This is a genomic window from Janthinobacterium sp. TB1-E2, assembly GCF_036885605.1.
Taxonomy (GTDB): Bacteria; Pseudomonadota; Gammaproteobacteria; order Burkholderiales; family Burkholderiaceae_D; genus Janthinobacterium; species Janthinobacterium aestuarii.
The window spans coordinates 2,811,962-2,868,328 of the sequence record NZ_CP142523.1 but is presented as its reverse complement, the minus strand read 5'-3'; the positions used below and the strand labels follow the sequence as shown (position 1 = coordinate 2,868,328).

Below are 56,367 nucleotides of genomic sequence, written 5' to 3'. Positions count from 1 at the left end.
ATCGTCGGCAGCATGGCCACCGTCTGGCACGGCGTCGTCAACCCGCCCCGCACGGGCCAGGTGCGCGACTGGAGCTATGCGAACGACAATGTCGTGCTGAAACAGGGCGAAGAACTGGGCCGCTTCCTGCTCGGTTCCACCGTCGTCATGCTGTTCCCGAAAGACACCGTGCAATTTAACGCCAGCTGGCAACCGGCCGGCCCCGTGCAGCTGGGCGAAGTCATGGGCAACCTGCCCAAGTAAGGCATCCGGACGCGCGCCTATACGGGTGCGTCCGTGCGATACATCTCCTCCATTAGATCGAGAAACGCGCGCGTCTTGGCCGGCATCAAACGCCGGCCGGGAAAAACGGCCCAGCCCGTAACCAGCGGAAAACTCCACTCCGGCAGCACGCGCACCAATTCCCCCGTCGCCACATAGGCCTTGGCAAAGCGGTCCGTGCTGGCCGCGATGCCCACGCCCGTGCACGCCATGCGCACCAGCAACTCCGGCGAATTGGCCAGCAGGCGCACGGGCAGATCGCGTTCCCACGTCGTCTTGCCGCGGATCAAAGTCCAGTGCACGAGGCCATGCACGGCGCGCGGCAAGCTCAGTAAATCGTGGCCGTACAGATCGTCGGGATGCTCGGGCAAGCCGTGCACGCTCGTGTATTTCGGCGAGGCATACAACGCCAGGGTGCTGAAGGCCACGCGGCGCGCGGACAGGCTGGCGTCGTCGGGCAAATTGCCCATGCGGATGGCCAGGTCGAAATTTTCTTCCAGCAAATCCACACGACGCGCCGACAAGTCCAGTTCCAGCGAAATGGCCGGATAGCGGCGCACGAACTCGGCCAGCACCTGGCGCATCAGGGTGTCGCCGAAATCGGCCGGCATGGAAATGCGCAGCAAGCCGCTGGGCCCCGCCTGGCGGTGCTGTGCCAAGGCGCCGGCCGCCTCCGTTTCCTCGACCACCTTGCGCGCATGCTCGAGCAGGCTGGCGCCAAACTCCGTCAGCGCCAGCTTGCGCGTCGTGCGCAGCAGCAATCGTTCGCCCAACTTCGCTTCCAGCAGCGAGATGCGCCGCGACAGCGTCGATTTGGGCAAGTCCACGCGCACGGCGGCGCGACTGAAACTGCCGCATTCGACGACTCTGGCAAACAGCAGCAAATCTCCGGGATCGATATCCATATGTTGACCTTTACACTCAATTGTTCCATTGGTGGATTAATGTTATCCATTTTAACGGCTTCCGCATCAATTTTGGAATTGCTATAGTTCATCCATCGCAAGACACCTCACAACGGAGAAAACAAGATGAACATCCTGCAAATCAATTCCAGCGCCCGCAGCACCGGTTCCGCCTCGACCCGCCTGGCTGACGCCATCGTCGCCCGCGTAGAAGCGGCCAACCCTGGCGCCGCCCTCGTCCGCCGCGACCTGGCTGCCGCACCGCACCCCGTGCTCGACGAACCGACCCTGCAAGCGCTGTTCACGCCGGCCGACAAACGCACGCCGGAACAATCGGCCCGCATCGCGCTGGACGACGCGCTGATTGCGCAAGTGCAAGCAGCTGACGTGATCGTCATCGGCGCGCCGATGTACAACTTCGGCATCACCGTGCAACTGAAAAGCTGGTTCGACGCGATTGCCCGCGCCAACGTCACCTTCAAGTACACGGAAAACGGCCCAGTTGGCCTGTTGAGCGGCAAGAAAGTCTATGTGGGCCTGTCCCGCGGCGGCTTGCACCGCGACAGCGCCAACGATAGCCAGGTGCCTTACCTGAACACCATGTTCGGTTTCCTGGGCATGACCGACGTGCAATATGTGTATTCGGAAGGCATGGGCATGGGTCCGGAAGCCGTGGCCAAGGCGCAAGCGCAAGCGGACGCCGAGATCAACGCGATCCTGGTGTAATAGCTGACTGCCGCAACAAGGGGTCAGACGGGGACGCCGAGTTCCGGCGGGTCTGACCCCAAACAGGAGAACACAATGAGCGATACCACCACCGTCAACAAGCCACGCGCCGTCGAGCGCGTGATCGCCGGCCAGGCCGTCATGGATGGCGCCGGCGTGAAGATCAACCGCGTGCTGACGCAGCAGTTGCAGCGCCGTCTCGACCCTTTTTTGATGCTTGATAACTTTGCCAGCGACAAGCCGAACGACTATATCGCCGGCTTCCCCGAGCATCCGCACCGCGGCTTTGAAACGGTCTCGTACATGATCACGGGGCGCATGCGCCACAAGGACAGCGCGGGCAACGAAGGCTTGCTGACGTCGGGCGGCGTGCAATGGATGACGGCCGGCAGCGGCGTGATCCACTCGGAAATGCCGGAGCAGGAAGAAGGCGTGATGGAAGGTTTTCAGCTGTGGCTGAACCTGCCCGCGCGCGACAAGATGCGCACGCCGTGGTACCGCGATTTCACGAGCAGCGAGATCCCCCGCTACACGACGGACGCTGGCGTGGCCGTGCAAGTGATCGCCGGCGAGAGCCATGGCGTGACGGGCGCCGTGCAGCGCGAACTGACGGAACCGTTGTACCTCGATATCGACTTGCCGGCCGGTGCCAGCTTCGAGCAACCCTTGCCGCCAGGCCATAATGCTTTCATCTACACGTTTCGTGGCGAAGTGCAGGTCGACGGCAAGGCCGTGCCCGCCCTGCGCATGGCGATCTTTGCCAACACGCCGGGCAGCGACGGCGTGCGCATCGAGGCGCCCGAAGGCGGCCGCGTGATCCTCGTCGCCGGCCAGCCCTTGAATGAACCGATCGCGCAATACGGCCCGTTCGTCATGAATACCCAGGCGGAAGTGTTCCAGGCCGTGCAGGATTTCCGCGAAGGGAAATTTGGCGAGACGGCGGCGCAGTAAAATTATTTGCTCCAGGTAAAACCTGCAGTGCCTCGCGGCCTGCAGGTTTTTTTATGCGCCGACTATTTTGTTGCTTTTCAATTACACTGACGGCAACATCATTCCACAAAGCATTCCATGCATCCCACGCACGACAACACCGAACACGACGCCACCCATTTGCACGCCCACCTGAAAGGCGACGCCAAGCATACCCACTCGTTCGAGGGGCGCAGCCAGAGCATCCTCGCGTGGGCGCTGGGGCTGACCCTGTCATTCGCCGGCATCGAAGTCATCGCCGGTTTCATGTCCAATTCGCTGGCCCTGATTTCCGACGCGGGCCACATGGTCACGGACGCGGCCGCGCTGGGCCTGGCCCTGCTGGCGCAGCTCATCGCGCGCCGTCCGCCGTCGCCGCGCCACTCGTTCGGCTTCGGCCGCGCCGAGGCGCTGGCCGCCTTCGTCAACGGCCTGGCCATGCTGTGCGTGGTGGGCTGGATCTGCTATGAAGCCGTGCAGCGCTTTTCCGCGCCGCAAACCGTGCAAGGCGGCATGGTCTTCGTCGTCGCCTTCATCGGCCTGGCCATCAATCTGGTGGTGGCGTGGGTCTTGTCGAAAGACAAGCAAAGCGTGAACACGCGCGCCGCCCTCGTGCACGTGATGGGCGATTTGCTCGGCTCGGTCGCCGCCATCGTCGCCGGCGCCGTGATTTACTTTACGGGCTGGATGCAGATCGACCCGCTGCTGTCCGTGCTGGTGTCCCTGCTGATCCTGAAGTCCACGTTCGGGGTATTGAAAGAGTCGTACCACTTCCTGATGGAAGGCGTGCCCATGCACATCGACTACATCCAGGTGGGCGCGGACGTGGAGCAGGTGGACGGCGTGATTGCCGTGCACGACCTGCACGTATGGGACATGTCGCCCGGCCAGCCAGCCCTGATCGGCCACGTGGAAATCGAACACCTCGACCATTGGCCGAAGGTATTGCGGGCGATCAAGAAGATGTTACTGAGTAAGCATGGGATAGACCACATCACTCTGCAGCCGGAGACGGCCACAATGGCGGGACTACATGCGGGAGACAAAACCCACTAGCAAGGACCGGGGTCAGACCCGCCGGGTCTGACCCCAGCTTCTGTACTTGGGGTTCAACAAGACTAACTGCGCCTTGCTTCAAGAACACCGCTCACATCCTTGATCACATTCAGCGCCTTCAGCAACTGCGCCGTCGAACTGATCTCGGCCGTAAAGGTCATGCGGGCCTGGCCCTTGGCGCTTTGGGTGTTGACGCCGATGACGTTGATCTTTTCGCGCGAAAAGATTTCGGAGATGTCGCGCAGCAAGCCCTGACGGTCACCGGCCAGGATGAAGATGTCAACCGGATACACCGTGTCGTGTCCGCCCGTGCTGCCCCATTCCGTGAAGATCACGCGCTCGGGCGACTTGGCACGCATTTCCTCGAAGTTCTTGCAGGTGGCGCGGTGGATCGACACGCCCTTGCCGCGTGTGACAAAACCGACGATGCTGTCCGGCGGCGCCGGCTTGCAGCACTTAGCCAGCACCGTCATCAAGCCTTCGGTGCCCACCACCAGCACGCCGGACTTGGCGCCCTGTTCCACGCTGGAAGCGCGGCTTTTACCGACCAGCACGGCGTCTTCCGGCACCACCACTTCGCCATTGTCGTGCAGCGCCTGCTCCACGTGACGCAGGCTGAATTCATCCTTGCCCACCGACAGGAACAGCTCGTCGACTTTCGCAAAGCCCAGCTTTTGCGCCAGCGCCTCAAGGTTGACGGCCGTCTTGCCTTCGCGCTGCAACGATTTTTCCACCAGCGCGCGGCCATGGGCCAGGGTTTCCTGCATGTCGATGGCGTGGAACCAGGCGCGGATTTTCGAGCGCGTGCGCGTGCTGACGGCGTAGCCGGCGCTGAGCCAGTCGCGCGACGGCCCGGCCGTGCCCGGCGCGCCCTTGGCCGTGATGATTTCGCAGGTCTGGCCGTTTTTCAGCTGGGTATTCAAGGGCACCATGATGCCGTCGACCTTGGCGCCGCGGCAGCGGTGGCCCACGTCCGTGTGCAGGTGGTAGGCAAAATCGACGGGCGTGGCGCCCACGGGCAATTCCAGCACGCGCGCTTGCGGCGTCATGACGAAGATGCGGTCGTCCAGGGTGGCGGATTTCAACTTTTCCACCCACTCGCGCTGGATTTCTTCCTGGCCCACGACGGCGTCGGCCACCTCCGTTTTCCAGGCCAGCAGCTGGCGCAGCCAGGCGATCTTTTCGTCGTATTTTTGGCCGGCAAAATTCGAGCCGCCCTCTTCCTTGTAGCGCCAGTGCGCGGCCACGCCGTATTCGGCAAAGCTGTGCATTTCATTGGTGCGGATTTGCACTTCCAGCGGACGGCCATCTTCGGCCGTCACCACCGTATGCAGCGACTGGTAACCGTTCGGTTTCGGCCGTGAAATGTAATCGTCGAATTCTTTCGGGATGGGAGTCCAGATATTGTGAACCACGCCCAGCACCGTGTAGCAGGTTTTCACGTCGGCAACGATGACGCGGAAGGCGCGCACGTCGTACAGGGCCGTGAAATCGAGCTCCTTGCCGCGCATCTTGTTCCAGATGCTGTAAATGTGTTTCGGGCGGCCAAATACTTCGGCCTGGATACCGGCCGAAGCCAGTTCCGTCTGCAGGCGCAAGATTGCCGAGGACACGAAGCCCTCGCGCATCATGCGCTTTTCTTCCAGCATCTTGGCGATGCGTTTATACGCTTCCGGTTCGATGAAGCGGAACGACAAGTCTTCCAGTTCCCACTTCAGCTGCCAGATGCCGAGGCGGTTGGCCAGCGGCGCGTACAGGTCCAGGGTTTCCTTGCCGTATTCACACGTCATTTCGTTGAACAGCTTCAAGTCGGCAAAGTAACGCAAGGTCGTCACGCAGGCGGCCAGGCGCACCAGCACGACACGCATGTCGGAAGCCATCGCCAGCAACATCTTGCGCAAGGTTTCCACCTGGGCCACGGCTTGCTGCGCCGCATTCTTGCCGCGCCCGCCAGCGCTGCCGTGCTGCGCCTGGGTCAGCGCGCGCAAGCGGATCAGCTGGCGCACGCCGGTGGCCAGGTCGCACACCTGCTTGCCGAAGCGGGGTTCGATGTCGGCCGCCGTATCGGGTTCCAGCAAGGTCAGCTCGAACATCAGGCCGGCGATGCGCGTTTCCGCATCGCTGCGCAGAAAAGCCAGGGTGGTGGCCACGCCGATGGCGAACTCCAGCGCGGAGCGGCCGGCAAAGGTCTGCTTGTCGCCATATGCTTCGGTGGCATACGCGAGCGCGTCCAGCACGCGCGCGCAGTCCGGCGCACTCAAGCCCTCTACCAGTTGTTCCGATGTGGCGCTATTCGGGGCCGAGATGGAAACCATGTATTACCTTTAAACTTAATGACTGAACAACTTGAAAACTTAACGTTCTGCAGCGATGACGACGATTTCAACCAGGCATGCCGGATTGGCCAGCTTCGCTTCCACCGTGGCGCGCGGCGGCGTGTGGCCGGAGGCGACCCAGTCATCCCACACTTCATTCATGCCGGGGAAATCCTTCATGTCGGCGATGTAGATCTGGCACGACAGGATGCAAGTCTTGTCGCTGCCCGCTTCCATCAGCAAACGGTCGACGTGGCCCAGCACTTCGCGCGTCTGGCCGACGATGCCTTGCGTGGTGTCTTCGGCGATCTGGCCAGCCAGGTAGATGGTGTTGTTGTGTATCGCTACTTCGGAGAGGCGTTTGCCTACGTGCAGTCGTGTAATTTCCATGCTTCTTCTTTCGGTTGTTTCAAAATCTGTACAGCGGTATTGCTTGTTGCCTTCTTACTTACCCAGCAAAAACCTGCGGGCGATGGCGATCTGGTCGTCGTGGACGAAAGTGGGCGCATGGCCCACGCCGGCGATTTCCACCAGCTCCGCCTTCGGGCCGCGACCGAGCATGCGCGTGGCCGTTTCGTGCGACAGCAGATCGGATTCCGAGCCGCGCACCAGCAAGGTGGGGCAGCGCACGGCATCATATGCGGCCCACAGCATGGCTTCGTCGCTGGCCGCCGATTCCGGCGTGGCCGAGCGGAACGGCATGGCCAGTCCCATATCATAGTGGCGGCGCCAGTGGCCATCCTTATCTTGCCGCAACACATCCACCGCCAGTTTATGCCATTCCGCATCCGTGTGCGGGCCGAAGCTGGCGGACACGTCGCGCACGAACTTGGCGCCCTGCTCGAAGGTCTCGAAACGCAAGTCCTGGCCGATGTAGTCGCCGATGCGCTGCAAGGCTTCCGGCGCCAGAGTCGGGCCGATATCGTTCAGGACCAGCTTGCTGATCGGGCTGTGCGGCAACGATGCCAGGCCCAGGCCGATCAAGCCGCCCATCGACGTGCCGAACCAGTCCACCGTCTGGCGCTCGCCATTGGCCAGCACGCGCGCCAGCAGGGTCACCATGTCGCTCACATATTGCGGCACGCGGTAGAACTGCGGATTGGCCAGCCAGCCCGAGCGCCCGCGACCCACCACGTCGGGGCAGATCACGCGGTAATCGCTGGCCATGGCGCGCGCCAGGTTGTCGAAGTCGTCCGCCACGCGCGTCACGCCGTGGGCGCAAACGAGCACGTTCGGATTATCGGCAGCGCCCCACTCCTTGTACGACATGGTATGCAAGCCTGCGGGGGAGATGCATTGCACGGATTTGATGCTCGCTTCGATCATGCGATTCCTTTAACACCGGAGCTACGGTTTTGTCCGGCGTCGTTATTTGGTAGTAAAAAACAAAGAAACCGGCGATTTGCCGGTTGCCTCGCGCGCGACGCTACGGCAGTGTAGCGCAGCGCGGGCAATGCTCCAAGCGCGCGGCTGAAATGCTGCGCCGCAGCACACTACTGGCACGCTCGCCATGGCGTAATACCCGATATAGCGAAAATGCATATCTGCGGTTATCCACAATTGAGCCGGCCTGGCAATGCGCGGATGATCGCAGCATCAACCCGCAAGAGGAGACCACTCGTGAAAAAACCATTCTATAAAATCCTGTATGTACAGGTGCTGTTCGCCATCGTGGCCGGCGTGCTGCTGGGGGTGTTCTCCCCCTCGAACGCCGTCGACATGAAACCGCTGGGCGACGGCTTTATCAAACTGATCAAGATGATCATCGCCCCGGTGATCTTCTGTACCGTGGTCTCCGGCATCGCCGGCATGCAGGACGTCAAGAAAATCGGCCGAGTGGGCGGCAAGGCGCTGCTGTACTTTGAAGTGGTTTCCACCTTCGCGCTGGCCATCGGCTTGCTGGTTGCTAACATCCTCAAACCGGGCGCCGGCTTCAACGCTGATCCGGCCCACCTCGACGCCAAGTCGATCGCGCAATACACGCACGCCGAAGGCATGTCGACCATCGACTTCGTGATGAACATCATCCCGAAGACCTTCGTTGACGCCTTCGCCAAGGGCGACATCCTGCAAGTGCTCTTGATCGCCATCCTGTTCGGCTTTTCGCTGTCCCTGCTGGGCGAACGCGGCCGTCCCGTTACCAAGCTGATCGACGAACTGTCGCATGCCATCTTCGGCATGGTCAACATCATCATGAAAGTCGCTCCCATCGGCGCGTTCGGTGCGATGGCCTTTACCATCGGTAAATACGGCCTGGCTTCGCTGATTCCGCTGGCTAAACTGATGGGCTCGTTCTACCTGACCTGCTTCCTGTTCGTCTTCGTCGTGCTGGGTCTGATCGCCAAGTACACGGGCTTCTCGATCGGCCGCTTCCTGCTGTACATCAAGGAAGAACTGCTGATCGTGCTCGGTACCAGCTCGTCGGAATCGGCCCTGCCGGCCCTGATGAAAAAACTTGAGCGCCTGGGCTGCTCCAAGCCAGTCGTCGGCCTGGTCGTGCCGACAGGCTACTCGTTCAATCTGGACGGCACCAATATCTACATGACCATGGCCGCCCTGTTCGTGGCACAAGCCACCAACACGGAACTGACCATCTGGCAAGAGCTGACCATCCTGGGCGTGGCGATGCTGACCTCGAAAGGCGCGTCCGGCATCACGGGCGCCGGCTTCATTACCTTGGCCGCGACCCTGGCCGTGGTGCCGACGATCCCTGTGGCCGGCATGGCGCTGATCCTGGGCATCGACCGCTTCATGAGCGAATGCCGCGCGCTGACGAATTTTGTCGGCAACGGCGTGGCCACCATCGTCGTGTCGAAATGGGAAAAAGAACTGGACATGGACAAGCTGCACAGCGAGCTGGCCCACCCCACCCACCCGACGGACGACGCGTATGTCGCCCCGGCCGTAAATATCGTCAAGTAAGCCGTACTACTCACCATTGAAAGCCCCGCAGAGCGATCTGCGGGGCTTTTTTCATTGCGCGCGCGCTTCTCGCATCATCAACACGCAGTAAATTATGCATCAATATTTAGCACGATGATCAATGAATGAAAAACCATTACAGTACTGTCACCTGTTCGCCGTCAAGCTCCCGCATAATGACATTGCGTTAATGCAAGCCTGACACCGAACCATCCTCACTTCTGAATGGAGCACGCATGTCCCTCTCGCCCGCCTTTTACGCCACCTGGAGCCCACGTCTGCTGGGCGTGCTGCGCATCATCCTCGGCTTTCTCTTCCTGCAACACGGCACGGCCAAGCTGTTCGGCGCGCCGCACGTGGCCATGTTCGACGGCTTGCAACTGTTTTCCGTGATGGGCGCGGCCGGCGTCATCGAGCTTGTCGGCGGCACCTTGCTGCTGGTGGGCCTGTTCACGCGCCCCGTCGCCTTCATCCTGTCGGGACAGATGGCCGCCGCCTATTTCATGGCGCACGCGCCCGCCGGTTTCCTGCCGATCCTGAACGGCGGCGAAATGGCCGTGATGTATTGCTTCACTTTCCTGTACTTCGCGGCAGCGGGCGCCGGCGCCTACAGCCTGGACGCGTTGCGCGGCAAGGCGAGTGCATAAAAAAAGGGCGGACATCGCTGTCCGCCCTGCTTCGATACGACGCTACGCCTGGCTTACACGGCGGAGACGTCCAGTTCCGCGCCCGTGGCCGCCTGCACCTGCTCCTTGGTCACGCCCGGCGCCAGTTCCACCAGCTTCAAGCCGTTTTCCGTCACGTCGATCACGCCCAGGTCGCTGATGATGACGTCAACCACACCCACGCCCGTCAGCGGCAAGTCGCACTGTTTCAGCAGCTTGTGCGACGTCGTGCCATCCTTGGCCGTGGCCACGTGTTCCATCAGCACGACAACGCGCTTGACGCCGGCGACGAGGTCCATCGCGCCGCCCATGCCCTTGACCATCTTGCCTGGGATCATCCAGTTCGCCAGGTCGCCCTTTTCCGACACTTGCATGGCGCCCAGGATGGCCAGGTTGATCTTGCCACCACGAATCATGCCAAACGAATCAGCCGAGCTGAAGTAGGCGGCGCCAGGCAAGGCCGTCACCGTCTGCTTGCCGGCGTTGATCAGGTCGGCATCGACTTCCGCGTCGGTGGGGAACGGGCCGATGCCCAATAACCCGTTTTCCGACTGCAGGAATACTTCGATGTTGTCCGGCACATAGTTGGCGACCAGGGTCGGCAAGCCGATACCCAGGTTCACATAAAAGCCATCCTGCAATTCCTTTGCCGCGCGCGCGGCCATTTCGTCACGTGTCCAAGCCATAGTAATCTCCGTATTCTGTTTTATGCTTCGGTGCGCACGGTGCGCTGCTCGATGCGTTTTTCCGGGTTCGCGTTGACCACGATGCGGTGCACGAAGATGCTCGGCGTGTGGACCTGGTCCGGGTCGATCTCGCCCACTTCGACCAGTTTTTCCACTTCGACGATGGTGATCTTGCCGGCCATGGCCACGTTCGGGTTGAAATTGCGCGCCGTCTTGCGGTAGACCAAATTGCCCGCGCGGTCGGCCATGTAGGCTTTGACCAGCGCCACGTCGGCCACGAGGCTGCGCTCCATCACATATTGCTCGCCGTCGAATTCGCGGAGCTCCTTGCCGTCGGCAACGATGGTGCCCACGCCCGTCTTGGTAAAGAAGGCCGGGATGCCCGCGCCGCCAGCGCGCAGTTTTTCGGCCAGGGTGCCTTGCGGCGTGAATTCCAGTTCCAGTTCGCCGGCCAGGTACTGGCGCGCGAATTCCTTGTTTTCACCCACGTAGGAGGCGATCATTTTCTTGATCTGGCGCGTGGTCAACAGCTGGCCCAGCCCGAAGCCGTCCACGCCCGCGTTATTCGAAATGGCGGTCAGGCCCGTCACGCCCGAATCGCGCAAGGCGCCGATCAGGGCTTCGGGAATGCCGCACAGGCCGAAGCCGCCGACGGCGATGGTCTGGCCATCTTGGACGATACCGGCCAGCGCCGAGGCGGCGTCAGGATAAACTTTATTCATGGGTGTCCCTCTATCTTTTGTTAAGCTTTGGTCTTGAGTCCATGACTCAGGCAGCGACTCAGCATAAAATACGCGAGTGGAAAGTACAATACCGTAGAACTACCGGCGCCGTGCCAGCAATCCCCCTGTGAGAGTGATACGTATCAGATGAACGCCGCGTCAGCCATCGATTATGAAAGCATCTTCCTGCACGCGCCCGTGGGCATGTGCATGTCGGAAAACCGTATCATGCGTAGCTGCAACGAAGCGCTGGCGGCCATGTTCGGCTATGCGCGCGCCCAGCTGGACGACCAGTCGTTCGAGGTACTCTACCCCACGCACGACGAATTCCTGCGCACCGGTGACCGCATCATCCCCATCATGAACGCCAGGGGACGCTATTCGGACGAGCGCATCATGCGCCGCAGTAATGGAGAATTGTTCTGGTGCCACGTCACGGGCCACGCCATGCTGCCGCAGGAACCGCTGGGGCCGGGCATCTGGACGTTCGAGGATGTCAGCGAGAAACGTCCCGTGACGGCGGAACTGACCCCGCGCGAGCGCGAAATCGCCGCCCTGCTGGTGGAAGGCAAGACCAGCAAGGTCATCGCCCGCCAGATCGACCTCAGCCCCCGCACGGTGGAAATGCACCGCGCCAAGCTGATGCGCAAGTTCGCTGCATCGACATCATCGGAGCTCGTGCACAAGCTGGTGGGACTGCAGCTGCAGCGCTAGAAGGTACTCATGCCACCGTCAGCGGAAATGATGGCGCCGTTGATGAAATGCGAATCCTCGCCCGCCAGCAACAGCAGCAGGCCGTCGAGGTCTTCCGGCTTGCCCGGACGTTTATTCGGCAGCATTTCGATCAGCTTCTTGCCCTGCTCGGTGGCAAAGTAATCTTCATTGATTTCCGTGGAAATATAGCCGGGGCAGATGGCGTTCGTGTTGATGCCGTATTTACCCCACTCCACGGCCATGGCGCGCGTCATGTGCACCATGCCCGCCTTGCTCATGCAATATACGCCGATCTGCGGCAACACCTGCAAGCCCGCCATCGAGGCGATATTGATGATGCGGTGCTGTTTCTTCGGGTCGCCCTTGGCGCGCGCGATCATGCGCTTGGCCGTTTGCTGGGCCACGAAGAACGAACCGCGCAGATTGGTGTCCATCACGAACGAGTAATCTTCGGGCGTGACGTCGACCAGGCGTTGCGTGGTGGAGACACCTGAATTGTTGACGAGGATATCGATGGGGCCCGCTTCCGTTTCCGCATGCGCGATGGCCGACTTGATGCTGGCGAAGTCGGTCACGTCGAGCGACACCACATGCGCGGCGCCGCCGTCCGCTTCGATTTCGGCGCGCAATTCCTTCAGGCGTTCGGTGCGGCGCGACGCCAGCACGACCTGTGCGCCGGCCTGGGCCAGCACTTTTGCAAAGCGCGCGCCGAGGCCGCTCGATGCGCCGGTAATCAGGGCAATCTTGCCCTCGAAATTGACTTCTATGCCCACGAGCTACTCCTGTTTTATTTTAGACAACACTTTACGCCGTGCCTATGGCAATCGGGCAAATTCCCCCGCAGCGCACTCGAGCAAAAGTAAACGCCATCATTACACAAAATGGCCGGATTTAGATTGCGGCGAGGGGCAATGTCACGCAAAATGGCGCCAAAGTTGCAATCCTCGTCAAAAACAAGCACACTCGTGCTTAAATTTCCCCGATGATGCTTTATTCCCTATCCTTGCTACCTAATTGAGTGACTATAAATCGAGACCATGACACAGCCTAATAACTTAGTTGAACAGTACGGACCGCGCGAAACCATGGAGTATGACGTGGTGATCGTCGGCGGTGGCCCCGCAGGCTTGGCCGCGGCGATCCGCCTGAAGCAGCTGGCCGCTGAAAAGAGCCAGGAAGTGTCCGTCTGCGTGCTGGAAAAAGGCGGCGAACTGGGCGCGCATATCCTGTCGGGCGCCATCATGGACCCGAAAGCGCTCACGGAACTGATTCCGAACTGGAAAGAACTGGGCGCGCCCCTGAACACGGAAGTGACGGAAGACCGCATCCTGTTCCTGACCGAAACGAAAGCGTATAAAACGCCAGGCTTCGCCGTGCCGGCCTGCTTTGAAAACCACGGCAACTACATCGTCTCGCTGGGCAATGTCGTGCGCTGGATGGGCCAGCAGGCGGAAAACCTGGGCGTGGAAATCTTCCCCGGCTTCCCTGCCGCGGAAATCCTCTACAACGACGACGGCTCCGTGAAAGGCGTGGCGACCGGCAACATGGGCGTCAAGCGCGATGGCGAACCGGGTCCCGACTTCCAGCTGGGCATGGAATTGCACGCCAAGTACACGCTGTTCGCCGAAGGCGCGCGCGGCCACCTGGGCAAGCAATTGATGGCCAAGTATGACTTGAACGCCGGCAAGGATCCCCAATCGTACGGCATCGGCATCAAGGAATTGTGGGAAATCGACCCGGCCCAGCACAAGCCTGGCCTGGTGATCCACTCGAGCGGCTGGCCGCTGGACACGAAAACCTATGGCGGCTCCTTCCTGTACCACCTGGAAAACAACCAGGTGATGGTCGGCTACGTGGTGGGCCTGAACTACGAAAACCCGTATTTGTCGCCGTACGAGGAATTCCAGCGCTACAAGACGCATCCGGAAATCCGCAAGTTCTTCGAAGGCGGCAAGCGTATTTCCTACGGCGCGCGCGCGATCGCGGCCGGCGGCCTGCAATCGTTGCCGAAACTGGTGTTTGCCGGCGGCGCGCTGATCGGCTGCGATGCGGGTTTCCTGAACATGAGCCGCATCAAGGGCAGCCACGCGGCCATCAAGAGCGGCATGCTGGCGGCGGACGCGGCCTTCGGCGCGCTGGGCGAACAGCGCCAGCACGATGAACTGACGAGCTACCCTGTCGCGTTTGAAAAATCCTGGCTGCATGAAGAGCTGCACGTGGCGCGCAACGTCAAGCCATGGCTGTCGAAAGGTCTGTACCTGGGCAGCCTGATGACGGGCATCGACCAGCTGATCTTCCGCGGCAAGGCGCCATGGACCCTGCACCACTCGCATGGCGACCACGAATGCCTGAAACCGGCGGCCCAGTCGAAAAAGATCGTGTATCCGAAACCCGATGGCAAGCTGACCTTCGACAAGATGTCGTCCGTGTTCATCTCGAACACGAACCACGCGGAAGACCAGCCCATCCACCTGACGTTGAAGAACGCCAGCGTGCCCGTCGACGTCAACCTGGCCACGTATGCGGGGCCGGAAGCCCGTTACTGTCCCGCCGGCGTGTACGAGTTCGTAAAGAACGACGACGGCGCCGAACGCCTGCAGATCAATGCGCAGAACTGCGTGCACTGTAAAACCTGCGACATCAAGGATCCGACGCAGAACATCGTGTGGGTGACACCGGAAGGCGGCGGCGGGCCGAACTATCCGAATATGTAAGCCGGTCGCCCGGCATGCAGCGGCAGCGCTACCGCGCTGCGGCTGCCGCGAGCTTACAGATACTTGTCGCCAGCCAGGCGGCTGCGTATCGTTTTTGCCGGCGCGCCATAGCTGACGCACAAATCGGCCACGGGCCGCGTCACCACGGCACCGGCGCCGACCACGCAGTGACTGCCTATGCGCATGCGCTGCAGCAGCAAGGCGCCCATGCCCAGGGCGCTGCACGTGCCGATGAAGCAACTGCCGCCTGTCGCAGCGGCAGGCGCCAGGCTGGAAAACGCCTCCATCACGGAATCGTGATCAAGCGAGGCGCGCGTGTTGACGATACAGCCATGCCCGACGTCGCAGCCGGGATTGATCACCGCCCCTGCCATCACCACGCTGCCCGCACCGATGTGCACGGTCCTGGCGACACAGGCCTGCGGATGCACGGCGCTGACGAATGGCAGTTGCGGGCACAATGCCGCCACGCGGGCCGTCACGCTTGCCCGCACGAAGTTGTCGCCGATGGCCACCAGTAATCCTGCCACGGCCAGCTGCTCCACCAGGACCGGTAGATCGGACTCGGCGCCCAGGACGCGATAGCCCGAGGTTTCCTCACCGATCGTCCGGAACGCATCGATCAAGCCGGCGATATGAAAGACCCCCTGGCGTTCGACCACGTCAATGACGACCTTCGCATGGCCCGACGAGCCAATGATTAAAATGTTTTGCATATCCCAGCTGAAAAGTGAACGATATCGGACAGCGACCGCCCGGCAAGGAAGGCGCCAATTCACGGGCATCATACCAGCAGCCCGGCACAAGGCATGCCGCCCATCCGCCTGCAAGGTTTTTAAAACAGCCACTTTTCCCCGCGCTTTGACCAGCCAGCAACACCAAGTTTGCATTGCGACAGCATTCCTGGATAAATTCCACCTGGAAAGTTTCTCAGAAGCACTTTCACCAGTTACAATTCCCTCTGCTAACTATTTCACCTTCCGCCCGCCCATGAACGCAAACGCCCTTCCCGCAGTGCCCCTCGACGCCGAATTGCAGCAGGCAATTACCGAACACCAGGCTGGCCGTTTTGCGGAGGCGGAAGAGCTTTACCTGGCGATTTTGCAGGCGCAGCCGTATCACGCCATCGCCAACCACAATATGGGCTTATTGGCAGGACAGGTCGGGCAATACGAGGCCGGCTTGCCGTATCTGCACAAGGCGCTGTCGGTCAACCCCGACGAAGGCCAGTTCTGGCTGTCGTATGCGGATGGTTTGCTCAAGGCCGGCGAACGCGAACAGGCGCTGGAGATCGTCACGTCGGCCATCGCGCGCGGTCTCGACAACGAGCAGTCGCAAGGCTTGCGCAGCCGCATCGAAACGGCGATCGCCGGCACGCCGACAGCGCAGGAAACGCAGCACGTCATTGCGCTGTATCAAGCCGGCCACCATGCCGAACTGGAGGCGGCCAGTCACACCCTGACGCAGCGCTATCCCGATTCCGATTTTGCCTGGAGCGTGCTGGGCACCGCCCTGCAATTACAGGGCAAGGATGCGTTCGAGGCCTTGCAAAAAACCGCGCAATTGGCGCCCAACGATGCCGAAGCGCATGGCAACCTGGGTACCGCATGGCAGGAACGAGGCATGTACGACCAGGCGATCGACAGCTATACCAGGGCGCTGGAACTGAATCCGGACTTTGTCGAAGCGCATGGCAACCTGGCGGCGGCCCTGCAGGCGCAAGGCAAGCTGGAGCAGGCTGAACAGGCATACCGGCAAGCGCTGGCACTGCGTCCCGATTACGCCAAGGGCCACTTCAATCTCGGCAATACACTGCAAGCGATGCAGCGCAGCGCCGAAGCCATCGCCTGCTATCAAAGCGCGCTGGCCCTGCTACCGGGCGACGCCGACATCTATCTGAATCTGGGCAACGCCCAGCAAGACCTGCAGCAATGGCAAGCGGCCATCGTCAGCTACCGGGCCGTACTGCAATTGGCGCCCCAGACCACGGCGGCGCATGCCAATCTGGCCGCGGCGCTGCATGGAGCCCAAGACTACGCGGGCGCCGTGACCAGCTACCGCCGCGCCATCGCACTGCATCCCGACGACGCCAAACTGCACAACAACCTGGGACGCGCCCTCCAGTCGCTGGAGCAGCCGGAGGAAGCGATCGCCGCGTACGAGCAGGCGATCGCGCTCGATAGCGATTTCACCCAGGCGCTGAGCAATCTGGGATTGCTTCAATGCAAACAGAAGAATTACACGGCGGCCATCGAGTACTGCGCAAGAGTGCTGCGCCTGCAGCCGGACGATGCGCAAGCCTGCGGCCAGCTCGCCATCGCCTACGGAGCGGCCGAGGACCGGGACAATGCCCTCAAGTATTTCCAGCAAGCCATCGATCTGGCCCCGGACAATGCCGCGAACCACAGGCAGCTGGCCGATTACTACAGCACCATCAAGCGCTATCCGCTCGCGGTGGAGGCCTACCGCCGCACCCTGGAACGCGATGCCAGCGACAGCGAAACGCATAACCACCTGGGCGTCGCCCTGCAAGAGCTGGAGCAATACGAGGCGGCCACCGCCGCCTATGAGTGCGCGCTCGAACTGGAACCGAAAAACATCTCGGCGCTGTGCAACCTGGGCTCGACGCAGCAGGCGCAGAAGCAACTGGAACACGCAAAACAGACTTATCTGGCAGCACTCGCTATCGATCCAGCATTCGAGCGCGCCCACTTCGCACTCGGCAATTGCTACGTGCTCATGAACGAGCAGCTGCTCGCGCTCGAGTGCTACCACAAGACACTGGAAATCAATCCCGACTATCGCGACGCCTACGTCAACATCAGCGCAACGTTCAGCAATATCGGCAGGATAGAAGAAGCGATCGAAGCCTGCCGCAAGGGCCTGGCCGTCTGCCCGCTGTGGGAAACCCTGTTCAGCAACTACCTGTTCCTGTTGTCGCATAGCACCGAGATCGATCCGCAGGCGCTCTTTGCCGAGCATCAGCGCTTCAGCGACACCTTTGAAACGCACATTGCCAAAGGAAGCGCCGGGCACAGCAACAGCCGCGACCCGCTGCGCACCCTGAAAGTTGGCTTCGTGTCGGGCGACCTGCACAACCATCCGGTGCCGCACTTCCTCATTCCGATACTGGAAAATATCGCCAATGACGCCAAGTTGTCGCTGTATGCCTACCACAACAATCCGTGCAATGACGACATCACGGAGCGCCTGCGGGAAGTCATTCCCCACTGGCGCCAGGTCGAGCACCTGTCCGATCCGGACCTGGGCCAGCTGATCCGCGACGATGGCATCGACATCCTCATCGATTTGTCCGGCCATACGGGCAAGAACCGGCTGCTGATGTTTGCCGCCAAGCCCGCCCCTGTCCAGGCCAGCTGGATCGGCTACCCGCTCACGACGGGACTGCAATCGATCGATTACTATCTGGGCGATCAGCACTTCACGCCACCGGACGAATTGGGCGACCAATTCTCCGAGAAACTGCTGCTGCTGCCCGCCTGTGTGCCCTTCCTGCCGTCCAAGCTGGCGCCCAGCGTCCAGCCCGCGCCCGTATTGACCAATGGCCACATCACGTTTGGCAGTTTCAACCGTACCAATAAAATCAATCGCCAGGTCATCGCGCGCTGGGCCAGGGTGCTGCGCGCCGTCCCCGATTCCAAGATGATCGTGGCGGCCATGCCGAAATCGGAAGCGCCGCCGCAACTGGCGGCCTGGTTCGCGGAGGAAGGCATTGCGCCGGAACGCCTGACCTTCGAAGGACGCACGGGCATGGCCCAATTCATGGCCATCCATCACCGAATCGATATCTGCCTCGACGCCTTCCCGTATTGCGGCAGCACGACAACGCTGCATGCGCTGTGGATGGGCGTGCCCACCCTCACGACAGCAGGCCCGACCATGCCTAGCCGCGCCGGCAACATGATCATGCGCCAGGTCGAACTCGATGACTTTATTGCCACCGACGAAGATGATCTCGTGCGCAAGAGCGTGGCCATGGCGGCCAACCCCATGCTGCTGGGCGCCTACCGCTTCAGCATGCGGCACCGCCTGGAACGCTCGGTCCTGGGCAAACCCAAGCTGATTACGGAAGGCCTGGAAAATGGCTTGCGCATCATCTGGCAACGCTGGTGCGAGGGCTTGCCGCCCATCTCGTTCGAAGCACCCGTGGCCGTACCCAACCCGCCGATCGGATTATGATGAGCGCTCAAAAAAACAAACCCGTGTATGTCACCCAGCCCCTGCTGCCGCCGCTGGAGGATTTCCTGCCGTATCTGGAAACGATCTGGAACAACAAGATCCTGACCAATGGCGGCCCGTTCCACCAGCAACTGGAACAGGCGCTGTGCGACTACCTGGGCGTCAAGCACATCTGCCTGTTCGCCAATGGCACCTTGGCATTGATGACGGCCTTGCAGGCGCTGCGCATCAACGGCGAAGTCATCACGACGCCGTATTCGTTTGTCGCCACCGCTCATTCGCTGCTGTGGAATAACATCAAGCCCGTCTTTGCCGACATCGAGCCGCACAGCCTGAACCTCGACCCGAGCAAAATCGAGGCGGCCATCACGCCGCAGACCACCGCCATCATGCCCGTGCATTGCTACGGCCGGCCATGCGATATCGAAGCCATCGAGAAAATTGCCGACAACTACAACCTGAAGGTGATCTACGATGCCGCGCATGCGTTTGGCGTGCGCCACCGGGGCGGCAGCGTGCTCAATCACGGCGACCTTTCCGTAATCAGCTTTCATGCCACCAAGATCTTCAACACCTTCGAAGGCGGCGCCATCGTCTGCCCCGACGCCAAGACCAAGCAACGGATCGACCACCTGAAAAACTTCGGCTTCGTCGATGAGGTCACGGTCGTTGCCGCCGGCATCAATGGCAAGATGAGCGAAATCAATGCCGCCTTCGGCTTGCTGCAGCTCAAGGGCATCGACGGCGCGCGCCAGAAACGCAAGGCGATCGATGCGCATTACCGCCAGCAACTGGCTGGCATCGATGGCATCACCTGCGTGCAGCAAGGCGATGCCGAGGCCGCCAACAACGCGTATTTCCCCATCCTGGTCGGCCCCGATTATCCGCTGTCGCGCGACGCCCTGTTCCAGCGCCTGCGCGACCAGGAAATCTATGCGCGCCGCTATTTTTACCCGCTCATCAGCGACTTCCCCATGTACCGCGGCATGCCGTCCGCCGCGCACGCGAACCTGCCCGTGGCGCGGCTCGCCTCATCGCAAGTGATCTGCCTGCCCATCTATCCGGATCTGGAGATGGCGACCGTGGACGCCATTATCGCCATGATCGCCGCGCCCGCACTGCAACAAGAAGTGATACGGAACATCGCCTGATGCAAATTTCCACCGAAACCAATTTTTCCGGCGTAGCGGAGAACCATGCCTGGTCGGGCCAATTCACGGTGCTGGGCTACGCGGATGGCGCCATCAGCACCCTGCCCCATCAATTTTTCCGCAACTGGCTGGACCAGGAACCGGAGAACGGCCACTTTTATATTGGGCGCGGCTCCTGTTTCGGCGTCGGTTCGCTGGTGAAATATGACAGCGGACAGCAAAGCCTGTGCGTCGGACGCTATGTAGCCGGTGGCTCGCGCCTGAGTTTCATCCTCAATGGCCAGCATGAAATGCGCACGGTCTCGACCTTCATGCTGTCGATCCTTGGCGGCGGATTGAAAAATACGCCGCCGCCACAGTATGCCGACACGGTGATCAAGAACGATGTGTGGATCGGCGACGAAGTGATGGTGCTGGGCGGCAGCGTGATCGAAAACGGCTGCGTCATCGGCGCCCGCTCGCTGCTGCCACCGAATTTCCGTTCGGAACCCTATGGAATTTATGCGGGTTCGCCAGCGCGCCTGATCCGCTACCGCTTCACGGAAAAAGTCCGTGCCGCGCTGCTGGAGCTGGCCTGGTGGGAAATGCCGCTGGAATGGGTACGCAACAACAACGCCATGTTCCTGGAGGACCTGTGCGCAGACGAAGCGAAGGCATTGCTGGTCATTAACATCCTGAAAAGCAGCCGCCAGCAATGGGAAGCGGAACACGGCGGCGTGGCCGATTGAACCTGATGCAACTTGCCACTAAGGAAAGAAAAAATATATTTCCACGCGGCATTTAATAAAGCGGAAGGAATGGTCGTCTTGTACTGGTAGGAGCAGATAAACCGTCGCTCCTCACCATAACCACCCAATTAGGAATGACACCATGCTGAGTCTTCACACCAACGCTGCTTCCCTGTCGGCACAAAATTCGATCTCGAATACCCAATCCAAACTGTCGACTTCGATGACGCGCCTGAGCACCGGCTTCCGCATCAACTCGGCAATGGATGACGCTGCCGGCCTGCAAATCGCCACCCGCCTGAAAGCACAAACCAGCGGCATGACCGTTGCGATGAACAACACGCAAAACAGCACCTCGCTGCTGCAAACGGCCGAAGGCGCGTTCGCTGAAGTCACCAACATGCTGGTGCGCATGAAAGACCTGGCAACCCAGGCTTCCGATGCCTCGTCGACCGCAGCCGACAAGACCGCCATGCAAGCTGAATACAATGCATTGGGTCAAGAGCTGTACAACGTGATGACCAACACCACGTTCGGCGGCACCAAGCTGCTGGGCAAAGGTAGCGCTGCTGCCGACGGCACGCTGTCGACGTCGATGACGTTCCAGATCGGTGCAAGCTCGACCGAAAAAATGACTTTCGACGTATCGGGCAACCTGTCGACCTTGAACACTGCCCTGAGCGGCCTGAGCGCGAACTTCTCGAGCGGCGCATCGACCGGCGCGACGGAACTGACCGCTTCCGCCAACGCCACCATCGGCCTGCTGGCTACCGCCATCGACAGCGTCAGCACCGTGCGTTCGGCACTGGGCGCGACGGCTAACCGTCTGGACCACGTCAACACCAACTTGTCGAACATCGCCACCAACACCAAAGCCGCTACCGGCCGCATCATGGACACCGACTTCGCTACCGAAAGCTCGAACATGACGTCGTCGCAAATGCTGCTGCAAGCTGGCACCGCGATGCTGAAACAAAGCAACAGCATGTCCTCGATGGTCATGTCCCTGCTGCAATAATATCGGCCTGCCGCTTGCGGCCAGCTCATCGAAGCCAGACTCCGGTCTGGCTTTTTTTTCGCCTGCGGCTGGCACAAGCATGTCGCAACACCAGCAAAACAGGCCGGCGAAGCAACAAATACCATTTATTTTAAAAAATTTCCTTAAAGCATTTAATTAAGGTGGCGGCACGGTCGTCTTGTACTGATAGGAGCAGATAAACCGTCGCTCCTCACCGTAACCACCCAATTAGGAATGACACCATGCTGAGCCTTCACACCAACGCTGCTTCCCTGTCGGCACAAAATTCGATCTCGAATACCCAATCCAAACTGTCGACTTCGATGACGCGCCTGAGCACCGGCTTCCGTATCAACTCGGCAATGGATGACGCTGCCGGTCTGCAAATCGCCACCCGCCTGAAAGCACAAACCAGCGGCATGACCGTTGCGATGAACAACACGCAAAACAGCACCTCGCTGCTGCAAACGGCTGAAGGCGCTTTCGCTGAAGTCACCAACATGCTGGTGCGCATGAAAGACTTGGCAACCCAGGCTTCCGATGCTTCGTCGACCGGCGCCGACAAGACCGCCATGCAAGCTGAATACAATGCACTGGGTCAAGAGCTGTACAACGTGATGACCAACACCACGTTCGGCGGCACCAAGCTGCTGGGCGACGGCGCAGCTGCCGCCTCCGGCACGCTGTCGACGTCGATGACGTTCCAGATCGGTGCAAGCTCGACGGAAAAAATGAGCTTTGACGTTTCCGGCAACCTGACCGCGCTGAACGCAGCCCTGACCGGCCTGAGCAAAAACTTCTCGTCGGCAGCATCGACGGGCGCAACGGAACTGACCGCCACCGCCAACGCCACCATCGGCCTGCTGGCTACCGCCATCGACAGCGTCAGCACCGTGCGTTCGGCACTGGGCGCGACGGCTAACCGTCTGGACCACGTCAACACCAACTTGTCGAACATCGCCACCAACACCAAAGCCGCTACCGGCCGCATCATGGACACCGACTTCGCTACCGAAAGCTCGAACATGACGTCGTCGCAAATGCTGCTGCAAGCTGGTACCGCGATGCTGAAACAAAGCAACAGCATGTCCTCGATGGTCATGTCCCTGCTGCAATAATATCGACTTGGCCGCTTGCGGCCAGTTCATCGAAGCCAGACTCCGGTCTGGCTTTTTTTTCGTCTGCGGTTCTTGGTCTTTCCGGCATATTGAACTAAATTGCCATCACGTTTAACGATGTTGCCGGCATAGTCGCCTATACAAGGTAGAACACCGAACAATCGTCCACTGGAGCCGCCGCGTGCTGAGCATTCATACCAATACTGCCGCACTGTCAGCCCAGCGGGCCATGGGCTGGGCACAGCAAATGCTGTCGACGTCGATGACGCGCCTCTCCACGGGCTTTCGCATCAACTCGGCCATGGACGACGCGGCCGGCTTGCAGATCGCTACCCGGCTGAGCGCCCAGACCAGCGGCATGGCGGTGGCCATGCGCAACACGCAAAACAGTACTTCCCTGCTGCAGACGGCCGAAGGCGCGTTTGGCGAAGTGACCAGCATGCTCGTGCGCATGAAGGACCTGGCCACCCAGGCAGCTGACGCCTCGTCGAACCAGAAGGACCGCGAGGCCATGCAGGGCGAATACGATGCGCTGGGCGCCGAGCTGTACAACGTCATAACGAACACCCGCTACGGCGGCACTTTATTGCTGGGCAACGGCAGCGCCGGCGTGGGTACCTTGTCGCAAGCCATGACGTTCCAGATCGGCGCCACCGGCAGCGAAACCATGCAGTTCAGCGTGGCGGGCGACATGGGCGCGCTCAACGCGGCACTACAGGCGATCTCCGTCAATTTCGCGCCAGGCGCCACCGCCGGCAGCGAATTTGCCAGCAACAGCAGCGCCAATGGCATGATCGACATGCTGGCGGCGGCCGTCGACAAGGTCGGCAGCGTGCGCTCGGCGCTGGGCGCCACCGCGAACCGGCTTGGACACATCTACAATAACCTGTCCAACATGGTCACCAACACCAAGGCCGCCATCGGCCGCATCATGGACGTCGACTACGCGGCTGAAAGCGCCAACATGACGTCGGCGCAAATGCTGATGCAAGCGAGTACGGCCATGCTCAAGCAAAGCCAGAGCATGAGCAAGCTGATTCTTTCTTTATTACAATAATTACCGGCAGGACGCGATGGCGGATCGGATGAATATGTATCAGCAGGAAGCAATGGCATGGCGATAGACCGCATTGCATCGGGCAACCCGGTGCCCCTGATTACCCAGCGCTTCGACGTCAGCCCCGCTACGCCGATGGTGCCGGGCGTGGTCCAGCCGCTGGTGCCGATCGGCCCCTACATGGCGCCCGCGCCCGACGCCGGCACCCTGCCCGCCCAGCTGCAGCAGAAGGGACAGGACAGCCTGGCGTCCCTCATCAAACCCAATGCCGAGGGTACGGGCGGCGCCCTGCCGCGCGACAGCAGCGCCATGCAGGTCAACCAGCTGTTCTTCACGCGCCAGCTCATATGGCAGCCGCCCGACGCTGCGCAGCTGGCCGCGTCGTGGCGCGTGATGGTGCGCACGTATGGCGAACAATATGCGGCCCTGCAAGAACAGGCGCGCGGCCAGCATGTGCCGGGCAGCCTGTTCATGGCCGAGCAGCAGCCGGCCCTGCTGCGCGAAGGCGCACGTCCGCCGTTGACGGTCGACAGCGAAGCGTGGCGCTTTGCCGTGTATGGCTGGGGCGGCCAGCGCCTGCTGCTGCGCGTGCTGGCCAGCGACGAAGACGAGGACGCAGCGCCGAAACGGCGCGGCAAGGTGGCGCTGCGCGTCGAACTGATCATCATCGGCATCGGCCGGGTCGTGATCCAGATGGAGCCGTCCGGCGACGGCGTGCTGCTGGAACTGGCCGCCGACGAGGAAGCCGCCTTGCGTCATTTGCGCCTGGCCCTGCCCGAGATCGCCGACGCCGTGCGGCGCGCGGGCCTGCGCCTGGTGCGCTGCCGCCTGAACCGCCAGTTGCATGCACAGCGCGTGCACGGCAATTACCCGATGCAGGCGGGCGCCGCCTCGCTGTCGCTGCCCCTGTTTCGCGCCATGGCCGAAGTGGCCCTGCTGCTGACGCAGCCGGAAGCGGAAGTGGCGGCCGATCCCGATGCGCCCCAAGCCCCCGCCGCTGAAACCGAGGAGGAGCCCGTCATCGTCTCGAAGGAAGTGGCGGCGCCGTTCGGTTACGACTATGGCGACGAGGAAGACACGGCGCCAGGCGCCACCGTGCTGCTGCTGGCCGATGGCCAGGAGCACGAGCTGCTGCCGCCCATCGACGAGCAGGATTGACGCGGCATAAAAAAACGGCGCCCGAAGCGCCGTTTTTTTTCGTTCCAGCAATTTACCCCACCGTGCCGATGATGCTCACTTCGCGGTTTTCCGGGATTTCGTTATACGACAGCACGTGCAGGCCAGGCGCGAACAGGCGCGCATAGCGGGCCAGCAGCGGACGGATCTGCGGCAGTACCAGCAGCAGCGGCGGCGTGGCCTGCTGCTTCATCTGCTCGCGCGCCACCGGCATGTTCACTTGCAGCTGCGACAGCAGATGCGGGTCGATCGGATAGTTGTCCAAAGTCACCTTGCCCGACTGGCGCGCCTGGTTAAGGGAACCAAGCAGCATGTTTTCCAGTTCGCCGCCCAGGTTAAACGCCTGCATTTCCATCTTCTGGCCGAACAGGCCGCTGACGATCTGGCGCCGCAGCGCACAGCGCACTTCGGCCGCCAGCAGGATCGGATCCTTGGTCGTTTCCGAACTGTCGAGCAAGGTGGTGGCGATGGGCACGATATCCTTCAGTGACACATTTTCCGCCAGCAAGACGCGGAACACGCGCAGCAGCTGCGTATGCGTCAGCGCCTTGTCCAGCGCGCCAGCGAGCTTGGGCGACAGGGCCGTCAGCCGCTCCATCATGTTCGACACATCTTCGTGGCGGAACAGTTCCGGCAGGTATTCGCGCACCATCTTCGACAAGTGCGTGGCGATCACGCTGGGCGCCTCGATGACCTGGTAGCCGAGGCCCAGCGCATGTGCTTTTTCGCCCGGTTCGATCCACGTGACGGGCATGCCGTAGGCCGGCTCGATGCCGGGGATGCCGTCGAGCTGGCCATACACGTTCGGCGACGGGATAGCCATCAGGCGGTCGGCCTGCACTTCCGCCTGCGCCACCACGGTGCCCGACAGCACGATCGCATACTGCGACGGCTTCAGGGCCAGGTCGTCGCGCACGCCGATGTTCGGCAACAGCAAGCCCATCGATTCGGACAGGCTCTGGCGCACGCCCTTGACGCGCTTGTTCAGCGGTTCGCCCTGGGTTTTATCCACCATGCCGACCAATTTATAGCCGAGCATCACCATCAGCGGCTGTACGGCCGGCAATTGCTGCCATTCCAGTTCGGCCGGCTTGTCATCGCGCAAGGCCGCCTCGATGGCCGCCATGCCGGCCGCGTCGGGTCCCTTCACGCGCTTGGTCAAACGCCAGGCCACGAAGGCCAGCACGCCGGCAAAGGTCATGAACATGAACCACGGCATGCCCGGGATCAATGCCAGCGCCACCATCATGCCGGCCGCGCTGTAGATCACCGTTGGCGACGTCAGCACCTGGCCTGCCACTTGCTGTTCGAAGTCGCCCGAATCGCTGATACGGGTCACCAGGATGGCGGCCGCGGCCGACAGCAGCAGCGCCGGGATCTGCGCCACCAGGCCATCACCGATGGTCAGCAGTGCGTACTGGCGGAAGGCGTCGCCGAACGACAGGTCGTGCATCAGCGAGCCGATGGCCACGCCGCCGACCATGTTGATGATCAAGATCAGAATACTGGCGACGGCGTCGCCGCGCACGAACTTCGACGCGCCGTCCATGGCGCCATAGAAATCCGCTTCCGCGGCCACGTCCTTGCGGCGGATCTGGGCTTTTTCCTGGTTGATCAGGCCGGCGTTCAGGTCAGCGTCAATCGCCATCTGCTTGCCTGGCAAGGCATCGAGGGTAAAGCGCGCCGACACTTCCGAGATACGCTCGGCGCCCTTGGTGACGACGGCGAAGTTGATGATCATCAAGATCACGAAGACCACGATACCGACGACGAAGTTACCGCCGATCACCACGTTACCAAACGCCTCGATCACCTTACCGGCCGCATCCGCGCCCGTATGGCCGTGCAGCAACACCACGCGCGTCGACGCCACGTTCAGGGTCAGCCTGAGCATGGTGGTGGCCAGGATCACCGTCGGGAAGACGGAGAAATCGAGCGGCCGCTTGGCCGACACGCTGACGAGGATGACGATCAGTGCCAGCACGATATTGAAAGTGAACAAGATATCGAGCAGCACGGGCGGCAGCGGCAAGATGATCATCGCCAGGATCACCAGCAGGAACAGCGGCGTGGCGAACTTGTGGCGGCGCATTTCGGCAACCAACCGGTTCAGGAAATTCATGAAGGTACTACCTCGCTCAAATGAGATGGCACGACCACCTCGGTGGGAAATGGGGGCTGGGCGGCGCGCTGCCCAGTACGGAATGCTTTCAGCTGCAGTATGTAGTTAAGCACCTGCGACACGGCCTGGTACAGCTGCACGGGAATCTGCTGCTGCACCTGGCTGGTGTTGTAGATGGCGCGCGCCAGCGGCGGCAACTCCAGCGTTTCGATATTGTGTTCCTTCGCCACTTGCCGGATATACAGCGCCATCTCGTCGACGCCCTTGGCAACGACGAACGGCGCCTCGGCGCGGTCCTGGTCATACTTCAATGCGACGGCGTAATGCTCGGGATTGACGATCACCACGTCGGCGTCGGGCACGGTCTTGCGCACGCTGCGCCGGCCGATCTGCTGCTGCAGCTGGCGGATGCGCTGGCGCACTTCGGGCCGCCCTTCGCTGCTTTTATGTTCTTCCTTGACGTCCTGCTTGCTCATGCGCTGGTTGCGGGCAAAGAAAAACGCCTGCGCCGGCACGTCGATGATGGCAAACAGCACGAAGACGGAAATGAGCGCCATCAGGCCGTCGAGCATCAGCGCCGAGCCATCGAGCATGGCCTGCTGCAGGGGCCGGTGTTGCAAATCCACGTACTGCGTCAGGCTGGAGCGGCTCACGTGCACGAGTACCATGCCCAGCACGGCGGCCTTGGCGATCGACAAGCCGAATTCAAAGCCGTGCTTGGGCGACACGAGGCGGCCCAGGTTCTTGGCCGGGCTCAGGCGCTCCATCTTCGGCGCCCAGTTCTTCGTGCTGATGACCCAGCCGCCAGGGATCAAGGAGCCGAGCACGACGAACAAAGGCACGCAGAACAGCGGCACGATCATCTTGATCAGCAAGCCCACCGACGTGGTAAACGCCATCGACATGGCATTTTCCAGCGCGCCCTTGCTGTCGAGCGGCATGAAGGACATGGCGAACAGTTCGCGAAAGCTGACCAGATAACCGGGCAGCAGGTAAATGAAGACCTTCATGCTGATCAGGATGCCCAGCGCCGTCGACAGGTCGCGCGAACGCACCACCTGCCCTTCCTGGCGCGATTTCTTCAGCTTCTGTGCTGAAGCCTTTTCTGTTTTGTCGCCCGTGCTGCTATCCGCCATGGGCCACCCGCATTTGTTCCTGGATCATGTCGAGCACGCGGTTCGTCATGGCGACATAGTGCTCCGGGATAAAGCGCACGATCTGTATCAGCATCAGCAGGCCGAACATGGTGATCATGGAAAAACCCAGCGAAAACAGGTTCAGCGACGGCGCCACCCGATTCAGGAAGCCAAAGCCAAGCTGCACCACCATGGTGGAAAAGACGATGGGCAAGGCCAGCAGCATGGCGGCGGCGAAGATCCATGCCACGTTGTACGCCACCGTCTGCAGCAGCAGCGGCCCGTAGCCCTGCCCCACGGGCCAGGCCGTGAAACTGGCGCCGATCACGCCCGTCAGCACGAGGTGGCCATCGATGGCGAAAAACACGATCATGCACATGATGGTGAGCAAACCCGTGATCACGTCCGACGAGGTGCCGTTGAGCGGATCGTTCATGACGGCCATGGAAAAGCCCACCTGGCTCGACACGAGGTAGCCGAGCACCGACATGACGGACATGGCGAAGTGGAAAGCCAGGCCAAGGACGAAGCCGATGATGGCCTGCTCCAGGGTGGCGACGAGGGCGTGCAGGGAAAACGGATCGATCTTCAGCAACTCCTGCGACACGCCAGATGCCTGCATCACGGGCAGCATCAGGATCGCCAGCACCAGCGACAGCAGCACCCGCACGGGAACGGGCACCATCGCGTCGCCGATCACGGGCGAGGCGCTGAGCATGGCCAGGATGCGGCAGAACGGCCACCACACGGCCAGCAGAAACGGCAGCACCTGATTGAAAATCTGATCCATGGCGCGGTGCTATCCGACCAGGGTGGCGGCGCGCTGAAAAATGGACACGCAATAATCCATCAGGTAACCGGCCATCCAGCGTCCGGCCAGGATCAGGGCCAGCAGGGTGACCAGCAGGCGCGGCAGGAAACTCATGGTCTGTTCATTGATCGATGTGGCCGCCTGCACCAGCGCGACCAGCAAGCCCATGAGCAAACCCGGCACGACCAGGATCACCACCAGCAGCATGACGACATGCAATGCTTCGATGATCAGGTCGACAGCGACTTCAGGGGTAAACATCGGTCAATAGCCCTGTATGCTGGTAACTAAGGTGTTGACGGTCAGGGTCCAGCCATCGACGAGCACGAACAGCAGCAGCTTGAACGGCAGCGAGATGACGAGCGGCGAGAGCATCATCATGCCCATGGCCATCAGCACGGACGCCACCACCAAGTCGATGATGAGGAAGGGGATGAACAGCATGCAGCCGATCTGGAACGCCGTCTTGAGTTCGGACAATACGAACGCGGCCAGCTTGACCGTGAAACTATGGTCCTGCGGGCGCATGCTCGACGGTTCGCCGGCCAGGTGCGCGATCTGCGCCAGCGCGGCCTTGCTCGTCTGCGCCAGCATAAAGCGCGAAATGGGCACTTCGGCAATTTTCAAGGCTTCCTGCATGCCGATCTGGTCGCGGTCATAAGGCACGAACGCTTCCTTCCACACCTGGTCGCCGATGGGACGCATGACCAGCAAGGTGAGAATCAGGGCGATGCCGGTGACGATACGGTTGGGCAAGCCCTGCTGCAGACCGAGGGCCTGGCGCAGCAGCGACAGCACGATGACGAAGCGGGTAAAGCTGGTCATCATCATGACCATCACGGGCAGCAGCCCGAGCAGGGTCATGACGACGAGGATCTGCATCTTCACCGACAGGTCGGTCTTCGCGCCCGGCACCACGCCGGCGAGCAGGTCCTGCGCGCCGGCCGCGCCGCAGCACAGCATCAGAACAGGGACAGCCAGCGCGGCAGCCAGCGCGCCGCGGCGCCGGCTCAAGCCGGGTACCGCCAGCTTCATGCTGTCATCAGGTCGAGATTGAGGCCGTCGAGGTCGATGACTTTCAGGCCATAGTTCTCGCCGGCCACCACCACTTCGGCACGGCCGATCGGCGTGCCGTTGACCTTGATCACCAGCGGTTCGCCGGCCAGCATGTCGAGTTCGATCACACTTTCCGGACCGATGGCCATCAACTCTTCCAGCGAGATGCGGGCCGAGCCCACTTCCAGGGTCAGGGTGACGGGAATCTTGCGCATCATTTGCGGAATGTCGCGGCGTGCGCGGGTGCTGGCCACGTCGGAGACGTCGCCCTGGTCGATGATCATGTCATCGCCCAGGTCTTCCAGCAGGGTTTCGCTCTGGTTGGTATCGGTGATATTCATATTATTCGACATCTTCAAATGAGGTTAAACAGAGCTTGCCCTTGTGTTCGGAAACAGCCGCTGTAAATAAACGGGAGTCGTCAAGCATGACGTCGGTACGGCTCAGGCTGACTGGAATCACGTCGCCCACGCGCAAGTCGAACAAGGCGCCCAGCTGCACCTGCTTGCTGACGAGCCGGCCTTCCAGGGTCACTTGCAGGCGCGAAGCGAGCGGGCGTACGCTGCCGCGCAAGGCTTTCTTCGCTTGCGCGCGCTCGGGCAGCAGGCCGCGCAGCACGTCGGCCATCAGGCGCTTGTCCAGCGAGAACCAGAACTGGCCGCTCTGCCCCGCTTCGACGTCGCTGAGCGCCACGGTGACGATCCAGCTGCCGCGTGCCGGATGCACGCCGGACTGCACGGCGACCTCGGCAGTAGTGTCGATGTCGCTGCTCTTGCCCAGGGTTTGCAGGTTCTTGTGGATGCGGGTGAACAAACTGTGGACCAACTGTTGTCCCAGCACCACAGCGAGGCGCTCTTCCGTTGCCGTCACGCGCACTTGCGCCGGATCGGGCAGCGCGCCCTTGGCGCCGGCACTACCGTAGCGATAGTTCAGCACGCTCAACAGTATCTGCCGTTCGAGCGCAAAGCCCGGCTGGCCGGCCGGCGTGGAAAAACTCAGCCAGCGGTTCACGCTGTCTTCGTTCTCCACGCGCGACAAGGTCACGGCGTCGATCTGGAAATTGCCCCAGTAGCGACGGCTCATCGGCTGGCGCAGGGCCACGGCCAGGTCGTCGCGCAGCTGTGCGCCGAATACATGCAGCAAATGGACAGGGCGTCCAAGCAGACAGGAATCGAGGACTTGATGGCGCACAGTTTGATCTGTCTTGGTAATGATTGTCATGTAGTGGTCATGTCGGTATTGCGGTGGCAGAACAAATTATACGGATCGCCCGAAATTAAATACAGCATCATCTTGGCCTTGCCGACAGGTCTGCAAGCAAACGATTGCGCATCGTATCGCATGCTCGATGGCTACGGTGCTGAACAATACATGAAAAAGCCAAATATTGCCATGTATCAATATTCCTTGAGGCAATCCTCTCTTTACTTTATAGTTGCCCCGAGGTAAGCTTATAGCGAGAAAATAGTGATTTGCAGTGCGCCATTCCGCTTACCTGATTCCGGTTTTTATGGCAGTTCCCAGCTCCTCTTATTGCCACCAGAAGAAACTTTTATCAGATAATCATTAGTTGTCATGGCCATGTAAATCATGTCGGCGCAGGTCTGCCGGGTTTGTTTGAATCTGCTGAGCGGATGGTGTGGCAACTGATAAAACTGATGGGCCCAATTGAAATCGGGCCGGGCAAGATGGCATTCAATGTAATGCCTGCCGGAATGGCAAACCAGTAATTTCTGATTGATACGTCACCGCATATTGAAAGTAGAGGGCAAGATGAGCAACGAACTCGCAGGTCTGATCAAGGCCGATCTGGCAGCACTGAGCAATGACGCGCACGCCCTGGGCGCCAGCATCATGCCCGCCGCCCAGTTCGGCGCACCGGAACAATCCGGCTTCTCGTTTGCGCAAAGCATGAAAGACGCCATCGGCAAGGTCAACGGCGACGACCGCCTGGCCGCGCAGAAAATGAGCGACGTCGACAGCGGCAAGAGCGACGACATGGTCGGCGCCATGCTGGCCAGCCAGGAAGCGAGCCTGTCCTTCTCCATGTTGATGCAAGTGCGCAACAAGGTCATGGGCGCTGTCGACGAACTCATCAAACTGCCTCTGTAATCTTCACGTCCTGATCCACGCCCAGCCTCCCAGCGAAAGTTACCCCAAGTGATTACCACCATGAAGTCCGCATTTGCGCGCTGGCGCCCTGGCGCCCAGCCCGCCATCCCGCCCGCCCTGCTGAAAAACCTGGTTCCCATCGTCGTGCTGGCCATCGGCATCACCGCCATGGTGACCATGTACGCGTGGCGCGACCAGGCCAACTACAAGCCGGTGTTTGGCGCGCGCGAAAAAGTGGCCGTGACGGACATGATGGCCACCCTGGACGCCGAGCACATCCCCTACCGCTTGCATCCGGACAGCGGCCAGGTGCTGGTGCCCGACGCCATGCTGGGCAAGGTGCGCATGCTGCTCGCCTCGAAAGGTGTGACGGCGCAGCTGCCGGCCGGCCTGGAGCTGATGGACAAGAATGACCCGCTGGGCGTGTCGCAGTTCGTGCAGGACGTGCGCTTCCGCCGCGGCCTGGAAGGCGAGCTGGCGCAAAGCATCATGACGATGGACGCGATCGCTTCGGCGCGCGTCCATCTGTCGATTGCCAAGTCGACGTCGTTCGTCGCCAGCGATGGCGACAAATCGTCGGCCTCCGTCGTCGTGGCGCTGAAACCGGGCCGTACCCTGGCGCCGGAACAGATCGCCGCCGTCATCAACATGGTGGCTGGCAGCGTCGCCAGCCTGGCGCCCACGCGCGTGAGTCTGGTCGACCAGGGCGGCAACCTGCTGTCCTCGCACGTCGACCTGACGGACGGCTTCGACGCTTCGGCCGCTGGCAATGAAGGCGCGAAACGCTTCCAGGATGAGATCCGCCGCAACGTCACGGGCTTGCTGGGTCCCGTCATCGGCGAAGACAACTTCAAGCTCAGCGTGACGGCCGCCGTGAACAACGACCGCGTCGATGAAACGCTGGAAAAATACGGCGAAGCCCCGAAAGTGACGAGCGAGGCGATGCGCGAAGAGCAGGAACGCAACCGCACCGTGGCCGGCATTCCCGGCAGCCTGTCGAACCGTCCGCCAGCGGCCGCCGTGCCGGCACCGGCCGACGCCGCCGGCGCCGCACCGGCCGATGGCGCACCCAAGCCGTCCGACGATGGCACGGCCCGCAAGAACGCCACCACGCGCCAGTACGCGTATGACCGCAGCATCACGCAGATCAAGCGCAGCCGTGGCCGCCTGGAAAAACTCAGCGTCGCCGTCGTCCTCAACAGCGCCGCCGCACCGAATCCGAAAACAGGCTGGACCCCTGCAGAACTGGGCAATATCGAAAAAATGCTGACCAGCGGCCTGGGCATCAACGCCCAGCGCGGCGACAGCCTGAGCCTGACGGCGCTGGCCTTCCCTGCCAAGCCACCTGTCGCGCAATGGTGGGAGGAGCGCGACACCGTCGTCGATTTCAGCAGCTGGCTGCTGTACGCGCTGGGCGCCGTGCTCGGCTACTTCCTGATCCTGCGTCCGCTGCTGCGCCTGCTGACCTCGCGCCTGGCGCCGCCGCCACTGAAACAGCTCGATCCAGCCCTGGCGCTAGGCGGCAGCCCCGCCGCCGCCAGCGCCAATGGCGCAGCCGTTGCCGCCGCGCCGGCCCTGGGCGTGAACGGCAACCCGCTGGCGCTCGAAGGCGAGGCCGGCGCCGGCAACATGCCGGTCGTGCCGTTGCTGGAAAACTATGACTTGCCGCCGCCAGGCTCGGCGGTCGACGTGATGGTCGACCACCTGAAAGTGCTGGCGGAAAAAGAACCCGAGCGTGTCGCCGAAGTCGTCAAACAATGGATGCAGAAAAATGGCCGAACTCAACAACAGTAATCCCTCCGACGGCGCCGAGTACGAAAGCGCCAGTCTGACCCCCGTGGAACAGGCCGCCATCGTGCTGCTGAGCATCGGCGAAGAACAGGCCGCCAACGTGCTGCGCTGCCTGTCGCGTGAAGAATTGCTGGAAGTCACGCAAGTGATGTCGCGCATGAGCGGCATCAAGGTTGAATCCGTGAAAACGGCCATGCAGACCTTCTTCGACGACTACCGCCAGCAAAGCGGCGTGCATGGCGCCTCGCGCAGCTACCTGAAGCGCTCGCTGGACATGGCGCTGGGCAGCGATATCGCGAATAGCGTGCTGAACAATATTTATGGCGATGCGATCCGCCCCAAAATGGCGCGCCTGCAGTGGGCCTCGCCGAAATGGCTGGCCGAATACATCGTCAACGAGCACGTGCAGATGCAAGCCGTGTTCCTGGCCTTTTTGCCACCCGCGCTGGCCGGCCAGATTCTCGACGCACTGCCCGTCGAAGGCCGCGACCTGGTTTTGCTGAACCTGGCGCGCCTGGACGAGATCGACCGCGACCTGCTGGTCGAGCTCGATGAACTGGTGGGCCGCTGTCTGGGCACGCTCGACACGCAAAGCACCAGCGTGGAAGGCATCCGCCAGGCGGCCGAGATCCTCAACCGCATGCCGGGCAACCGCGCCGCGCTGGTCGAACTGCTGCGCGCGCACGACCCGGACGTCGTCTCGGAAATCGAACTGAGCATGTACGACTTCCTGATCCTGGCCACGCAGAGCGATGTCACGCTCACGCGCATCCTGGAAGACGTGCCGATGGAACAATGGGCGATCGCCCTCAAGGGCGCGGAACCGTCGATCCGCGACGCCGTGCTGAAAACCATGCCGCGCCGCCAGGCGCAGAGCTTCGAAGACATGATGCGCCGTTCCGGCCCCGTGCCGCTGTCGCGTATCGAACAGACGCGCCAGGAAATCATGGCCACCGTCAAGGGCCTCGCCGATGCGGGCGAGATCGAAGTGCAACTGTTTGCTGAAGCGGTGATCGAATGAAACACTTCCGCTCGTATCGTTTCCCGCCGCTGTCGCAATTCATCGCCGCCGGCCAGCGTGCCTCCAACGAGGACACGGATGGCCAGTGGCAGGCGTCCGTCTCGGAAGGTTTCGAGCAGGGCCAGCGCGACGGCTACGAAGTGGGCCTCGTGCAAGGCCAGCAAGACGGCTACGACACCGGACGCAACGATGGCATGGCGCAGGGCCGCGAAGAAGGCCGCAATGAAACCCTGGTGGCGCTGGACCGCCTGGCCCGCCCTGTCGACGCCATCTTGCGCGACCTGAAAAAAGTACGCGCCGACTACCGCGAAGCGCAGCGCAAGGAAGTGGTCGACCTGGTGGCCAAGGTGGCGCGCCAGGTGATCCGCGCGGAACTGGCGCTGCAGCCGGTGCAATTGCTGGCCCTGGTCGACGAGACCCTGGCCTCGATGCCGCCCACGCGCGAGGAAATCGACGTCTTCCTCAATCCGGAAGAATTGAAACGCATCAGCGAACTCGATCCGAAGCGCGCCAAGCGCTGGAACCTGATCGCCGACGCACGCCTCGACGCAGGCGAATGCCGCATCAAGGCGGGCGACAATGAAGTCGACGCGGGCTGCCATCAGCGCCTGTCGGCCTGCATGGAGCAGGTCAGCAGCCACCTGGCGCTGGCCGCCGAACACGCTGACCACGGCGCGCCTGCATGATCGCCGACACGCTGCGCAGCTTCGAGATCGGCGATATCCCGGTCGCGACACCGACCGGCCGCCTGGTCGGCGCTTCCGGCCTGCTGCTGGAAAGCGCCGGCTGCCGCCTGCACACGGGCCAGCGTTGTCAAATTGAAACTGTGAGCGGCGAGTGGCTCGATGCGCAAGTCGTCGGTTTCCGCGAAAAACTGTCCTACCTGATGCCGTTCAAGAAGGCGACGGGCCTGACCACGGGCGCCAGGGTCCTACCCCTGCCCGACAAGGCCAGCCTGCAGATCGGCCCGTCGTGGCTGGGCCGCATGGTCAATGGCCTCGGCGAGCCGATCGACGACCTGGGCCGCCTCGGCGGCGAACACGTCCTGGAAGTGACGCCACCGAAGGTCAATCCCCTGAAGAAACAACCGGTGGTCGAACCGCTCGACGTGGGCGTACGCGCCATCAACAGCATGCTGACCCTGGGCAAGGGCCAGCGCGTGGGCCTGATGGCCGGTTCCGGCGTGGGCAAGAGCGTGCTGCTCGGCCTGATCACGCGCCAGACGGTGGCCGATGTCGTCGTCGTCGGCCTGATCGGCGAACGGGGCCGCGAAGTGCGCGAATTCGTGGAAAAGTCGCTGGGCGCCGAAGGCCTCAAAAAGGCTGTGCTGGTGATCGCGCCGGCCGATGAATCGCCGCTGATGCGCATCATGGCGACCGAACTGTGCCATTCGATCGCCGCCCATTACCGCGACCAGGGCAAGCACGTGCTGCTGCTGGTCGATTCGCTGACGCGCTATGCGATGGCCTTGCGCGAAGTGGCGCTGGCCCTGGGCGAGCCGCCGGCCACGCGCGGCTATCCGCCGTCCGTCTTCTCGAACCTGCCGCAACTGGTGGAAAGCGCCGGCAATGGCGCCCACCCGGAAGGCAGCATGAGCGCCATCTACACGGTGCTGGCCGAAGGCGACGACCAGCAGGACCCGGTGGTCGACACGGCGCGCGCAATTCTCGACGGCCACATCGTGCTCACGCGCGAACTGGCCGAGCGGGGCCACTACCCCGCCATCGACATCGCCGCCTCGATCAGCCGCTGCATGGCCCAGGTGATCACGCCCACCCACATGCAGGCGTCGCGCGCGCTGAAAGCGTCGATGGCGCGCCATGCGCGCGTGCGCGATCTGATCCCGCTGGGCGCCTACGTGCCCGGCGCCGATCCGATCACCGACCGCGCCGTGCAGCTGCACGCGCCTATCGAAGCGTTCCTGTGCCAAGGCACCAAGGAAGAAGCGCCGATGGCGCCGTGCATCGAACAACTTGAACAGATCATGGGCTAGGAGCATACGTGAGCAACGCGCATACCATCCGCAACCTGACCACCCTGGTCGGCCTGCGCAGCACCGAAGTGGAACGCCTGCAAAGCGAAATGGCGGCGCAGACGGCCGTGCGCGAGCGCTACCAGAAAAACCTGGAGCGCCTGACGGGCCTGTACACGGATAGCGGCCCCAGCGGCGCCCTGCCCCTGGCCCTGTCCGTCAATTGCGGCAACTTCAAGCAAGCCGTCATGCAGATGGCCGACCAGCACCGTACCGACTTGCATTTGCACGAAGCCAATATGGCCGTTTCGCAACGCGCGCTGAATACGGCGTGGGCCAAGCGCGAGGTGCTGGACCAAGTGCTGACACAAAAACAAAAGCATGTTGCAAACGAGCAACAACGTGTCGATGCCAAGCGACAAGACGAACTGGCGACGCAATTCTGGTTCCGCGGACAGGTAAAATGAGTTTGTGTAAGTTTCTTTCAGGAAAACTTCACGAAACGGGAATGGGGGTCGCCTTGTACCGGTATATCCCTTTATTCAGGAGTCTGGCATGGCAAACGTAATTACTGCACCGCAATACGATCCGATCGTCACCGCAAAAAATCTGGCGACCAAGTCGGTAGCGGCGCAACAGGCCGCCCTGGCTGCGCAGACCGCGCTGGCCAGCAATACCTCCAGCGCGCTGGGTAACCTGAAATCGGCCATCTCGGCATTCCAGCTGGCGATGTCGTCCATGACGTCCAGCAAATCCGTGCTGAGCCAGTCCGCCACTTTCAGCAATACCGCGTATGGCACGGGCACGGCCGGCATCAAGGCGGCGCCGGGCAGCTACGCATTCTTTGTGGAACAACTGGCCACGGCCGGCCAGACTTCGTATGGCGGCTTGAGCAACACCATGCCTGCCAACGGCGGCGCCATGACCATCCGCATCGGCGACCCGCTGGCCGCCGTGACCGCCGACAACGCCTTCGACATCGACCTGGCCGCCGCCAACAAGGATGGCGACGCCTATTTGACGCCGCAGGAAATAGCCGCCGCCATCAATGGCAACAGCAAGAATAATGCGCGCGTCACCGCTTCCGTCATCAATATCGGTAACCAGGCGCAACTGGTGCTGACGTCGACGCTCACCGGCGCCGCGAATGCCGTCTCGATCGACACCAGCAGCGTGACGGATTCGGGGCTGCAGACAGCGCTGCAGAGCGACAAGAAAACCCTCGTCGAGCCCAAGGATGCCATCGTCTGGCTGGGCGCTCAGGGCACCGGCACCAAAATCACCCAGGCATCGAATACCTTCACCAACGTGCCCGACGTGAAAATGACGTTCACCAAGGCCATGAGCGCTGGCGAGAGCCCGGTCACCGTGACCGTCGGCACCGATAGCACGGGCACCATCGCCAATGTGCAAGCCTTCGTCGACGCCTACAACAAGCTGAAAAGCGTGATGGATGGCCTGGCCAGTCCCGGCAATCCGGAAAAGAACATCGCCGCCGGCCTCTTTGCCCACGACTCCGGCCTGAACGCCCTGCGCTCGAGCATGGGCGATGCCCTGCGCCTGAGCGTCGATGGTGTATCGCTGGTGGCGTATGGCATTACCGCCCAGCGCGACGGCACGATCAGCCTCAATACCGCCAAGCTGACGGCCAAGCTGGCGGACAATCCTGGCGGCCTGGACAAACTGTTCGGCAATAACAGCCTGTCGGCGCCAGCCGGCGTGCTCGGCGGTCTGGACAAGGTGCTGGGACAGTGGAGCAATGTCACCAAAGGCCAGATCACCCAACGCATGGCAGCGACGGACAAGTTGCAGAAAAGCCTGGCCCAGAGCAGCGAGCGCCTGACCAATCAGTACAACACGGCGTACAACCGCTTCCTGGACCAGTTTTCCCGCCTGCAGGTATTGCAAGAGCAAATGACGCGCAATTCCGACATGTTCGATGCCATGTTCGGCAACGACAAATCCTAAGGCGAGCGTGCCTGCAGCACCGCGCCACGTTAACATAGCGAGAAGATAACAATGTTGAACAATGAAGCTTACGGCAGCTACCACGCCGTCAACCTGGATTCCCAGACCGCCCGCGCCACACCGGTCGAGCTGGTACTGGTGCTGACGGACGGCCTGCTGGAAGAACTGGCGCGCGCGCGCGGGCACATCGTGGGCAAGCGCTACGAGCAAAAGGCCATCAGCCTGGACAAGTGCACGCAAATCATCAACGGTTTGTCGAGCTCGCTCGATTTCGACAATGGCGGCGAAGTGGTCGTCAACCTGGCGCGCCTGTACGACTATTGCGTGGCGCGCCTGTACACGGCCGGCATCAAGCTGGACCCCACCCTGATCGACGAAGTGACGACCTTGATGACGACCATCAAGCGCGGCTGGGTGGGCGTCCAGGCCAACAATGCCTAGGCGCGCGGCGCTGCAGCAGCTGAGCCGGCAATTGAGCGCGGCAGTCGCTCAGCCGGACTGGGATGCGATGGAAAAACTCTCGGCCAGCCTGGCGAAAAACATCCCGCTGCTGGCCGAACGTGGCGCATGGAATGCGCTGGAACAAACAGAATTGTTGCATTTGCGCAAAATTCACGCGCAAGCGGTTAAAATTTGCTCTGAGGAAAAAGAACGCCTGGGTCAACACCTGGGTGCATTACAGGCAAATAAGGAAGGTTGGGTCGCCTACGCCGCGCTCGGCGAATACGACTCGGACGGGAATCAAGCATGATCATGAACTTCAACAAGGCACCGGCCGCTCCGGCACCGGCGGCCCCTGCGGCATCCGCACCAGCACCGGCGCCAGCGCCGTCACAAGCCGCTGCCTTGCCTGGCACGCCGGGCTATGCCGCCAATGGCGCCGCCCCTTCCGCCCTGTCCCTGTTTGCGCAGGTGCTCGATGTGACGGGCGGGGAGACGGCCGACGCCGGCACGCCCGCGCCCGCCAAGGACGGCGATAGCGACAGCCAGACCGACAGCAGCCTGCCAGCCATGGCCGCGCCCGTCATCGGCCTGCCGGTGAGCGTGCTGCCGCCGGCGGACGCCGCCGCGGCCGAAGCACGCGCCTACGCGCAGGCGCAAGTACAGACTCAAGCACAGGCACAAGTGCAGGCAAATGTGGCGCAAGCCAACCCTGCGCTCAACATCAGCCTGCATCCGGCGGCGATCACCTTGAACGCGCCGGCAACGGCGCCAGCGCCAGGCCGCGACACGCGCGAGCCGCTGGCCGCCGCCAATCCGGCGGCGCCCGCCAAAGGCAGCGCGCCGGCACAGCCGTTCGAATCGCTGCTGCAGCAAAGCGCTCCGTCCACGGCCGTCGCCGCCCCTGCCGTTGCCGTTGCCGCGCGCGAAGGCGAACGTGGCGCCGCGAACGTGGCGCCCGCCACGCCCAACCTGGGCCTGGCGGGCGCGGTCGGCAATACGGCCACGGCGGCCGCGGCCGGCGACACCATCAAGCTCAACGGCCCAGCCCAGCAATGGCAGGAACCGCTGCGCGAAGCGCTGGGCGAACGCCTGCAGACGCAGATCGGCCGCAACAGCGAACACGCGACGATCCGCCTCGACCCGCCCATGCTGGGACGCATTGAAATTTCCATCCGCCACACGGCCGGCGCGCTGCAGGTGAACGTCACGGCATCGAATTCGGAGGTGTTGCGCCAGTTGCAAGGCATCGGCGAAAACATGCGCAGCGACCTGGCGCAGCGCCAGTACACCGACGTGGCCGTCAATATCAGCGCCACCCCGCGCAGCCCCGCCGCCCAGGCGTTTGCCGAGGGCGACGCGCGCGGCCAGCGTCAACCGGGCCGCCAGCACGATGATGCCGAGCCGGGCCGCGCCCTGTCCGACGGCAGCACTGCCGCCACCACTTACGCCATGCACGAGCGAGAGAGCGCCTGATGAATATGAAAATGAAACTTATAGCCGGCTTTGTCGGCGTGGCCGTGCTGGCCGCTGGCGCGGCTGGCGGCGCCATGTGGTATCTGGCCAAGCCGGTCGCCGGCCATGCCGATGCCGCCGAAGCGAAAGCCCCGCCGCCGCCGGCCACGGGCAAGAAGGCGCGCAAGTTCCTCACGCTCGACAAAGTCATCGTGATGCTGCGCCGCGGCCCCGGCGACGGCGAAACGCATTATCTGTCGGCCGACCTGGTGATCGCCACCACCGAGGAAAAGGAAAAACTGACGAAGGACCATTTGCCGCTGATGCGTTCGATCGCCGTCAGCACCCTGTCGAGCTTTCCGCTAGACAAGGCGCAGACCATGACCGTGGAACAATATGCCGAGCAGATCAACAAGGCCTTCAACGTCAGCTACGAGCGCGAACAGATGGAAAAACCGTTCACCGAAGTCATGGTCGGCAAGCTGATCATTGAATAAGCCAACACGCCAGCCGACCTAGTGGGAGATCCCTTGGCCTATGTAGAGCAATACCAGGAAGCGTACGGCGCCGGCGAATATGCCGCCGCCAGCGCTTGCGCGGCCGTGCTCAGCGTTGCTGAAGAGCAACAACATCTGGTGGCATACTCCCCTTTGGTCAAACGCATCGTGCGCCAGCTCAATTCGCAGGTGTCGGGCGCCATCGACCGCGACGACATGGAACAGATCGGCCTGATGGGCTTGCTCGAAGCCTTGCGCCGCTACGGCGTGCCGGACCAGTCTTTCGGCAGCTATGCCAGCCTGCGCATCCGTGGCGCCATCCTCGACGAACTGCGGCGCCAGGACTGGCGTCCGCGCGCCGTGCGCCAGGAAAGCCACCGCCTGCGCGACAGCGTGCGCGCCCTGACCCGCCGCCTGGGACGCGAGCCGCTGGAAGCGGAAATCATGGCCGCCCTGAAGCTGACGCCGGAAGCCTTCCAGGAATACCAGCTGGCGGAAAACGCCGAGCTGATCGCCAGTTTCGACGAGGTGCTGCAGGAAAGCCTGGGGCAGGCCGACAGCGCACCGAGCCCGGAAGAGCAATTGATGGTGCGGCGCAGCCTGGAGCAGGCCTTGCGCGCGCTCGACGAACGCGAGCAGCGCGTGATCCAGATGTATTACGAATTCGAACTGAGCTACAAAGAAATAGCCGCCGTACTGGACCTGAGCGACGCCCGCGTCTGCCAGCTCAACAAGACGGCGCTGGGCAAGATGAAAGCCATGCTGCAAGACGCATAAGTTTCAGCACTATCCATCAAATTGACGCAGCACAATGACGCAGAAAGGCAGTTGACATGGTAATTATCGGTATCTTAATCGTGATGGGGTGTGTATTCGGAGGCTTCGCCCTGATGGGCGGCACCGTCCACGCGATCTGGCAACCGGTCGAGTTGATCATCATCATCGGCGCCGCCGTCGGCGCCCTGGTGCTGGGCAACCCGAAGCATGTACTCGGTGAAATGCTGCACCAGATGCGCAAGATCGTCACGCACAAGAAGCAAGGCTCGGAATTCCAGCGCCAGTTGCTGCTGCTGATGTATGAACTGCTGCAAACGGCCGCCGGCGGCCTGAAGGCGCTCGACGCCCACGTCGAGGCGCCGCGCGAAAGCGCCCTGTTCCAGCGCTACCCGCTGGTACTGGAAGAGCCGAAGCTGCTGGCCTTCATCGTCGACAACTTCCGTTTGATGGCGATGGGCAAGATCAACGCGCATGAACTCGAAGGCGTGCTGGAGCAGGAACTCGAAGCCATCCACGACGAGCTGCTGCAACCGTCGAAGTCCTTGCACAAGATCGCCGAAGCCATGCCCGGTTTCGGCATTCTGGCCGCCGTTCTCGGTATCGTGATGGCCATGAATTCCGTGGCCGATGGCGCCGATGCGGCGGAAATTTCGGAAAAAGTGGGCGCCGCCATGGTCGGTACCTTCATCGGTATTTTCTTCTGCTACGGCGTGCTCGATCCGATGTGCAACATGATGAAACAGCTGGTGGGCGAGGAAGGCTCGACCATGGAATGCGTGAAGGTCGTGCTGGTCACGCACGTGGCGGGCAAGCCCCCCCTGCTGGCCATCGATGCGGGCCGCCGCCTGGTCCAGCTGAACATCAAGCCGAGCTTCGCCCAGCTGGAAAGCTGGATCAATGCGCTGGAAGATGGCGGCGCCGAACAAGAGCAAGGCCAAGGCCGGGGAGGCCGCCGTGCTAAAGCCGCATGAGAAACATGAACAGGCCATCATCAAGCGTGCGGGACGCAAGCACGACGACGATGGCCATGGCGGCGCCTGGAAAGTAGCGTTCGCCGACTTTTGCCTGGCCCTGCTGTCGCTGTTCCTCGTGCTGTGGCTGATGGCCGCGCGCGAGCAGCAGGCGATGAAGGAAATCATGATGGATGCGTCGGCCAGCAGCCGCCAGGGCGAAGGCCAGGGCGTCATGCCGGAACAGAGCGGCGGTCCGCGCGGCAGCCTGATCGAGCGCTTCCCCATGCCCCGCAAGGGTTCGGGCGACACGCGTACGGAAGGCAAGCAGATGCAGGACGGCAAGGCCGGCGCCGCGCCGCAAAACCAGACCAAGGTCAGCTACCAGTCGCCGGAAGACTTGCTGTCGCTGTCGCGCGCGCTCGACAAGCTCAGCGACGAAGCGGGACTGAAGAGCAATTTGCAATCGGTGATCACGCCGTACGGCTTGCGCGTCATGCTGCACGATACGGACAAGCAAGGCATGTTCGTGCGCGGCAGCGCCGTGCCGACCGACCGCTTCCGCAAGCTGCTGCGCCAGATGGGCCCCGTGTTTGCGCAAATGGAAAACCAGATGCTGATCGTCGGCCACACGGACTCGATGCAGTACGCCAATACGGGCTATGAAGGCTTTTCGAACTGGACCCTGTCGGCCAACCGCGCCATGTCGGCGCGCGCGCAATTGTTGATCGGCAGCATGAGTCCGGACAGCGTGCTGCAAGTGGTGGGCATGGCCGACCGCGCGCCGCTGGACGTGAAAAATGCCAGCGCCGGCATCAACCGCCGCATCGAACTGTTAATATTGACGCGTGGCCAGGCCGACAGCATCGCCGCCATGTTCGGCATGGCCGGACAAAAGCCGCAAGGCGACGAATTGCAGGTGGGTGAACCGGACTCCGGTACCCTGCAGCGGCTGCGCGAAAAACTGGGCCTGCCCGCAAAGAAAGATCGGGACGAGCATGCAAATTAAGGGCAAGGGACAACGTATGAAAATCTCCTCCGGCAATACCGGTGCTGCCGTGCGCAGCAGCGCCGTCGCGCCTGCCGAGGCGATCGCCGAGAACGCGGGCGCCGCAGGCGCCATGGGCGGCTCGTCGGCCGGGGCGGAACTGCAATCGGCCGTGCTGCAACCGGCCATGGCCGCCCTGCGCGCCATGCCCGAGATCGACCATGAAAGAGTGGCCATGCTGCGCGATGCGCTGGCAAAGGGCGAATTGCCGTTCGATCCATCGAAACTGGCAGGCTTGATCCAGCGTTTCCACGGCGGTGAATCGTGACCGCGCCGCGCAAGGGCATCACGCGCCAGGAAGCCGTGCGCCGCGTGCTGCTAGGCATGACGGAGGACCGCGCCGGCTATGCGGCACTGCAAACCTTATTGGAAGAGCAATTCCAGGCCACCTTGCACCACCAGAGCGCCCGGCTGACGGCGCTGGCCGACCAGGTCATCGCCGCTGTCGAACCGCTCGATGCGCGCCGCCGCCAGCGGGTCAGCCTCGTCACTGCCCTGCTGGGCCCGCAAGGCGATATGGCGCAATTGTTTACGCTGTTGCAGCAAGACGCGCGTACGACCGCCCAGCGCGACTGGGCCGCGCTCGAGCAGATGGTGCTCGAATGCAAGCGCCTGAATGCCCGCAACAGCGATTTATTAACAGAGCAGTACAGCATCATGCAGCGCGTGCTGCATGGCGAGGAAGATACGTATGCGCCAGGCTGATTTCCTGACCACCCGCGCGACGGCGGCGACGCCATCGACGGCGGCGACAATGGCCGTGCAGAGCAATATGCACGCTACCCCTGCCACGGTGGCCACTGGCAGTTTTGGCAGCGTGTTCAAGCAGGTGCAGGGCGAAGTGACCCGCTTCATCGAACAGGGCGGCGGCAACGCCACCAGCCTGAGCCCGCAAGGACGCGCCTACCTGGAGCAAAGCCAGCCCGTCAATGTGCTGGGCAGCATCAACCAGGGCGGCGAGATCGGCGAGACACAGCAGCAATTCCTCGCCTCGATCAAGCCATGGACGCAAGAAACGGGCGCGCGCCTGGGCGTGGCGCCGGAAATCGTCGCCGCCCACGCGGCGCTGGAATCGGGCTGGGGCCAGCGTCCGCTGCGCCAGGGCACGGGCGCGGACACGAATAATCTGTTCGGCATCAAGGCCGGCGGCAAATGGCAGGGCGACGTGGCCAGCAATGTCACCACCGAATACGAGGCGGGCAGCGGCACGGCCCTGAAGAAAACCGAGCGTTTCCGCAGCTACCCGGACCAGGCCAGCGCCTTCCGCGACTATGCGCAAGTGTTGCTCGACAACCCGCGCTACCGCGCCGCCCTGAACACGGGTGCCGACGCGGGCGCCTTCGCGCAAGGCCTGGCGCGCGGCGGCTATGCCACCGATCCCAACTACGCCGCCAAGCTGACACAGCTGGCGACACGCCTGCAGCGCACGGCCGCCGCAGACTGATCTCCTCAACGGCCGGCAATATCGGCCGGTTCCACCACGCCCGCATCGACCACCCTGGCACGTATCACCGTGCCGCTGGTGGCGTTGCGCACGCGGATCACTTCGCCCAGCGCGCCCGGATCCATCGCTTCGCCTGCCATGCTCACTTCCACCTGCTCCTTGCGCGCCACGATGCTGACCGCACTGCCCCGCTTGATCAGCACGGGCGACGCCAGTTGCCCCTGGCGCAGCACTTCGCCGGCACGCAAGCTGCGCCGGCTTGACAGGCCTATCGCGCCCGGCAAGGCAGAAATACTGTCCGGCACCATCGTCACGTCGCGCCGTGCCAACGTCACGTCGCCCGATTGCAACGGCGTATTGGCCGTGACGGGCACGCTGGTGACGGCCACCTGGGCCGTGATACTGCCGCGCGCCAGCATTTCGTAACGCCAACCGTTGCTTCCAGGACACACCGCGATAAAGCGCATGCGCTGCGCCGAGCGGCTATCCGCCGTCTCCAGCGCGACGGGCGCCGCGCACGCGGGCACGGGGCGCGTGCTTTTCACGACGGTCACCTGAAACTGCGGTTCCAGCAGTCCCGCCGTGGCCGCCTGCTGCGCCAATTGCTCACGCGCCAACTGTTCCACACGTGAAAATATATTGTCGGCTGGCAATTCTGCGCGACCTGCACTACTATATAGGCTGGCCAGGAAAAAGATGCCTGGAAGCAGTATTTGACGACATTGCGCCTTGTTCCACATCACGGAATAGTTCTCAAAGTAAATCATTGCTAACCTTAATCAAAGATACTGAAGCGGCATGACCTTACCATGCGTCAACATGACCTGGCTGGGATTTTACCTCTGCACCACCTGTTTTCTGGCCCGAACCGCAAAAAGCACGATCGAATTCAACACAAAGGATGACCATGGGGATTAATTTCAAGGATGCGCTGGGTGTGCACGCCGATGCACTCGCGCTGCGTGCCGACCGTACGCGCGTGCTGGCGGCCAACATCGCCAATGAAAACACGCCCGGCTTCCAGGCCATGGACATGGATTTCGGCAGCGCCCTGCAGCAGTTGCAGGACAACGAGGCCGGCCTGCTGTCGACCGATGACGATGCCAGCGCCCTGTACCGCGTCCCCTACCACCCCAGCCGCGACGGCAATACCGTCGAAATCGGCGTCGAACAGGCGGCGTTCTCGCAGAATGCCACCGACTTCCAGACCAGCCTCACTTTCGTCAACATGAAACTGAAGGGTCTGTCCAAGGCCATTTCCGGACAATAAGGATCAGCATGAGCTTCCAGGATATTTCCAAGATCGCCGGTTCGGCGATGGCGGCGCAAACCGTGCGCCTCAATACCATCGCCAGCAACCTGGCCAATGCCGATTCCGTTGCCGGTTCCGAAGGCGAAACCTACCGCGCGCGCAAACCCGTGTTTGCGGCCGTGATGGATGGCCCCGGCGCCAGCGGTGCCGGCGGAAGAGTACAGGTGCTCGACGTGGTGCAAAGCGACGAGCCGCTGCGCAAGGTGTACGAACCGGGCCACCCGATGGCCAATGCCGACGGCATGGTGTTCTACCCCAACGTCAACCAGGTAGCCGAAATGACCGACATGATGTCGGCCTCGCGCGCCTTTGAAACCAATGTCGAAGTTCTGGGCCGCATCAAATCGATGCAGCAATCGCTCCTCAAATTAGGTGAAGCATAATCCATGGAAACCAATCTCTTTACAAACAATACCAGTGGCAGCGGCAGCAGCAACAATGCCGTCAAGTCGCAAAGCAATGCCACCCAGGATATGTTCACCAAATTGCTGGTCGCCCAGATCAAGAACCAGGATCCCCTCGCACCAACCGACCCGAGCCAGTTCGTCAATCAATTGACGCAGCAGGCGCAGACGGAAGCGATGCAAAACCTGTCGTCGCTGACCAGCGCCAATGCCAGCGTGCTGCAATCGATGCAAGTACTGGCTCTGGGCGCGCAAGTGGGTTCCGAAGTGATGGTCAACAGTGAAACGGTGCAGCTCGACAAGAGCAAGGTCAGCGGCAGCATCGCGCTGGCCGCCAGCACCACCAAGACCACGGTGACCCTGAAAGGGCTGGACGACAAGGAATACAAGATCGAACTGGGCGCCAAGTCGGCCGGTACGGTGCCGTTCAGCATCGATCCCGTGGCCCTGGGCTTGCCTGCCGGTACCTACAGCATGAAGGTCACCACCAGCGGCGCCGAAAAACCGACGATCGACATCGCAGGCAAGCTTAACAGCGTGCGCCTGTCGTCCGGCGGCAGCATGATACTGAGCGTGTCGAACCTGGGCGAAGTCAACCCTGGCGCGATCACCGGCTTTAACGGCAAGACGGCCTGATCCGCTCGCCCCTTCGTTTCCTGCACACTAATCTCGTCCTTCACTAAAGGAAATCAACATGAGTTTCGACATCGCCCTGTCCGGTATCCAGTCCATCAACCAACAGTTGAACAGCACCAGTAACAATATCGCCAACGCCGGCACCTACGGCTTCAAGAGCAGCCGCGCCAACTTTTCGGCCATGTACGCCGGTTCGCGCGCCACGGGTACGGAAATCGGTTCGATCACGCAAAGCATGTCGCTCAATGGCGGCGTGCTGAACACGGGCCGCGCGCTCGACGCAGCCATCGACGGCCGCGGCTATTTCGTCGCACGCGATGCGCAAAACACCATGAGCTACAGCCGTGTCGGTATCTTCTCGGCCAGCAATGAAGGCAAGCTGATCGATTCGAACGGCCGCCTGGTCCAAGGCTACGCCGCCGTCAAGGGCAGCACCACCCTGGGCACCATGGGTGACATGATCATTCCGACGGGCCAGATTCCCGCCGTGGCGTCGACCAAGCTGGCGTATGCGGCCAACATGTCGTCCGAATGGACCATCAAGGCTGTGCCCTTCAACAAGACCAACGAACTGAGCTACAACAGCGCCAAGACCTCGATCGTCTACGATTCGCTGGGCGCCAAGCACTCGCTGGGCCAGTACTTCGTCAAGACGACAACGGGCGTGGACGTGCACTACACCTTCGACAACGCCGATGTGACACCGGTGACGAGCATGACCTTCGACACGAACGGCAAGCTGGTGACCGGCACGGCCGCCGCGCCAGCGCTGCCGACGCCGGCTGGTGCCGCGGCACTGGCGATCGCCATCGACTACACGGGCACCACCCAGTACGCCGGCGAAGCGACGACCTCGACCGACCGCGCCGACGGCTATGCCTCGGGCACCTACACGGGCGTGGAACTGGCCGATGACGGCTCCGTCGTGGCGAAATACACGAATGGCCAGAAGCAGAGCATCGGCGTGATCGCCTTGGCCACCTTCCCCGACGAAGGCGCGTTGACGGCCGTCAACGATACCAGCTGGGTCGCCTCGACCACGTCCGGCACCCCCATCTATGACCGTCCGGGCGTCGGCATGGCCGGCAAACTGGTAACGAGCTCGCTGGAACAGTCGAACGTCGACATCACCTCCGAACTGGTGGGCCTGATGACGTCGCAGCGTAACTACCAGGCCAACTCGAAGGTCATCTCGACCGAGAACGCCATGCTGCAATCGCTGATGCAAGCGCTGTAATCCACGATACGCAAAGGTAAAGAGCAATGGATGCGCTGATTTATACCGCCATGAGCGGGGCCGACCGTGCCCTGCGGGCACAGCAGGTACACGCCAACAACCTGGCCAATATCGAGACGGGCGGCTTTCGCGCCAACCTGGAAGTGTCCACTGCCCAGCCGCTGCAAAACGGCTATGGCTACGACGACCGCCACATGACGCAGACGCAGTCGAGCGCCATCGGCACGCGCACGGGCGCCATCAAGGAAACCGGGCGCGAACTCGACGTGGCCGTCACGGGCCCCGGCTTTCTCGCGGTGCAATGGCAAAACGGCGAAGCCTACACGCGCGCCGGCGCCATGGACCTCGATGAAACGGGCGCGCTGACCATCAACGGCCGGCCCGTGCTGGGCGAAGGCGGACCCATCACGATTCCCGAGCACACCAGCCTGTCGATCGGCGGCGATGGCACGATTTCCATCCAGGTGCCGGGCACCGCGCAAATGCAGACCGTCGACAAGCTCAAGCTGGTCAATGCGGAATCGGGCGAGCTGACGAAGAACGAGGCGGGCCTGATCGTGGCGCGCAGCGGCGAAGACTTGCAGGCCGACCCGGCGGTACGCATCCGCGACCGCCACCTGGAAGGCAGCAACGTCTCTGCCGTCGAGGAAATGGTCGCCACCATGAGCCTGAACCGCAGTTTCGAGATGCAGATGAAAATTTTCAAGGCCAGCGACGCGATGACTGAATCCGGCAACCGCCTGCTGGGCGCCTAAGCCCAACGCCAACCAATTACCAGGAGTAAATCATGAATCCAGCAATGTGGATCAGCAAGACCGGCGTGCAGGCACAAGATGCCAAACTGCAAGCCATCGCGAATAACCTGGCCAACGTCAATACCGTTGGCTTCAAGCGCGACCGCGTCGTCTTCGAAGACCTGTTTTACCAGGTCGAGCAGCAGCCGGGCACGCAGCGCGCCGACAATACCCTCTCGCCATCGGGCGTACAGCTGGGTAACGGTACCCACATGGTGGGCACGCAAAAGGTGTTTACCACCGGCAGCCTGCAAACGACGAGCCGCGAATTCGACGTCGCCATCACCGGCAACGGCTTTTTGCAAGTGCTGCGCCCGAACGGCGAAGCGGCCTACACGCGCGCCGGCCAGCTGGGCATCAATGAAAACGGCGTGATGGTCAACGCCCAGGGCTTGCCCCTGGTGCCGCAAATCACCGTGCCGAACAATGCCACGGCGATCACCATCGGCGAAAACGGCATGGTCACGGCCACCGTGCCGGGCAATGTCGCCGGTACCGAACTGGGCCAGTTGAACCTTTCCAGCTTCGTCAACCCGACGGGCCTGCTGGCACTCGGTGAAAACCTGTTCCAGGAAACGGCATCGAGCGGCACGCCGACGGAAGGCCGTCCCGGCGAAGGCGCCCTGGGCAAGCTGAAACAGTTCGCGCTGGAAGGCTCGAACGTGCAGGTGGTCGAAGAGATGGTCGACATGATCGCTGCCCAGCGCACCTATGAAATGAACACCAAGGTGCTGTCGGCCGCCGACAATATGCTGCAATACCTGGCGCAAGCGGCACGCTGATGACAGCCGCAATGAAAGCCACGGCCGCCATGCTGCTGGTGTTGATGGCCGGTTGCGCCAGCCAGCCTATGGCGCCGCTGGCGCCCAGCTTTTCCGATACGCCGCTGCCCGTGGCGCCGCGCAGCGCTGCGCAAGGCGGCGTGAGCGGCGGCGTCTTCAATCCCGACGCGGGCCTGGCCCTGACTTCCGACAGCCGCGCCTTCCGGGTCGGCGACGTCGTCACCGTGGCGCTGCAGGAAACCACGCAGGCCAGCAAGAAGGCCGGCACCTCGTTCAACAAGGGTTCGTCCGTCGGCGTGCAGGCGGCCAACATCCTCGGCAAGACCTTCCCCAAGACGGGCATCGACCTGTCGGCCGACCGCAATTTCGCCGGCGACTCGACCAGCACGCAGCAAAACGCGCTGTCCGGCGCCATCACCGTGATCGTGCAGGAAGTGCTGCCGAACGGCTTGCTGCGCGTGCAGGGCGAGAAAACCCTGACCCTGAACCAGGGCGAGGAATTCGTGCGTCTGCGCGGCTACCTGCGCGCGGCCGATATCGATTCGAACAACCAGGTGTCATCGTTGCGCATCGCCAATGCGCAGATCGCCTATTCCGGCCAGGGCACCCTGGCCGAAGCCAACAAACCAGGCTGGCTGACGCGCTTCTTCGTCGGCCCATGGATGCCGTTTTAAGGTGAGCTCATGAAATTTCGTTCCGCCCTGCCCCTGGCAGCCATGCTCGCTGCGCTGTCCGGCTTTGCCCTGCCCGCCAGCGCCGCGCAAGTGCTGCGCAACCTGGTCAGCATCGAGGGCGTGCGCGACAACCCGCTGGTCGGCTACGGTCTCGTCGTGGGCCTGAACGGCAGCGGCGACACCACCCAGGTAAAATTTTCCAGCCAGTCCGTGGTCAACATGCTCAAGCAGTTCGGCGTGAAGATGCCGGACGGCGCCGAATCGAAAAGCAAGAACGTCGCCACCGTCATGGTCAGCGCCGTGTTTCCCCCAGGATACCGCCGTGGCCAGGCCATCGACGTCACCGTCTCGTCCCTGGGCGATGCGAAAAGCTTGCGCGGCGGCACCTTGTTGCTGACGCAATTGCGCGCGGCCGACAATGAAACGTATGCGCTGGCGCAAGGCAACGTCGTCGTCGGCGGCTTGAACGCCACGGGCAAGAGCGGCTCGTCCGTCACCGTCAACACGCCCACCTCGGGCCGCATTCCCAACGGCGCCAACATCGAGCGCGAAATCCTCAGCGATTTTTCGACCAAGCCGACTGTCACCCTGAACTTGCGCCACCCGCATTTCGAGACGGCCATCAATATCGTCGAAGCCGTCAACCGCCGCTTTGGCGCCGTCGCCACCACGCGCGACGCCACCAGCGTGGAAGTGCTGGCGCCGGAAAACCCGACCCAGCGCGTGGCCTTCATGGCCAAGCTGGAGGCGCTCTCCGTCGATGTCGGCGTCGATACGCCGAAAGTGGTGTTCAATTCGCGCACCGGCACCGTGGTCATCGCCGAAGGCTTGCGCGTAAAAGCGGCCGCCGTCACGCACGGCTCGCTGAAAGTGGTCATTTCCGAAAGCTCGGCAGTGAGCCAGCCGGCGCCGTTCGGCCGCGGCCAGACCACCGTCACGCCGCAATCGAAGGTGTCCGTCGACCAGGGCAACGGCAATATGTTCAAATGGCCGGCCGGCGCCAAGCTGCAGGCCATCATCGACGTGGTCAACAGCCTGGGCGCTTCGCCCGACGACATCATGGCAATTCTGCAAGCCCTGGACCAAGCCGGGGCCATCGAAGGCGAACTGGTGGTAATCTGATGCTTAATATCAACGACAGCAGCAGCGCCCTGCCTTCGGCGCTCGACGACAAGTCCCCTGCCGCCGCCACGCCGGCCGATCCCCGCTATGCGGCCAAGGCCACCGAGGCGGCCGTCAAGTTCGAAGCCTTCTTCATCTCGCACATGCTGCGCCAGATGCGTTCGGGCACGCGCGAGATGGCGGGCGAAGACAGCGTCTTCAAGGATCCCGTCAACAGCGACATGCTGGAAATGGCCGACAATCTGGTGGCCGACAAAATGGCCGGCCAGCGCGCCTTCGGCATCGCCGACGCCATCCTGCGCCAGCTGCTACCGGCGGCCGGCGCCCCCGTGGCAGCCAAAAGCGCCGTCAAGACCGACAATATTGCAGCGCCGCTTAATAAATCCGTCTGAAGCGTCGCCTGTACAAGGTAATATCGATTCAATGCCTGCCCACCCGCACGCGCCACACTCTTCACGAAAGAAACTTGCCCAATGAGCATCATCAGCAATGCATTGTCAGGCAGCATCGCCGCCCAGGCCGCACTCAATGCGGCCAGCCAGAACATCGCCAACCTGCAGACGGCGGGCTACACGCGCCAGGGCGTACTGTTGTCCTCGCTTGGCGCAGGCGTGGGCGTGCGCTCGGCCGGCAATGGCGTGGAAGTGTCGGCCCTGCTGCGCTTTGCCGATGCGTATAAAAGCCAGCAAATGTGGCGCGCCGCGTCCGACCAGGGCGCCCGTTCGCAGACCCAGCCTTATCTGACCCAGCTCGAGCGCGTGATGGGCGACGATGCGTCGAGCATCAGCAACGGCATCGACGGCTTTTTCGCCGCCCTCAACGCCTCGGCCGTCGACCCGACGTCGACGCCGCTGCGCCAGCAGATCGTCACCTCCGCCGACGCCATGGCGCAGCGCTTCAACAGCATCAGCACCGTCATGGGCAACCAGTTGCTGTCGTTGCAGCAGCAACGGGCAGCGATCGTGCCGCAAGCCAATACCGCGCTGGCCAATATCGCCGCGCTGAACCAGCGTATCAGCACCTCCACGGCCGCGGGCACGAATGTGTCGTCGCTGATGGATGCGCGCGACCAGCTGATCGATGGCCTGGCCGCGCAAATGGGCATCGAGGTGCTCGACCAGGCGGACGGGTCGCGCAATGTCTCGCTGAAATCGGGCCAGCCGCTGGTCATCGGCAGCATGGCAGGTACCCTGAGCAGCAACATGACGAACACGGGCGAGCAAACCCTGAGCCTCGATTTCGCCAAGTCCTCGTACAAGCTCGACCCGGTCACCATCGGCGGCCAGATGGGCGGCCTGGGCGAGTTCGAGCAAAATACCCTGAAACCGCTGCAGCAGTCGCTGCAAGACATGGCGACCCAGTTGACCAACAAGGTCAACGCGCAGCTGGCACTGGGAAAAACCATGGCCGGCGCGCCGGGCGGTCCCCTGCTGGCCTACGCGAATGGCAAGCTGAGCATTACCCCCGGCTTCAACGCCAAGGACCTGGCCCTGTCGCTGACGGGCCAGGCCGGTGACAGCGGCAACTTGCAAAAATTAATCGAGATCAAGAATCAACCGATCACCGTCAGCTGGGTCGGCTCCGTCCTGATGAGCGACGCGGACACGCAGCTGGTCGGCAAGCTCGGTATCTACAGCCAGCAGAACCAGGCCCTGCTGAAGACGGCCAATACGGTGCGCTCGCAAGCGATCGACGACTGGAAATCCACCAGCGGCGTGAACAAGGACGAAGAAGCGATGAGCCTGGTCGAATTCCAGAATATGTATCAGGCAAACATGAAAGTCATTTCCGTGGCGAATAGCCTGTTTGACGCCACTTTGCAAATGATGGGTTAAGGAGAAGATCATGCGTGTCGCCAGTAGCCAGTACCAATCGCTGATCAATATTTCGCTTCAGCAAAACCAGGAACGCATCAACTTCCTGACCCAGCAGATGTCGTCGGGCCTGCGCATCCAGCTGCCATCGGACGATCCGATCGGCAACGTGCGCATTTCGCGCCTGACGCGCGAGCAAGCCATGGTCACCCAGTACCAGGACAATATCGCCACGGTAAAAGTGCGCCTGCTGAAGAACGAAAACTACCTGTCGAGCATGGTTACCGACATGGGCCAGGCGCGCGACCTGCTGGTGTGGGCCGCCGACGGCAGCAATACGCCCGGCGACTTGAACGCAATGACGCAATCGCTGACAGCCATGCGTGACAGCGTGCTGTACACGGCCAACCTGAAGGACCAGGAAGGCCGCTACATGTTTTCCGGCACCGCCACCGACCAGCCTGCGATCAAATACGACCCGGCGGCAGCCGTCGGTTCGCGCTACAGCTACGTCGGCAATACCGACACGCAGACCGTCGTGGTCGGCAATGGCGTGACGCAGGCGGCCAACGTCGACGTGAAGAACCTGGAAGTGTGGCTCAACAAGATCGACCAGGTGGTCACCACCCTCGGCACGCCGGGCGTCAACCCGAACGACCCAGCCGTGCGCGCCATCGTCAACGATGGCCTCGGCGGCACCGATGATGGCATGGATTTGCTCTCCGGCAAGATCGCCATTTTTGGCGGCGCGCAAAACATCCTCACCACGCTGTCGGGCAACCTGTCGAATGTCTCGCTGTCGAACAATTCGGCCCTGCTGGATCTGAAAAAGACCGACATGGGCGCGGCGGCCATCGAACTGACCGGCTACCAGACGGCCCTGCAGGCAACATACAAGGCATACGCCAAGGTGGGCACCCTTTCCCTGTTTGATCTTCTCTGACCATCATGCAAATCGTTCAGACCTCCTCCTCTTCCGGCGTCAATGCCAAAGGCGCCGGCACAGCCCGCGTCGTCGATGACGCATCCGCCGCCATCAACGGCAGCGCCAGTGCGCGCAGCGAGGCGCCAGCGGCGAAGAGGTCGACGGCGAGCCTGCAGCGGGGCCTGAGCAACTGGGATCACCAGCTGCAGGGGGAGATTTCCAACGCGCAGCAAACACTCGACTACCTGGAACGCAGCAGCAGCCAGCTGCAAGCGCTGAAAAGCGAACTGGCAGCCAAGCTGGCCGCGCGCCAGGGCCGCGAAGGGCAAGTCGAGGCAAGAGTGCGCCAGTTCAGCAATACCTGGCGCCAGCGCGCCAGCGCCTCGGGCGGCACGCTCGACGCACAGCTCGGCTATACGAGCCCGCAGGCGGCGCAGCAGAATTTCAGCATCCGCGGCCTGACCATGGCCAGCCTGCAGGAAGGCCCGCAGGAAGTGCTGGCGTTTTCCGTCGGCGGCGCGAACCAGGCCTTGCGTTCGGTCAATATCGAACCTGGCCTGAGCGCGAATGAAATCGTCTCGCGCTTCGACCGCGCCTTGATGCCATCAGGCATCGGCGTCAAGCTGGGCGAGAATGGCGAACTGGTGTTCAGCACATCGGAAGCGGCCTGGGCCAACGTGCGCGACAGCCTGTCCGTGCGCGGCAGCGGCATCCGCTACCCGACCGGGCAGATGAGCCGCGTGCGCACGGATGCGGAACCGGCCGCCATCGCCCCGGAAGAATGGAATACGGGTGACGTGGAAGCCCTGCGCGCCACCTTGCAGCAAGTGGTGCAGGCGCTGGCGCAGTTGCAGGCGGCGCGCAGCTCCGTCAGCCTGGCCCTGGCGCAAGCGACGGGACGGGTTGCCCGCGCGCAACCGGTGCAAGTGAACGTCAGCATGGATACCCTGGCTGAAAACTTCA

The 56,367-nt window shown here is 62.2% G+C and carries 60 protein-coding genes (2 of these 60 only partly in view); 44 read left to right on the top strand and 16 right to left on the bottom strand.

Going from position 1 to position 56,367, the window contains the following annotated elements; all coding sequences use genetic code 11:
* A protein-coding gene (gene asd / locus OPV09_RS13055) for an archaetidylserine decarboxylase (RefSeq protein ID WP_034752331.1) crosses the window boundary here: on the top strand, positions 1-243 show its 3' end. It extends 606 nt beyond the left edge of the window; 243 of the gene's 849 nt are visible here — the last part of the coding sequence; the start codon falls outside the window, past its left edge; the stop codon is at positions 241-243.
* A 17-nt stretch (positions 244-260) separates the two neighbouring features.
* Here asd and OPV09_RS13050 read toward each other — a convergent pair whose 3' ends face one another.
* Positions 261-1,166, bottom strand: coding sequence for a LysR family transcriptional regulator (locus tag OPV09_RS13050; RefSeq protein WP_072454020.1), 906 nt, complete (start codon positions 1,164-1,166; stop codon positions 261-263).
* Positions 1,167-1,292: 126 nt separating this feature from the next.
* Here OPV09_RS13050 and OPV09_RS13045 point away from each other — a divergent pair, with 126 nt between their 5' ends.
* From OPV09_RS13045 to OPV09_RS13035, 3 genes are all read left to right on the top strand, one after another.
* Positions 1,293-1,892 carry an FMN-dependent NADH-azoreductase gene (locus OPV09_RS13045; RefSeq protein ID WP_338682028.1) on the top strand — a complete coding sequence of 200 codons (600 nt, stop codon included), beginning with the start codon at positions 1,293-1,295 and terminating at the stop codon, positions 1,890-1,892.
* A gap of 75 nt (positions 1,893-1,967) precedes the next feature.
* A complete protein-coding gene (locus OPV09_RS13040; RefSeq protein WP_072454022.1) occupies positions 1,968-2,843 on the top strand; it encodes a pirin family protein in 876 nt (291 codons plus the stop codon).
* 117 nt (positions 2,844-2,960) lie between these two features.
* A complete protein-coding gene (locus tag OPV09_RS13035) occupies positions 2,961-3,917 on the top strand; it encodes a cation diffusion facilitator family transporter (protein ID WP_338682027.1) in 957 nt (318 codons plus the stop codon).
* Between the two features lie 62 nt (positions 3,918-3,979).
* On the opposite strand, the gene OPV09_RS13030 is transcribed toward OPV09_RS13035, so the two are convergent.
* Genes OPV09_RS13030 through OPV09_RS13020 form a run of 3 tightly spaced genes read right to left on the bottom strand, consistent with a single transcriptional unit; the run spans position 3,980 to position 7,558 of the window.
* A complete protein-coding gene (locus OPV09_RS13030) occupies positions 3,980-6,232 on the bottom strand; it encodes a RelA/SpoT family protein (RefSeq protein WP_034752338.1) in 2,253 nt (750 codons plus the stop codon).
* A 39-nt stretch (positions 6,233-6,271) separates the two neighbouring features.
* Entirely contained in the window at positions 6,272-6,622 is a 351-nt protein-coding gene (locus OPV09_RS13025) for a RidA family protein (RefSeq protein WP_034752339.1), read from the bottom strand.
* Between the two features lie 54 nt (positions 6,623-6,676).
* Positions 6,677-7,558, bottom strand: coding sequence for an alpha/beta fold hydrolase (locus tag OPV09_RS13020; RefSeq protein WP_034752341.1), 882 nt, complete (start codon positions 7,556-7,558; stop codon positions 6,677-6,679).
* Between the two features lie 258 nt (positions 7,559-7,816).
* Between OPV09_RS13020 and OPV09_RS13015 the strand changes: the two genes are divergently transcribed.
* Together OPV09_RS13015 and OPV09_RS13010 are read left to right on the top strand one after the other, a co-directional pair.
* Complete coding sequence (locus OPV09_RS13015; protein ID WP_338682026.1) at positions 7,817-9,154, top strand: dicarboxylate/amino acid:cation symporter; 1,338 nt, start codon at positions 7,817-7,819, stop codon at positions 9,152-9,154.
* Positions 9,155-9,390: 236 nt separating this feature from the next.
* Positions 9,391-9,801, top strand: coding sequence for a DoxX family protein (locus tag OPV09_RS13010; protein WP_070303099.1), 411 nt, complete (start codon positions 9,391-9,393; stop codon positions 9,799-9,801).
* 53 nt (positions 9,802-9,854) lie between these two features.
* On the opposite strand, the gene OPV09_RS13005 is transcribed toward OPV09_RS13010, so the two are convergent.
* Together OPV09_RS13005 and OPV09_RS13000 are read right to left on the bottom strand one after the other, a co-directional pair.
* Positions 9,855-10,505, bottom strand: a complete 651-nt coding sequence (locus tag OPV09_RS13005) for a CoA transferase subunit B (RefSeq protein WP_072454554.1) — start codon at positions 10,503-10,505, stop codon at positions 9,855-9,857.
* A 20-nt stretch (positions 10,506-10,525) separates the two neighbouring features.
* Positions 10,526-11,227, bottom strand: coding sequence for a CoA transferase subunit A (locus tag OPV09_RS13000; protein ID WP_070303098.1), 702 nt, complete (start codon positions 11,225-11,227; stop codon positions 10,526-10,528).
* A 147-nt stretch (positions 11,228-11,374) separates the two neighbouring features.
* Here OPV09_RS13000 and OPV09_RS12995 point away from each other — a divergent pair, with 147 nt between their 5' ends.
* Positions 11,375-11,941, top strand: a complete 567-nt coding sequence (locus OPV09_RS12995; protein WP_034752350.1) for a PAS and helix-turn-helix domain-containing protein — start codon at positions 11,375-11,377, stop codon at positions 11,939-11,941.
* Here the strand turns inward: OPV09_RS12995 and OPV09_RS12990 are convergent.
* A complete protein-coding gene (locus OPV09_RS12990) occupies positions 11,938-12,714 on the bottom strand; it encodes an SDR family oxidoreductase (RefSeq protein ID WP_034752351.1) in 777 nt (258 codons plus the stop codon). The genes OPV09_RS12995 and OPV09_RS12990 overlap by 4 nt on opposite strands.
* 264 nt (positions 12,715-12,978) lie before the next feature.
* Here OPV09_RS12990 and OPV09_RS12985 point away from each other — a divergent pair, with 264 nt between their 5' ends.
* Positions 12,979-14,655: an electron transfer flavoprotein-ubiquinone oxidoreductase gene (locus OPV09_RS12985; RefSeq protein ID WP_175444538.1), complete on the top strand. Its 1,677-nt coding sequence runs from the start codon at positions 12,979-12,981 to the stop codon at positions 14,653-14,655.
* A gap of 53 nt (positions 14,656-14,708) precedes the next feature.
* Here OPV09_RS12985 and OPV09_RS12980 read toward each other — a convergent pair whose 3' ends face one another.
* On the bottom strand, positions 14,709-15,371 hold the full coding sequence (locus OPV09_RS12980; RefSeq protein WP_070303097.1) for an acetyltransferase: 663 nt from the start codon (positions 15,369-15,371) through the stop codon (positions 14,709-14,711).
* Positions 15,372-15,645: 274 nt separating this feature from the next.
* On the opposite strand from OPV09_RS12980, the gene OPV09_RS12975 reads away from it, so the two are divergent.
* The 7 genes from OPV09_RS12975 (at position 15,646) to OPV09_RS12945 (ending at position 25,085) form a co-directional block, all read left to right on the top strand.
* Positions 15,646-18,855: a tetratricopeptide repeat protein gene (locus OPV09_RS12975; protein ID WP_175560505.1), complete on the top strand. Its 3,210-nt coding sequence runs from the start codon at positions 15,646-15,648 to the stop codon at positions 18,853-18,855.
* Entirely contained in the window at positions 18,855-20,006 is a 1,152-nt protein-coding gene (locus OPV09_RS12970; RefSeq protein WP_175444536.1) for a DegT/DnrJ/EryC1/StrS family aminotransferase, read from the top strand. The genes OPV09_RS12975 and OPV09_RS12970 overlap by 1 nt, the downstream gene beginning before the upstream one ends.
* The gene (locus OPV09_RS12965) at positions 20,006-20,734 is read left to right on the top strand and encodes an acetyltransferase (protein ID WP_072454557.1); all 729 of its coding nucleotides are present in this window, start codon (positions 20,006-20,008) and stop codon (positions 20,732-20,734) included. The genes OPV09_RS12970 and OPV09_RS12965 overlap by 1 nt, the downstream gene beginning before the upstream one ends.
* 142 nt (positions 20,735-20,876) lie before the next feature.
* Entirely contained in the window at positions 20,877-21,752 is an 876-nt protein-coding gene (locus OPV09_RS12960; protein WP_070303093.1) for a flagellin, read from the top strand.
* A gap of 242 nt (positions 21,753-21,994) precedes the next feature.
* A complete protein-coding gene (locus OPV09_RS12955; RefSeq protein ID WP_070303092.1) occupies positions 21,995-22,870 on the top strand; it encodes a flagellin in 876 nt (291 codons plus the stop codon).
* 181 nt (positions 22,871-23,051) lie between these two features.
* Entirely contained in the window at positions 23,052-23,927 is an 876-nt protein-coding gene (locus tag OPV09_RS12950; protein ID WP_072454558.1) for a flagellin, read from the top strand.
* A 57-nt stretch (positions 23,928-23,984) separates the two neighbouring features.
* The gene (locus OPV09_RS12945) at positions 23,985-25,085 is read left to right on the top strand and encodes a hypothetical protein (RefSeq protein WP_072454559.1); all 1,101 of its coding nucleotides are present in this window, start codon (positions 23,985-23,987) and stop codon (positions 25,083-25,085) included.
* 52 nt (positions 25,086-25,137) lie between these two features.
* On the opposite strand, the gene OPV09_RS12940 is transcribed toward OPV09_RS12945, so the two are convergent.
* The 7 genes from OPV09_RS12940 to OPV09_RS12910 are packed head-to-tail and all read right to left on the bottom strand — an operon-like array spanning position 25,138 to position 31,449.
* Positions 25,138-27,225 (bottom strand): flagellar biosynthesis protein FlhA, encoded by a 2,088-nt coding sequence (locus OPV09_RS12940; protein WP_034757882.1) that lies wholly within the window; start codon positions 27,223-27,225, stop codon positions 25,138-25,140.
* A complete protein-coding gene (locus OPV09_RS12935; RefSeq protein WP_034757880.1) occupies positions 27,222-28,361 on the bottom strand; it encodes an EscU/YscU/HrcU family type III secretion system export apparatus switch protein in 1,140 nt (379 codons plus the stop codon). Before OPV09_RS12935 ends, OPV09_RS12940 begins: the two co-directional genes overlap by 4 nt.
* Positions 28,351-29,151 (bottom strand): flagellar biosynthetic protein FliR, encoded by an 801-nt coding sequence (locus OPV09_RS12930; RefSeq protein WP_034757878.1) that lies wholly within the window; start codon positions 29,149-29,151, stop codon positions 28,351-28,353. The genes OPV09_RS12935 and OPV09_RS12930 overlap by 11 nt, the downstream gene beginning before the upstream one ends.
* A gap of 9 nt (positions 29,152-29,160) precedes the next feature.
* Complete coding sequence (locus tag OPV09_RS12925; RefSeq protein ID WP_034757874.1) at positions 29,161-29,433, bottom strand: flagellar biosynthetic protein FliQ; 273 nt, start codon at positions 29,431-29,433, stop codon at positions 29,161-29,163.
* A 3-nt stretch (positions 29,434-29,436) separates the two neighbouring features.
* Complete coding sequence (gene fliP, locus OPV09_RS12920; protein WP_070303090.1) at positions 29,437-30,207, bottom strand: flagellar type III secretion system pore protein FliP; 771 nt, start codon at positions 30,205-30,207, stop codon at positions 29,437-29,439.
* Positions 30,204-30,569, bottom strand: a complete 366-nt coding sequence (locus OPV09_RS12915; protein ID WP_034757866.1) for a FliM/FliN family flagellar motor switch protein — start codon at positions 30,567-30,569, stop codon at positions 30,204-30,206. The genes fliP and OPV09_RS12915 overlap by 4 nt, the downstream gene beginning before the upstream one ends.
* A 1-nt stretch (position 30,570) precedes the next feature.
* Positions 30,571-31,449: a FliM/FliN family flagellar motor switch protein gene (locus tag OPV09_RS12910; protein ID WP_070303089.1), complete on the bottom strand. Its 879-nt coding sequence runs from the start codon at positions 31,447-31,449 to the stop codon at positions 30,571-30,573.
* Positions 31,450-32,001: 552 nt separating this feature from the next.
* Here OPV09_RS12910 and OPV09_RS12905 point away from each other — a divergent pair.
* From OPV09_RS12905 to OPV09_RS12825, 17 genes are all read left to right on the top strand, one after another.
* On the top strand, positions 32,002-32,340 hold the full coding sequence (locus OPV09_RS12905) for a flagellar hook-basal body complex protein FliE (protein ID WP_331777874.1): 339 nt from the start codon (positions 32,002-32,004) through the stop codon (positions 32,338-32,340).
* A gap of 60 nt (positions 32,341-32,400) precedes the next feature.
* Complete coding sequence (fliF, locus tag OPV09_RS12900; RefSeq protein WP_338682015.1) at positions 32,401-34,134, top strand: flagellar basal-body MS-ring/collar protein FliF; 1,734 nt, start codon at positions 32,401-32,403, stop codon at positions 34,132-34,134.
* Positions 34,112-35,152, top strand: coding sequence for a flagellar motor switch protein FliG (locus OPV09_RS12895; RefSeq protein ID WP_034757846.1), 1,041 nt, complete (start codon positions 34,112-34,114; stop codon positions 35,150-35,152). The genes fliF and OPV09_RS12895 overlap by 23 nt, the downstream gene beginning before the upstream one ends.
* Complete coding sequence (gene fliH, locus OPV09_RS12890) at positions 35,149-35,838, top strand: flagellar assembly protein FliH (RefSeq protein ID WP_034757841.1); 690 nt, start codon at positions 35,149-35,151, stop codon at positions 35,836-35,838. Before OPV09_RS12895 ends, fliH begins: the two co-directional genes overlap by 4 nt.
* On the top strand, positions 35,835-37,145 hold the full coding sequence (gene fliI, locus OPV09_RS12885) for a flagellar protein export ATPase FliI (protein ID WP_072454560.1): 1,311 nt from the start codon (positions 35,835-35,837) through the stop codon (positions 37,143-37,145). The genes fliH and fliI overlap by 4 nt, the downstream gene beginning before the upstream one ends.
* Before the next feature lie 8 nt (positions 37,146-37,153).
* Complete coding sequence (locus OPV09_RS12880; RefSeq protein ID WP_051991901.1) at positions 37,154-37,591, top strand: flagellar export protein FliJ; 438 nt, start codon at positions 37,154-37,156, stop codon at positions 37,589-37,591.
* An 88-nt stretch (positions 37,592-37,679) separates the two neighbouring features.
* Entirely contained in the window at positions 37,680-39,092 is a 1,413-nt protein-coding gene (gene fliD, locus OPV09_RS12875; RefSeq protein WP_034757833.1) for a flagellar filament capping protein FliD, read from the top strand.
* 51 nt (positions 39,093-39,143) lie between these two features.
* Positions 39,144-39,533 carry a flagellar export chaperone FliS gene (gene fliS, locus OPV09_RS12870; protein ID WP_034757830.1) on the top strand — a complete coding sequence of 130 codons (390 nt, stop codon included), beginning with the start codon at positions 39,144-39,146 and terminating at the stop codon, positions 39,531-39,533.
* A 31-nt stretch (positions 39,534-39,564) separates the two neighbouring features.
* A complete protein-coding gene (locus OPV09_RS12865; protein ID WP_254671605.1) occupies positions 39,565-39,843 on the top strand; it encodes a hypothetical protein in 279 nt (92 codons plus the stop codon).
* Positions 39,840-41,009, top strand: a complete 1,170-nt coding sequence (locus OPV09_RS12860; RefSeq protein WP_338682013.1) for a flagellar hook-length control protein FliK — start codon at positions 39,840-39,842, stop codon at positions 41,007-41,009. Before OPV09_RS12865 ends, OPV09_RS12860 begins: the two co-directional genes overlap by 4 nt.
* A gap of 11 nt (positions 41,010-41,020) precedes the next feature.
* Positions 41,021-41,485, top strand: a complete 465-nt coding sequence (locus tag OPV09_RS12855) for a flagellar basal body-associated FliL family protein (RefSeq protein ID WP_307788883.1) — start codon at positions 41,021-41,023, stop codon at positions 41,483-41,485.
* Between the two features lie 33 nt (positions 41,486-41,518).
* Positions 41,519-42,262: a FliA/WhiG family RNA polymerase sigma factor gene (locus OPV09_RS12850; RefSeq protein ID WP_034757822.1), complete on the top strand. Its 744-nt coding sequence runs from the start codon at positions 41,519-41,521 to the stop codon at positions 42,260-42,262.
* A gap of 56 nt (positions 42,263-42,318) precedes the next feature.
* The gene (gene motA / locus OPV09_RS12845) at positions 42,319-43,233 is read left to right on the top strand and encodes a flagellar motor stator protein MotA (RefSeq protein WP_034757817.1); all 915 of its coding nucleotides are present in this window, start codon (positions 42,319-42,321) and stop codon (positions 43,231-43,233) included.
* Positions 43,160-44,221 (top strand): flagellar motor protein MotB, encoded by a 1,062-nt coding sequence (locus tag OPV09_RS12840; RefSeq protein ID WP_051991897.1) that lies wholly within the window; start codon positions 43,160-43,162, stop codon positions 44,219-44,221. The genes motA and OPV09_RS12840 overlap by 74 nt, the downstream gene beginning before the upstream one ends.
* A gap of 16 nt (positions 44,222-44,237) precedes the next feature.
* Positions 44,238-44,528, top strand: a complete 291-nt coding sequence (gene flgM / locus OPV09_RS12835; protein WP_034757812.1) for a flagellar biosynthesis anti-sigma factor FlgM — start codon at positions 44,238-44,240, stop codon at positions 44,526-44,528.
* Positions 44,525-44,965 carry a flagellar export chaperone FlgN gene (gene flgN, locus OPV09_RS12830; protein ID WP_338682012.1) on the top strand — a complete coding sequence of 147 codons (441 nt, stop codon included), beginning with the start codon at positions 44,525-44,527 and terminating at the stop codon, positions 44,963-44,965. The genes flgM and flgN overlap by 4 nt, the downstream gene beginning before the upstream one ends.
* The gene (locus OPV09_RS12825; RefSeq protein WP_338682011.1) at positions 44,952-45,704 is read left to right on the top strand and encodes a glycoside hydrolase family 73 protein; all 753 of its coding nucleotides are present in this window, start codon (positions 44,952-44,954) and stop codon (positions 45,702-45,704) included. Before flgN ends, OPV09_RS12825 begins: the two co-directional genes overlap by 14 nt.
* Positions 45,705-45,709: 5 nt before the next feature.
* Here the strand turns inward: OPV09_RS12825 and flgA are convergent, their stop codons facing one another.
* On the bottom strand, positions 45,710-46,330 hold the full coding sequence (gene flgA / locus OPV09_RS12820) for a flagellar basal body P-ring formation chaperone FlgA (RefSeq protein ID WP_254671603.1): 621 nt from the start codon (positions 46,328-46,330) through the stop codon (positions 45,710-45,712).
* Between the two features lie 281 nt (positions 46,331-46,611).
* Here flgA and flgB point away from each other — a divergent pair, with 281 nt between their 5' ends.
* From flgB to OPV09_RS12760, 12 genes are all read left to right on the top strand, one after another.
* Positions 46,612-46,974 carry a flagellar basal body rod protein FlgB gene (flgB, locus tag OPV09_RS12815; RefSeq protein ID WP_034758109.1) on the top strand — a complete coding sequence of 121 codons (363 nt, stop codon included), beginning with the start codon at positions 46,612-46,614 and terminating at the stop codon, positions 46,972-46,974.
* 8 nt (positions 46,975-46,982) lie between these two features.
* The gene (gene flgC, locus OPV09_RS12810; protein WP_034757795.1) at positions 46,983-47,399 is read left to right on the top strand and encodes a flagellar basal body rod protein FlgC; all 417 of its coding nucleotides are present in this window, start codon (positions 46,983-46,985) and stop codon (positions 47,397-47,399) included.
* Positions 47,400-47,402: 3 nt separating this feature from the next.
* Positions 47,403-48,056, top strand: a complete 654-nt coding sequence (locus OPV09_RS12805) for a flagellar hook capping FlgD N-terminal domain-containing protein (protein ID WP_338682007.1) — start codon at positions 47,403-47,405, stop codon at positions 48,054-48,056.
* A gap of 58 nt (positions 48,057-48,114) precedes the next feature.
* Positions 48,115-49,293 carry a flagellar hook-basal body complex protein gene (locus OPV09_RS12800; protein WP_338682006.1) on the top strand — a complete coding sequence of 393 codons (1,179 nt, stop codon included), beginning with the start codon at positions 48,115-48,117 and terminating at the stop codon, positions 49,291-49,293.
* A gap of 26 nt (positions 49,294-49,319) precedes the next feature.
* Complete coding sequence (locus OPV09_RS12795; protein WP_034757782.1) at positions 49,320-50,048, top strand: flagellar basal body rod protein FlgF; 729 nt, start codon at positions 49,320-49,322, stop codon at positions 50,046-50,048.
* Positions 50,049-50,080: 32 nt separating this feature from the next.
* Complete coding sequence (gene flgG / locus OPV09_RS12790; protein WP_167468652.1) at positions 50,081-50,869, top strand: flagellar basal-body rod protein FlgG; 789 nt, start codon at positions 50,081-50,083, stop codon at positions 50,867-50,869.
* Complete coding sequence (gene flgH, locus OPV09_RS12785) at positions 50,869-51,543, top strand: flagellar basal body L-ring protein FlgH (RefSeq protein ID WP_034757772.1); 675 nt, start codon at positions 50,869-50,871, stop codon at positions 51,541-51,543. Before flgG ends, flgH begins: the two co-directional genes overlap by 1 nt.
* A gap of 9 nt (positions 51,544-51,552) precedes the next feature.
* Positions 51,553-52,665 (top strand): flagellar basal body P-ring protein FlgI, encoded by a 1,113-nt coding sequence (locus tag OPV09_RS12780; RefSeq protein WP_034757769.1) that lies wholly within the window; start codon positions 51,553-51,555, stop codon positions 52,663-52,665.
* Complete coding sequence (locus tag OPV09_RS12775) at positions 52,665-53,057, top strand: rod-binding protein (RefSeq protein WP_034757766.1); 393 nt, start codon at positions 52,665-52,667, stop codon at positions 53,055-53,057. Before OPV09_RS12780 ends, OPV09_RS12775 begins: the two co-directional genes overlap by 1 nt.
* 81 nt (positions 53,058-53,138) lie before the next feature.
* Entirely contained in the window at positions 53,139-54,500 is a 1,362-nt protein-coding gene (gene flgK / locus OPV09_RS12770; protein WP_338682004.1) for a flagellar hook-associated protein FlgK, read from the top strand.
* Between the two features lie 10 nt (positions 54,501-54,510).
* Positions 54,511-55,422: a flagellar hook-associated protein FlgL gene (flgL, locus tag OPV09_RS12765; RefSeq protein WP_070303083.1), complete on the top strand. Its 912-nt coding sequence runs from the start codon at positions 54,511-54,513 to the stop codon at positions 55,420-55,422.
* Between the two features lie 5 nt (positions 55,423-55,427).
* On the top strand, positions 55,428-56,367 hold the 5' portion of the coding sequence (locus tag OPV09_RS12760; RefSeq protein WP_070303082.1) for a hypothetical protein. It continues 104 nt past the right edge of the window; only the first 940 of its 1,044 coding nucleotides appear in the window; the start codon lies at positions 55,428-55,430; its stop codon lies beyond the right edge, outside the window.

Coding starts and splice junctions, on each gene's coding strand:
- OPV09_RS13040 (WP_072454022.1), top strand. CDS start 1,968: ATGAGCGATACCACCACCGTCAACAAGCCACGCGCCGTCGAGCGCGTG.
- OPV09_RS12805 (WP_338682007.1), top strand. CDS start 47,403: ATGGAAACCAATCTCTTTACAAACAATACCAGTGGCAGCGGCAGCAGC.
- OPV09_RS12940 (WP_034757882.1), bottom strand. CDS start 27,225: ATGAATTTCCTGAACCGGTTGGTTGCCGAAATGCGCCGCCACAAGTTC.
- OPV09_RS12795 (WP_034757782.1), top strand. CDS start 49,320: ATGGATGCGCTGATTTATACCGCCATGAGCGGGGCCGACCGTGCCCTG.
- OPV09_RS13010 (WP_070303099.1), top strand. CDS start 9,391: ATGTCCCTCTCGCCCGCCTTTTACGCCACCTGGAGCCCACGTCTGCTG.
- OPV09_RS13020 (WP_034752341.1), bottom strand. CDS start 7,558: ATGATCGAAGCGAGCATCAAATCCGTGCAATGCATCTCCCCCGCAGGC.
- flgM (WP_034757812.1), top strand. CDS start 44,238: ATGAAAATCTCCTCCGGCAATACCGGTGCTGCCGTGCGCAGCAGCGCC.
- OPV09_RS12935 (WP_034757880.1), bottom strand. CDS start 28,361: ATGGCGGATAGCAGCACGGGCGACAAAACAGAAAAGGCTTCAGCACAG.
- OPV09_RS13005 (WP_072454554.1), bottom strand. CDS start 10,505: ATGGCTTGGACACGTGACGAAATGGCCGCGCGCGCGGCAAAGGAATTG.
- fliH (WP_034757841.1), top strand. CDS start 35,149: ATGAAACACTTCCGCTCGTATCGTTTCCCGCCGCTGTCGCAATTCATC.
- OPV09_RS12975 (WP_175560505.1), top strand. CDS start 15,646: ATGAACGCAAACGCCCTTCCCGCAGTGCCCCTCGACGCCGAATTGCAG.
- fliD (WP_034757833.1), top strand. CDS start 37,680: ATGGCAAACGTAATTACTGCACCGCAATACGATCCGATCGTCACCGCA.
- OPV09_RS12925 (WP_034757874.1), bottom strand. CDS start 29,433: ATGTTTACCCCTGAAGTCGCTGTCGACCTGATCATCGAAGCATTGCAT.
- OPV09_RS12910 (WP_070303089.1), bottom strand. CDS start 31,449: ATGACAATCATTACCAAGACAGATCAAACTGTGCGCCATCAAGTCCTC.
- OPV09_RS13015 (WP_338682026.1), top strand. CDS start 7,817: ATGATCGCAGCATCAACCCGCAAGAGGAGACCACTCGTGAAAAAACCA.
- OPV09_RS12780 (WP_034757769.1), top strand. CDS start 51,553: ATGAAATTTCGTTCCGCCCTGCCCCTGGCAGCCATGCTCGCTGCGCTG.
- flgC (WP_034757795.1), top strand. CDS start 46,983: ATGAGCTTCCAGGATATTTCCAAGATCGCCGGTTCGGCGATGGCGGCG.
- OPV09_RS12955 (WP_070303092.1), top strand. CDS start 21,995: ATGCTGAGCCTTCACACCAACGCTGCTTCCCTGTCGGCACAAAATTCG.
- OPV09_RS12965 (WP_072454557.1), top strand. CDS start 20,006: ATGCAAATTTCCACCGAAACCAATTTTTCCGGCGTAGCGGAGAACCAT.
- OPV09_RS12985 (WP_175444538.1), top strand. CDS start 12,979: ATGACACAGCCTAATAACTTAGTTGAACAGTACGGACCGCGCGAAACC.
- motA (WP_034757817.1), top strand. CDS start 42,319: ATGGTAATTATCGGTATCTTAATCGTGATGGGGTGTGTATTCGGAGGC.
- flgK (WP_338682004.1), top strand. CDS start 53,139: ATGAGCATCATCAGCAATGCATTGTCAGGCAGCATCGCCGCCCAGGCC.
- OPV09_RS12945 (WP_072454559.1), top strand. CDS start 23,985: ATGGCGATAGACCGCATTGCATCGGGCAACCCGGTGCCCCTGATTACC.
- OPV09_RS12825 (WP_338682011.1), top strand. CDS start 44,952: ATGCGCCAGGCTGATTTCCTGACCACCCGCGCGACGGCGGCGACGCCA.
- OPV09_RS13025 (WP_034752339.1), bottom strand. CDS start 6,622: ATGGAAATTACACGACTGCACGTAGGCAAACGCCTCTCCGAAGTAGCG.
- OPV09_RS12860 (WP_338682013.1), top strand. CDS start 39,840: ATGATCATGAACTTCAACAAGGCACCGGCCGCTCCGGCACCGGCGGCC.
- OPV09_RS13000 (WP_070303098.1), bottom strand. CDS start 11,227: ATGAATAAAGTTTATCCTGACGCCGCCTCGGCGCTGGCCGGTATCGTC.
- fliS (WP_034757830.1), top strand. CDS start 39,144: ATGTTGAACAATGAAGCTTACGGCAGCTACCACGCCGTCAACCTGGAT.
- OPV09_RS13030 (WP_034752338.1), bottom strand. CDS start 6,232: ATGGTTTCCATCTCGGCCCCGAATAGCGCCACATCGGAACAACTGGTA.
- OPV09_RS12995 (WP_034752350.1), top strand. CDS start 11,375: ATGAACGCCGCGTCAGCCATCGATTATGAAAGCATCTTCCTGCACGCG.
- OPV09_RS12800 (WP_338682006.1), top strand. CDS start 48,115: ATGAGTTTCGACATCGCCCTGTCCGGTATCCAGTCCATCAACCAACAG.
- flgB (WP_034758109.1), top strand. CDS start 46,612: ATGGGGATTAATTTCAAGGATGCGCTGGGTGTGCACGCCGATGCACTC.
- OPV09_RS12840 (WP_051991897.1), top strand. CDS start 43,160: ATGCGCTGGAAGATGGCGGCGCCGAACAAGAGCAAGGCCAAGGCCGGG.
- flgH (WP_034757772.1), top strand. CDS start 50,869: ATGACAGCCGCAATGAAAGCCACGGCCGCCATGCTGCTGGTGTTGATG.
- fliF (WP_338682015.1), top strand. CDS start 32,401: ATGAAGTCCGCATTTGCGCGCTGGCGCCCTGGCGCCCAGCCCGCCATC.
- OPV09_RS12930 (WP_034757878.1), bottom strand. CDS start 29,151: ATGGATCAGATTTTCAATCAGGTGCTGCCGTTTCTGCTGGCCGTGTGG.
- OPV09_RS12775 (WP_034757766.1), top strand. CDS start 52,665: ATGCTTAATATCAACGACAGCAGCAGCGCCCTGCCTTCGGCGCTCGAC.
- flgG (WP_167468652.1), top strand. CDS start 50,081: ATGAATCCAGCAATGTGGATCAGCAAGACCGGCGTGCAGGCACAAGAT.
- OPV09_RS12980 (WP_070303097.1), bottom strand. CDS start 15,371: ATGCAAAACATTTTAATCATTGGCTCGTCGGGCCATGCGAAGGTCGTC.
- fliP (WP_070303090.1), bottom strand. CDS start 30,207: ATGAAGCTGGCGGTACCCGGCTTGAGCCGGCGCCGCGGCGCGCTGGCT.
- OPV09_RS13050 (WP_072454020.1), bottom strand. CDS start 1,166: ATGGATATCGATCCCGGAGATTTGCTGCTGTTTGCCAGAGTCGTCGAA.
- OPV09_RS12895 (WP_034757846.1), top strand. CDS start 34,112: ATGGCCGAACTCAACAACAGTAATCCCTCCGACGGCGCCGAGTACGAA.
- OPV09_RS12960 (WP_070303093.1), top strand. CDS start 20,877: ATGCTGAGTCTTCACACCAACGCTGCTTCCCTGTCGGCACAAAATTCG.
- OPV09_RS12855 (WP_307788883.1), top strand. CDS start 41,021: ATGAAACTTATAGCCGGCTTTGTCGGCGTGGCCGTGCTGGCCGCTGGC.
- OPV09_RS12905 (WP_331777874.1), top strand. CDS start 32,002: ATGAGCAACGAACTCGCAGGTCTGATCAAGGCCGATCTGGCAGCACTG.
- flgL (WP_070303083.1), top strand. CDS start 54,511: ATGCGTGTCGCCAGTAGCCAGTACCAATCGCTGATCAATATTTCGCTT.
- OPV09_RS13035 (WP_338682027.1), top strand. CDS start 2,961: ATGCATCCCACGCACGACAACACCGAACACGACGCCACCCATTTGCAC.
- fliI (WP_072454560.1), top strand. CDS start 35,835: ATGATCGCCGACACGCTGCGCAGCTTCGAGATCGGCGATATCCCGGTC.
- OPV09_RS12970 (WP_175444536.1), top strand. CDS start 18,855: ATGAGCGCTCAAAAAAACAAACCCGTGTATGTCACCCAGCCCCTGCTG.
- OPV09_RS12915 (WP_034757866.1), bottom strand. CDS start 30,569: ATGAATATCACCGATACCAACCAGAGCGAAACCCTGCTGGAAGACCTG.
- OPV09_RS13045 (WP_338682028.1), top strand. CDS start 1,293: ATGAACATCCTGCAAATCAATTCCAGCGCCCGCAGCACCGGTTCCGCC.